This is a genomic window from Sarcina ventriculi (assembly GCF_900456775.1).
Classification (GTDB): domain Bacteria; phylum Bacillota; class Clostridia; order Clostridiales; family Clostridiaceae; genus Sarcina; species Sarcina ventriculi.
This window is the reverse complement of record NZ_UAUL01000009.1, coordinates 1-57,671: the sequence shown is the minus strand read 5'-3', so window position 1 is coordinate 57,671 and position 57,671 is coordinate 1. Positions and strand designations below refer to the sequence as shown.

Annotated in this window: 53 protein-coding genes, 9 tRNA genes, 1 rRNA gene and 1 riboswitch (1 of these 64 running past the window's edge); of the genes, 7 read left to right on the top strand and 56 right to left on the bottom strand. The window is 28.8% G+C overall.

What is annotated here, in order from left to right; all coding sequences use genetic code 11:
• Positions 1 to 515 carry the beginning of a Tex family protein gene (locus DR020_RS08525; protein WP_112365716.1) on the bottom strand. It extends 1,645 nt beyond the left edge of the window, so only the first 515 of its 2,160 coding nucleotides appear in the window; it begins with the start codon at positions 513 to 515; the stop codon falls past the left edge of the window.
• Between the two features lie 132 nt (positions 516 to 647).
• On the opposite strand from DR020_RS08525, the gene DR020_RS08520 reads away from it, so the two are divergent.
• A complete protein-coding gene (locus DR020_RS08520; protein ID WP_112365715.1) occupies positions 648 to 2,018 on the top strand; it encodes a M28 family metallopeptidase in 1,371 nt (456 codons plus the stop codon).
• A 145-nt stretch (positions 2,019 to 2,163) separates the two neighbouring features.
• On the opposite strand, the gene prfB is transcribed toward DR020_RS08520, so the two are convergent.
• The 16 genes from prfB to DR020_RS08440 all read right to left on the bottom strand — a co-directional run bounded on the left by prfB (position 2,164) and on the right by DR020_RS08440 (position 14,122).
• A protein-coding gene (gene prfB / locus DR020_RS08515; protein WP_207655893.1) for a peptide chain release factor 2 occupies positions 2,164 to 3,259 on the bottom strand; the annotation gives its coding sequence in 2 pieces (ribosomal slippage) (positions 2,164 to 3,180 and positions 3,182 to 3,259; 1,095 coding nt in all).
• A gap of 140 nt (positions 3,260 to 3,399) precedes the next feature.
• The gene (gene secA, locus DR020_RS08510; RefSeq protein WP_112365714.1) at positions 3,400 to 5,925 is read right to left on the bottom strand and encodes a preprotein translocase subunit SecA; all 2,526 of its coding nucleotides are present in this window, start codon (positions 5,923 to 5,925) and stop codon (positions 3,400 to 3,402) included.
• A 246-nt stretch (positions 5,926 to 6,171) separates the two neighbouring features.
• Positions 6,172 to 6,708, bottom strand: coding sequence for a ribosome hibernation-promoting factor, HPF/YfiA family (hpf, locus tag DR020_RS08505; protein ID WP_055259524.1), 537 nt, complete (start codon positions 6,706 to 6,708; stop codon positions 6,172 to 6,174).
• Positions 6,709 to 7,087: 379 nt separating this feature from the next.
• On the bottom strand, positions 7,088 to 7,759 hold the full coding sequence (locus tag DR020_RS08500) for a ComF family protein (RefSeq protein WP_112365713.1): 672 nt from the start codon (positions 7,757 to 7,759) through the stop codon (positions 7,088 to 7,090).
• Entirely contained in the window at positions 7,741 to 8,655 is a 915-nt protein-coding gene (locus tag DR020_RS08495; protein ID WP_112365712.1) for a hypothetical protein, read from the bottom strand. Before DR020_RS08495 ends, DR020_RS08500 begins: the two co-directional genes overlap by 19 nt.
• 20 nt (positions 8,656 to 8,675) lie before the next feature.
• A complete protein-coding gene (gene recD2 / locus DR020_RS08490; RefSeq protein ID WP_055259529.1) occupies positions 8,676 to 10,901 on the bottom strand; it encodes an SF1B family DNA helicase RecD2 in 2,226 nt (741 codons plus the stop codon).
• 223 nt (positions 10,902 to 11,124) lie between these two features.
• On the bottom strand, positions 11,125 to 12,300 hold the full coding sequence (gene metK, locus DR020_RS08485) for a methionine adenosyltransferase (RefSeq protein ID WP_055259531.1): 1,176 nt from the start codon (positions 12,298 to 12,300) through the stop codon (positions 11,125 to 11,127).
• 126 nt (positions 12,301 to 12,426) lie between these two features.
• A riboswitch (SAM riboswitch) is annotated at positions 12,427 to 12,526 on the bottom strand.
• A gap of 77 nt (positions 12,527 to 12,603) precedes the next feature.
• Positions 12,604 to 12,688: transfer RNA gene (locus tag DR020_RS08480), tRNA-Tyr, on the bottom strand.
• Positions 12,689 to 12,693: 5 nt separating this feature from the next.
• Positions 12,694 to 12,768, bottom strand: a tRNA-Thr gene (locus DR020_RS08475).
• 14 nt (positions 12,769 to 12,782) lie between these two features.
• Positions 12,783 to 12,858 (bottom strand) — tRNA-Val (locus DR020_RS08470).
• Between the two features lie 13 nt (positions 12,859 to 12,871).
• Positions 12,872 to 12,956, bottom strand: a tRNA-Tyr gene (locus DR020_RS08465).
• A gap of 6 nt (positions 12,957 to 12,962) precedes the next feature.
• A tRNA-Thr gene (locus DR020_RS08460) sits at positions 12,963 to 13,037 on the bottom strand.
• Positions 13,038 to 13,051: 14 nt separating this feature from the next.
• A tRNA-Val gene (locus DR020_RS08455) sits at positions 13,052 to 13,127 on the bottom strand.
• Between the two features lie 13 nt (positions 13,128 to 13,140).
• Positions 13,141 to 13,225 (bottom strand) — tRNA-Tyr (locus tag DR020_RS08450).
• A 7-nt stretch (positions 13,226 to 13,232) separates the two neighbouring features.
• Positions 13,233 to 13,307: transfer RNA gene (locus DR020_RS08445), tRNA-Thr, on the bottom strand.
• Positions 13,308 to 13,465: 158 nt separating this feature from the next.
• Positions 13,466 to 14,122 (bottom strand): hypothetical protein, encoded by a 657-nt coding sequence (locus tag DR020_RS08440; RefSeq protein ID WP_055259533.1) that lies wholly within the window; start codon positions 14,120 to 14,122, stop codon positions 13,466 to 13,468.
• 112 nt (positions 14,123 to 14,234) lie between these two features.
• Between DR020_RS08440 and yyaC the strand changes: the two genes are divergently transcribed.
• Positions 14,235 to 14,762, top strand: coding sequence for a spore protease YyaC (gene yyaC / locus DR020_RS08435; protein WP_055259535.1), 528 nt, complete (start codon positions 14,235 to 14,237; stop codon positions 14,760 to 14,762).
• 113 nt (positions 14,763 to 14,875) lie between these two features.
• Here yyaC and spoIIID read toward each other — a convergent pair whose 3' ends face one another.
• The 22 genes from spoIIID to DR020_RS08325 form a co-directional block, all read right to left on the bottom strand.
• Entirely contained in the window at positions 14,876 to 15,130 is a 255-nt protein-coding gene (spoIIID, locus tag DR020_RS08430; RefSeq protein WP_055259537.1) for a sporulation transcriptional regulator SpoIIID, read from the bottom strand.
• Positions 15,131 to 15,201: 71 nt separating this feature from the next.
• Entirely contained in the window at positions 15,202 to 15,945 is a 744-nt protein-coding gene (locus DR020_RS08425; RefSeq protein ID WP_055259538.1) for a M23 family metallopeptidase, read from the bottom strand.
• Positions 15,946 to 16,092: 147 nt separating this feature from the next.
• Positions 16,093 to 17,178, bottom strand: a complete 1,086-nt coding sequence (gene spoIID, locus DR020_RS08420) for a stage II sporulation protein D (RefSeq protein WP_235865681.1) — start codon at positions 17,176 to 17,178, stop codon at positions 16,093 to 16,095.
• A gap of 117 nt (positions 17,179 to 17,295) precedes the next feature.
• Positions 17,296 to 18,564, bottom strand: coding sequence for a UDP-N-acetylglucosamine 1-carboxyvinyltransferase (murA, locus tag DR020_RS08415; protein WP_055259540.1), 1,269 nt, complete (start codon positions 18,562 to 18,564; stop codon positions 17,296 to 17,298).
• A gap of 22 nt (positions 18,565 to 18,586) precedes the next feature.
• Positions 18,587 to 19,231 carry a hypothetical protein gene (locus DR020_RS08410; protein ID WP_112365711.1) on the bottom strand — a complete coding sequence of 215 codons (645 nt, stop codon included), beginning with the start codon at positions 19,229 to 19,231 and terminating at the stop codon, positions 18,587 to 18,589.
• Positions 19,232 to 19,410: 179 nt separating this feature from the next.
• The gene (gene atpC / locus DR020_RS08405; protein ID WP_055259543.1) at positions 19,411 to 19,830 is read right to left on the bottom strand and encodes an ATP synthase F1 subunit epsilon; all 420 of its coding nucleotides are present in this window, start codon (positions 19,828 to 19,830) and stop codon (positions 19,411 to 19,413) included.
• Positions 19,831 to 19,847: 17 nt separating this feature from the next.
• A complete protein-coding gene (gene atpD, locus DR020_RS08400; RefSeq protein ID WP_055259544.1) occupies positions 19,848 to 21,251 on the bottom strand; it encodes a F0F1 ATP synthase subunit beta in 1,404 nt (467 codons plus the stop codon).
• A gap of 13 nt (positions 21,252 to 21,264) precedes the next feature.
• The gene (atpG, locus tag DR020_RS08395) at positions 21,265 to 22,116 is read right to left on the bottom strand and encodes an ATP synthase F1 subunit gamma (protein WP_055259546.1); all 852 of its coding nucleotides are present in this window, start codon (positions 22,114 to 22,116) and stop codon (positions 21,265 to 21,267) included.
• Positions 22,117 to 22,177: 61 nt separating this feature from the next.
• Positions 22,178 to 23,686: a F0F1 ATP synthase subunit alpha gene (atpA, locus tag DR020_RS08390; protein ID WP_055259547.1), complete on the bottom strand. Its 1,509-nt coding sequence runs from the start codon at positions 23,684 to 23,686 to the stop codon at positions 22,178 to 22,180.
• A 10-nt stretch (positions 23,687 to 23,696) separates the two neighbouring features.
• Positions 23,697 to 24,236: a F0F1 ATP synthase subunit delta gene (locus DR020_RS08385; protein WP_055259549.1), complete on the bottom strand. Its 540-nt coding sequence runs from the start codon at positions 24,234 to 24,236 to the stop codon at positions 23,697 to 23,699.
• Between the two features lie 3 nt (positions 24,237 to 24,239).
• Positions 24,240 to 24,719 carry a F0F1 ATP synthase subunit B gene (locus DR020_RS08380; RefSeq protein ID WP_055259551.1) on the bottom strand — a complete coding sequence of 160 codons (480 nt, stop codon included), beginning with the start codon at positions 24,717 to 24,719 and terminating at the stop codon, positions 24,240 to 24,242.
• Between the two features lie 64 nt (positions 24,720 to 24,783).
• Positions 24,784 to 25,005, bottom strand: coding sequence for an ATP synthase F0 subunit C (atpE, locus tag DR020_RS08375; RefSeq protein ID WP_055259553.1), 222 nt, complete (start codon positions 25,003 to 25,005; stop codon positions 24,784 to 24,786).
• Positions 25,006 to 25,041: 36 nt separating this feature from the next.
• Positions 25,042 to 25,275 (bottom strand): ATP synthase subunit c family protein, encoded by a 234-nt coding sequence (locus tag DR020_RS08370; RefSeq protein ID WP_055259555.1) that lies wholly within the window; start codon positions 25,273 to 25,275, stop codon positions 25,042 to 25,044.
• Between the two features lie 45 nt (positions 25,276 to 25,320).
• Positions 25,321 to 25,539: an ATP synthase F0 subunit C gene (atpE, locus tag DR020_RS08365; protein ID WP_055259556.1), complete on the bottom strand. Its 219-nt coding sequence runs from the start codon at positions 25,537 to 25,539 to the stop codon at positions 25,321 to 25,323.
• A 27-nt stretch (positions 25,540 to 25,566) separates the two neighbouring features.
• On the bottom strand, positions 25,567 to 26,244 hold the full coding sequence (locus DR020_RS08360; protein ID WP_055259558.1) for a F0F1 ATP synthase subunit A: 678 nt from the start codon (positions 26,242 to 26,244) through the stop codon (positions 25,567 to 25,569).
• A 951-nt stretch (positions 26,245 to 27,195) separates the two neighbouring features.
• Positions 27,196 to 28,347 (bottom strand): non-hydrolyzing UDP-N-acetylglucosamine 2-epimerase, encoded by a 1,152-nt coding sequence (gene wecB / locus DR020_RS08355; protein WP_055259559.1) that lies wholly within the window; start codon positions 28,345 to 28,347, stop codon positions 27,196 to 27,198.
• 15 nt (positions 28,348 to 28,362) lie between these two features.
• Complete coding sequence (gene upp / locus DR020_RS08350) at positions 28,363 to 28,992, bottom strand: uracil phosphoribosyltransferase (protein ID WP_112365710.1); 630 nt, start codon at positions 28,990 to 28,992, stop codon at positions 28,363 to 28,365.
• Positions 28,993 to 29,014: 22 nt separating this feature from the next.
• The gene (gene rpiB / locus DR020_RS08345) at positions 29,015 to 29,464 is read right to left on the bottom strand and encodes a ribose 5-phosphate isomerase B (RefSeq protein WP_112365709.1); all 450 of its coding nucleotides are present in this window, start codon (positions 29,462 to 29,464) and stop codon (positions 29,015 to 29,017) included.
• 15 nt (positions 29,465 to 29,479) lie between these two features.
• Positions 29,480 to 30,532 carry an L-threonylcarbamoyladenylate synthase gene (locus DR020_RS08340; RefSeq protein ID WP_112365708.1) on the bottom strand — a complete coding sequence of 351 codons (1,053 nt, stop codon included), beginning with the start codon at positions 30,530 to 30,532 and terminating at the stop codon, positions 29,480 to 29,482.
• A 72-nt stretch (positions 30,533 to 30,604) separates the two neighbouring features.
• Complete coding sequence (gene prfA / locus DR020_RS08335) at positions 30,605 to 31,687, bottom strand: peptide chain release factor 1 (protein ID WP_055259566.1); 1,083 nt, start codon at positions 31,685 to 31,687, stop codon at positions 30,605 to 30,607.
• Between the two features lie 103 nt (positions 31,688 to 31,790).
• A complete protein-coding gene (gene prmC, locus DR020_RS08330; protein WP_112365707.1) occupies positions 31,791 to 33,542 on the bottom strand; it encodes a peptide chain release factor N(5)-glutamine methyltransferase in 1,752 nt (583 codons plus the stop codon).
• A 26-nt stretch (positions 33,543 to 33,568) separates the two neighbouring features.
• Complete coding sequence (locus DR020_RS08325; RefSeq protein WP_055259570.1) at positions 33,569 to 34,156, bottom strand: thymidine kinase; 588 nt, start codon at positions 34,154 to 34,156, stop codon at positions 33,569 to 33,571.
• A gap of 145 nt (positions 34,157 to 34,301) precedes the next feature.
• Here DR020_RS08325 and rpmE point away from each other — a divergent pair, with 145 nt between their 5' ends.
• Positions 34,302 to 34,508, top strand: coding sequence for a 50S ribosomal protein L31 (gene rpmE, locus DR020_RS08320; protein WP_055259571.1), 207 nt, complete (start codon positions 34,302 to 34,304; stop codon positions 34,506 to 34,508).
• 84 nt (positions 34,509 to 34,592) lie between these two features.
• Here rpmE and rho read toward each other — a convergent pair whose 3' ends face one another.
• From rho to DR020_RS08275, 9 genes are all read right to left on the bottom strand, one after another.
• Positions 34,593 to 35,984: a transcription termination factor Rho gene (gene rho, locus DR020_RS08315; protein ID WP_055259631.1), complete on the bottom strand. Its 1,392-nt coding sequence runs from the start codon at positions 35,982 to 35,984 to the stop codon at positions 34,593 to 34,595.
• A 289-nt stretch (positions 35,985 to 36,273) separates the two neighbouring features.
• A complete protein-coding gene (locus tag DR020_RS08310) occupies positions 36,274 to 37,878 on the bottom strand; it encodes a CTP synthase (protein WP_055259573.1) in 1,605 nt (534 codons plus the stop codon).
• Between the two features lie 206 nt (positions 37,879 to 38,084).
• Entirely contained in the window at positions 38,085 to 38,507 is a 423-nt protein-coding gene (locus DR020_RS08305; protein WP_055259575.1) for a DUF1934 domain-containing protein, read from the bottom strand.
• Positions 38,508 to 38,596: 89 nt separating this feature from the next.
• Entirely contained in the window at positions 38,597 to 39,232 is a 636-nt protein-coding gene (gene spoIIR / locus DR020_RS08300; protein ID WP_055259576.1) for a stage II sporulation protein R, read from the bottom strand.
• Positions 39,233 to 39,291: 59 nt separating this feature from the next.
• Complete coding sequence (ispE, locus tag DR020_RS08295) at positions 39,292 to 40,149, bottom strand: 4-(cytidine 5'-diphospho)-2-C-methyl-D-erythritol kinase (RefSeq protein ID WP_112365705.1); 858 nt, start codon at positions 40,147 to 40,149, stop codon at positions 39,292 to 39,294.
• A 205-nt stretch (positions 40,150 to 40,354) separates the two neighbouring features.
• On the bottom strand, positions 40,355 to 41,914 hold the full coding sequence (locus DR020_RS08290; protein ID WP_058992574.1) for a DUF3794 and LysM peptidoglycan-binding domain-containing protein: 1,560 nt from the start codon (positions 41,912 to 41,914) through the stop codon (positions 40,355 to 40,357).
• Positions 41,915 to 42,243: 329 nt separating this feature from the next.
• A complete protein-coding gene (locus tag DR020_RS08285) occupies positions 42,244 to 42,477 on the bottom strand; it encodes a Veg family protein (RefSeq protein WP_055259582.1) in 234 nt (77 codons plus the stop codon).
• A 114-nt stretch (positions 42,478 to 42,591) separates the two neighbouring features.
• Positions 42,592 to 43,458: a sporulation peptidase YabG gene (gene yabG / locus DR020_RS08280; RefSeq protein ID WP_055259584.1), complete on the bottom strand. Its 867-nt coding sequence runs from the start codon at positions 43,456 to 43,458 to the stop codon at positions 42,592 to 42,594.
• 100 nt (positions 43,459 to 43,558) lie between these two features.
• The gene (locus tag DR020_RS08275) at positions 43,559 to 44,563 is read right to left on the bottom strand and encodes a CotS family spore coat protein (RefSeq protein WP_112365704.1); all 1,005 of its coding nucleotides are present in this window, start codon (positions 44,561 to 44,563) and stop codon (positions 43,559 to 43,561) included.
• 106 nt (positions 44,564 to 44,669) lie between these two features.
• On the opposite strand from DR020_RS08275, the gene DR020_RS08270 reads away from it, so the two are divergent.
• Positions 44,670 to 45,797: a glycosyltransferase family 4 protein gene (locus tag DR020_RS08270; RefSeq protein WP_112365703.1), complete on the top strand. Its 1,128-nt coding sequence runs from the start codon at positions 44,670 to 44,672 to the stop codon at positions 45,795 to 45,797.
• A gap of 52 nt (positions 45,798 to 45,849) precedes the next feature.
• Here DR020_RS08270 and DR020_RS08265 read toward each other — a convergent pair whose 3' ends face one another.
• From DR020_RS08265 to DR020_RS08255, 3 genes are read right to left on the bottom strand one after another with little or no spacing between them, the layout of a single operon-like run.
• The gene (locus DR020_RS08265) at positions 45,850 to 46,887 is read right to left on the bottom strand and encodes a CotS family spore coat protein (RefSeq protein WP_112365702.1); all 1,038 of its coding nucleotides are present in this window, start codon (positions 46,885 to 46,887) and stop codon (positions 45,850 to 45,852) included.
• Positions 46,888 to 46,899: 12 nt separating this feature from the next.
• Positions 46,900 to 47,589, bottom strand: coding sequence for a hypothetical protein (locus DR020_RS08260; protein ID WP_146739591.1), 690 nt, complete (start codon positions 47,587 to 47,589; stop codon positions 46,900 to 46,902).
• Between the two features lie 26 nt (positions 47,590 to 47,615).
• Complete coding sequence (locus DR020_RS08255) at positions 47,616 to 48,608, bottom strand: CotS family spore coat protein (RefSeq protein WP_112365701.1); 993 nt, start codon at positions 48,606 to 48,608, stop codon at positions 47,616 to 47,618.
• Between the two features lie 119 nt (positions 48,609 to 48,727).
• Here DR020_RS08255 and DR020_RS08250 point away from each other — a divergent pair, with 119 nt between their 5' ends.
• A complete protein-coding gene (locus DR020_RS08250; RefSeq protein ID WP_055259598.1) occupies positions 48,728 to 49,867 on the top strand; it encodes a glycosyltransferase family 4 protein in 1,140 nt (379 codons plus the stop codon).
• Positions 49,868 to 49,937: 70 nt separating this feature from the next.
• On the opposite strand, the gene DR020_RS08245 is transcribed toward DR020_RS08250, so the two are convergent.
• Together DR020_RS08245 and tsaD are read right to left on the bottom strand one after the other, a co-directional pair.
• Positions 49,938 to 51,098, bottom strand: a complete 1,161-nt coding sequence (locus DR020_RS08245) for a S1C family serine protease (RefSeq protein WP_055259600.1) — start codon at positions 51,096 to 51,098, stop codon at positions 49,938 to 49,940.
• 141 nt (positions 51,099 to 51,239) lie between these two features.
• Positions 51,240 to 52,259: a tRNA (adenosine(37)-N6)-threonylcarbamoyltransferase complex transferase subunit TsaD gene (gene tsaD, locus DR020_RS08240; protein ID WP_112365700.1), complete on the bottom strand. Its 1,020-nt coding sequence runs from the start codon at positions 52,257 to 52,259 to the stop codon at positions 51,240 to 51,242.
• 129 nt (positions 52,260 to 52,388) lie between these two features.
• Between tsaD and DR020_RS08235 the strand changes: the two genes are divergently transcribed.
• Positions 52,389 to 53,015 (top strand): RusA family crossover junction endodeoxyribonuclease, encoded by a 627-nt coding sequence (locus DR020_RS08235; RefSeq protein ID WP_055259604.1) that lies wholly within the window; start codon positions 52,389 to 52,391, stop codon positions 53,013 to 53,015.
• Between the two features lie 91 nt (positions 53,016 to 53,106).
• Entirely contained in the window at positions 53,107 to 53,700 is a 594-nt protein-coding gene (locus DR020_RS08230; protein WP_058992567.1) for a GDSL-type esterase/lipase family protein, read from the top strand.
• A 34-nt stretch (positions 53,701 to 53,734) separates the two neighbouring features.
• Here DR020_RS08230 and DR020_RS08225 read toward each other — a convergent pair whose 3' ends face one another.
• The 3 genes from DR020_RS08225 to DR020_RS08215 form a co-directional block, all read right to left on the bottom strand.
• Positions 53,735 to 54,700: an NAD(P)/FAD-dependent oxidoreductase gene (locus DR020_RS08225; RefSeq protein WP_058992565.1), complete on the bottom strand. Its 966-nt coding sequence runs from the start codon at positions 54,698 to 54,700 to the stop codon at positions 53,735 to 53,737.
• 78 nt (positions 54,701 to 54,778) lie between these two features.
• A tRNA-Asn gene (locus DR020_RS08220) sits at positions 54,779 to 54,853 on the bottom strand.
• A 61-nt stretch (positions 54,854 to 54,914) separates the two neighbouring features.
• Positions 54,915 to 57,671 (bottom strand): 23S ribosomal RNA (locus DR020_RS08215); the annotation flags it as partial.

Sequence of the window (57,671 nt, the reverse complement as noted above, 5' to 3'; positions counted from 1 at the left end):
TCATCAGATATTATTTCACTTATTATATCCATAGCCCCCTTTAAAGCATCCTCTTCTGACAAAACCTCCTTTTCCTTACTTATATATTTAGAAGCTTCACTATTTAAGTTACCTGAAAAAGTACCTTCCAATATAACTTGTGCTAGAGGCTTTAATCCTTTTTCAGTAGCAATTATAGCCCTTATTCTTTTTTTAGGCTTAAAAGGTCTATATATATCCTCAACCTCTGTTAAATTTTTGCACTGTATAATTTTATTTTTTAAATCTTGAGTTAAATTTCCTTGCTCTTTTATAAGCCTAATAACATCTTCTTTTTTATTTTCTAATCCTCTTAAATAAGTAAGTCTCTCAAAAAATATTCTTAATATCTCATCACTTAATCCTCCTGTTTTTTCTTTTCTATATCTAGCTATAAAAGGCACAGTATTTCCATCATCCAATAATTCTACAACACTTTTAACTTGTTTTTCAGATATATTAAGCTCTTTAGCCAAAATTTCATTTATACTTTGCATAACTTTTTCTCCTTCCCATTTTGTAACAATAATATTATATTACGTATTTTATCAAAAACAAATATTAACAAAAACAGAATAATTATATCATGCAAATCATAATTATAATTATCAACTTATAGGAGTCATATTATGAAAAATATAAAATTTAACTTAACTAAATTTTTATTTATTCTTACATTCTTTGTGTTTCATGTATCCATACTTTCTAGATTTAACATAAACGAATTCAATATATCTAATGTAATTAGTAGTATAAAATATTTAACATCTGATGAACTTGAAGGGAGATTATGTGGAGAAGAAGGAAATATCCTCGCTCAAAAATATATTTTAAATAAATTTAAAGAAAACTCACTACTTCCATATAATTTAAAATATCTTCAAGATTTTAATGTTTTTTACCCTAAAAAAATTGAAGGTCAGCCTTATTTAACAATTACAAATAAGTCTAACAATATAATAAAAAACTTTGAATATAATAGAGATTTTAAAGATACTTTTTTAAATTTTAGAGCTAATAATATATCATTTTCCAAAGAAGATACAGTATCATTTAACTCTTCCGCTTTAGCTGTAAAAACATCCACAGGTGAAAAAGTAGTTTTTATATCAACTTCTATGGATAACTTTGATTTTAGAAGCTCTTTCGACTATAATTCTACATTTGATTTATATGTAAATGTATCACCTAAAACCTTTGAAGAAATTAAAGTTGCTTATGAAAATGAGTATAACATAAATTGCTTCTTTCCATATATAGCTGAAGAAACTACTGTAAATAATGTCGTTGGCGTTATAAAAGGTTCTAATTCATCATTATCACCTCTTGTTTTAACAGCTCACTTTGATCATTTAGGAGTAGATTTAGATGGAAATATTTATAGAGGCGCATTAGATAATGCATCAGGAATTTCTTTTTTATTAGAACTTGCATCTTTTTTAAGTTCACTTCCAACACCAGATAGAGACATAATTTTTGTTGCTTTAAACGCTGAAGAATTTGGACTTTTAGGTTCAAGTAGTTTTGCTAATGAAAATAAAAATACATTACAAGATGCTAAAGTTATAAATTTTGATATGATAGGTAGTGATGATGGAATTCCAATTACCCTTATGACTGGAGAAAATGAAGAATTTAAAAGTGGACTTTTAGATAGTTTAATAAATTACTGTAAAAATAACAAAATAGCTTATTTAATTGAAAATAAAGATTCGTCTGACCATGCAAGCTTTTTAAATAATGGAATTGATTCAGTTACAATAAATGATGGAGATGTATCTAAAATTCACACAAAATATGATACTTTAGAATATATAAGTGAAAGTGCTATAAACAGAGCATTTTTAGTTGCTATATCACAAATATATAATTATGCATACAATCCTCTAACTCTCTTACTTTTAGAAAATACTTCATTAATTATATTAGGTTTAATTTTATTTCTTTTATTTATCATTTTACTTATGATAGACGATAAAAATGCAAAAAAAGTTAAATAATCTACAAATTAATATATAAACAAAGTTGATTTTAGTTAATTTTAAAAGATATTTCATTGCATTAATACTAATAAAAATATTTTTTAATATTTATCTAAAATCAACATATTTTAATACTAAAAATTAAATTTATAATTTTCTCTAATTATTTAGTTAAAAAACTTATTATAAATTGGTCTATATCTCCATCCATAACTCCATTAACATTTGATATTTCAACACCTGTCCTATGATCTTTAACTAAAGAATAAGGATGAAACACATAACTTCTTATCTGACTTCCCCACCCCATATCTTTAAGTTCTCCTGTTAAATCTTCTATTTTATCCTTATGAGCTCTTTCTTTTAATTCTATAAGCTTAGACTTTAACATAGCCATAGCAGTATCTCTATTTGAAAACTGACTTCTTTCATTTTGACATTGAACAACTATTCCAGTAGGTAGATGTGTTATTCTAACTGCTGATTCAGTCTTATTTACATGCTGTCCACCAGCACCACCTGCCCTAAACGTATCTATCTTTAAGTCTGATGGATTTATCTCTATATCTTGATTTTTTGTAAGCTCTGGTAAAATCTCTACAGATGCAAATGAAGTCTGCCTTTTTCCATTTGCATTAAAAGGAGATATTCTAACTAGTCTATGAATACCCTTCTCAGCTTTTAAATATCCATAAGCAAATTCTCCCTTTATAGATAAAGTTACACTTTTAACTCCTGCTTCATCTCCTGGAAGATATTCTAAAGTTTTTACAGCGTATCCCTTCTTTTCACACCATCTTGTATACATCCTTAAAAGCATATATGTCCAATCATTTGCATCACTTCCACCAACTCCTGTATGAAGTGTTAGTATAGCATCATTTCTATCATACTCACCTGATAACAAAATCTCTATTTTAAATTCTTCTACTTGCTTTTCAATAGACTTTATCTCTGATATGATTTCTTTAATACTATCCATATCATCTTGCTCTATCATATCTTTTAAAACTTCAACATCTTCTAAAGATTTTTCTAAGCCTTCTATTTTACTTATTTTATCCTTTAATCTCTTAGATTTTTGAGTTATTTCTTGTGCTTTATCTATATCATTCCAAAAGTTTGACTCTTGCATTTTAAGTTCTAATTCATCACTTTGCTTTTTTAATCCTTCTAAGTCAAAGTGAATTCCCCATTTCTCTAACTTCTTTTCTTAAACCCACAATCTTTCCTAATTGGTTTTCTAATTCTATAATCACCAAAACTCACTCCTAACAAAATAATATATTTTATAGTATATCACTTTTACTTTTATTTCTACAAATATAAAACTAACACTTTTAAGATAAAACTTAAACTGCCCTAGATATACCTAAGGCAGTCACATATCTTATCCTATTTATTCTTTTCCACAACAAGATTTATATTTTTTACCACTTCCACAAGGACATGGATCATTTCTTCCAATTTTTATATCATTTCTAACTGGCTGTTGTTTTTGTTCTTCTTTATTATTTTGCCCATGAACAGCAGCTGTCTTTGTACTTCCTATAACAGACTCTCTTTGTGGTGTTTCAACTTCTATCTTAGTATGGAAAAGTATTCTTACCGTATCAACCTTTATACTATGAATCATATCTTCAAACATATTACTTCCTTCTATTTGATATGCTTGAGTTGGATCTTGTTGCCTATAAGCTCTAAGACCTATACCTTGTTTTAAATGATCCATGCTATCTATATGATCCATCCATTTTGTATCAACTACTCTTAAAAGAATTACCCTTTCAATCTCTCTTATTTTTTCATCACCTATATTGATTTCCTTTTCCTCGTATAACTTTATAGCTATATCATATAACTTTTCTTTTATATCATCACTCTCTAAGCCTTTAATATCTTTTGCAGATATACTACCTTGAGGAAGATATATATCCTGAAGGTATAATATTAATGCATCTATTTCCTTATCATAATCACCTTGAGTTACATTATTAAGATGTGAATCAACAGCACTATCTATCACATATTCTATCATATCTCTAATTTGCTCTTTTAAATTCATGCCTTCTAAAACTTCTGATCTTTGCTTATAAATAATCTCTCTTTGCTTATTCATAACATCATCATAACCTAAAAGAGTTTTTCTTACATCAAAATTATTTCCTTCAACCTTTTTTTGAGCATTTTCTATAGATTTACTTACCATTTTACTCTCTATAGCTTCTGTATCTTTAAGACCTAATCTCTCTACAACGCCTTGCAATTTATCAGAACCAAATATTCTCATCAAATCATCTTCTAAAGATATATAAAACCTTGATTCTCCTGGATCTCCTTGACGTCCTGAACGTCCTCTAAGCTGATTATCTATTCTTCTAGACTCATGCCTTTCAGTTCCTATTATTTTAAGACCACCAACTTCACGAACACCATCTGCTAATTTTATATCAGTACCTCTACCAGCCATATTTGTTGCAATTGTTATATTTCCAAGTTCTCCTGCACGAGATACTATTTCAGCTTCCTGTTCATGATATTTAGCATTTAATACTTTATGTGGTACACCTTTTCTTTTTAAAAGATGTGATATATATTCAGACTTTTCAATACTCGTTGTACCAACCAAAACTGGTTGACCACTTTTATGAGTTTCTATTATCTCATCAACTATAGCTTGATATTTACCCTTAGCACTTTTATAAACTAAATCTGGTTTATCCATTCTTTGTATTGGTCTATGAGTTTGAACAACTATAACATCTAATCCATAAATTTCTCTAAACTCTGTTTCTTCAGTTAACGCAGTACCTGTCATTCCTGCTAACGTTTCATACATTCTAAAGTAATTTTGAAATGTTATTGTTGCTAGAGTTTTCGACTCTCTTTGAACTTTAACCCCTTCTTTAGCCTCAATAGCTTGATGAAGTCCATCTGAATATCTTCTTCCTTCCATAAGTCTTCCTGTAAATTCATCAACTATAACTATTTGATTATCTTTTACCATGTAATCTTTATCTCTTTTCATCATAAAATTAGCTTTTAAAGCTTGAGTTACATGGTGTTGAAGTTCTATATGAGCTAAATCTGCATAGTTATCTATCTTGAAAGCTTTTTCAGCCTTTTCAACTCCCATATCTGTAAGCATAACAGCATGAGCCTTTTCATCTATTGTATAATCTTCTTCCTCTTTTAATTTTTTAACAAAAAAATCTGCTATTTTATAAAGTTCAGTTGATTTATCACCAGCTCCTGATATTATAAGAGGAGTTCTAGCCTCATCTATAAGAATAGAATCAACTTCATCTACAATACAAAAATTAAGAGGTCTTTGAACCCTTTCCTCTTTATAAATAACCATATTATCTCTTAAATAATCAAAACCAAACTCATTATTAGTTCCATAGGTAATATCTGCTGCATATGATTCTCTTCTTTGGTCGTTATTAAGTTCATGAACTATAACCCCAGTTTTAAGTCCTAAAAACTCATAAAGTTTTCCCATTTCTTCTTTATCTCTTTTAGCAAGGTAATCATTAACAGTTACAATGTGGACACCCTTTCCTGATATACCATTTAAATATGCTGGAAGTGTCGCAACTAATGTTTTACCTTCTCCTGTTTTCATCTCTGCAATTCTTCCTTGATGAAGAACAACTCCTCCAATTAACTGCTCCCTATAATGTTTTTTACCTAAAACCCTTGTTGATGCTTCTCTACAAACTGCAAAAGCTTCTGGCAAAATATCATCTAAATCTTCTCCATTATTATATCTATTTCTAAATTCAAATGTTTTATCTTTTAACTGTTGGTCAGAAAGCTTTTCCATCTCTGCACCTAATTTATCTATCTCATTAATTATAGGTATTATTCTTTTTACTTCTCTATCGCTATAACTGCCAAACATTTTATCAAGCATTCCCATAGTTCATACCTCATTCTTTATACATTTTTTGTAATTATATTCATAATATCAATTTATTAACATAATTATCTTACTGAATACATTAATTATATCATTTAATATTATATTTTTTCAAGAAATCTAAAATAATCTATTAATAACACTTTACATAAAATATTTTTATATTAGATTAAAAAATGTTTTCCAGTTTAATCAATAGTTACTAAAATAAATAAAAGAGGATATGTAATACATATCCTCTTTTATTTATTTTATATTATCAGGTTCTATCAAACCATAATTTCCATCTTTCCTCTTATATACAACATTTAATTCATCAGTTTCAGCATTTTTAAATACAAAAAAATCATGACTTATTAATTCCATTTGAAGCACTGCTTCATCTTTTAGCATAGGCTTCATATCAAATTTTTTGCTCTTAACTATCTTTGCATCATCTTTTTCATCTTCAATTTTAATTTCACTAGGAATTGAAAACTTTAATGAATTAAATTTATTTTTCTTTAAAAGTTTTGTTTTTTGTTTTCTAATTTGTCCTTCTAATTTATCTTCAACTAAGTCTATAGATTTATACATATCATCAGTAGACTCTTCACCTCTTAAATATATTCCATTAAAGGGAATCATAACTTCTACAATTTGATTATTTCTAACTACACTTAATGTAGCTTTTGCCTCAACATCACCATCAAAATACTTACTTAACTTTGAAATTTTTTTCTCAACTGTGCTTTTTAATGCATCTGTTAATTCAATATTTTTAGCGTATACTGTTACTTTCATGTTATCAGCCCCCTTCTAAGACCTAGTTAATAAATATTTATTAACTACACTTATATTATACTTCATTGAAAACGGTTATTCAAGTTTTTTATAAAAAAAAGAAGATTGGAATACAATCTTCTTTTTAAACTAGTTGACCTGGTCTTTGACCCCACACTCGCCTACTGGAGCTTTTGCTACCCGGACTTAACCTCTCACTACTAACCCTCTCAGTTTAAATACTGGTAGGACTTACTTCTAAGCCGCACCATGCTCATTAAAATCTTTGTTTAACTTACGTGGATCGTTTTGCCTGCGACTGGCATCGACTTTCAACCACAAACCTAGTTTATGCTTTATTATATCAAATTTCTTATTTACTGTCTAGATTTTAGAAATTTTAATTTAAATTTTTTGCAACAACTAATATTGTTAATTTTATATCTTTAATTTTTTTTAATTCTTTAATACATGCCTCTAAAGTAGCTCCTGTTGTAATAACATCATCTATAAGCAAAATTTTCTTTCCTTCTAATTTATCTCTTTTTATAAGTAAAAAAGCATTTTTTATGTTTTCTTTTCTTTCTTTAGCTGTTAAAAATTTTTGTTCTTTTATTTTATCTGCTTTTTTTAATAATTCTATACATGATATACCTGTATTCTTATATAAATATTTACCTAAAACCTCACATTGATTAAATCCTCTGTCTTTAAGTTTTCTATTACTACAGGGAACATATGTTATATAATCAAAATTTACATCTATATCTTGTAATTTATTTAAAAGCAATTTTCCCAAATAATTCCCTGAATCAAAATTGCTTTTATATTTAAAATCTAAGATGAGTTTTTTTATTGAATATCCATAATAAGCTACACTATAAACATTAATATCTATTATTTTGTTTACACTAGTGCAAAATTCTATTTTTTCTAAGCACTTTAAACAAAGACCTGTATTATCAATCTCAACATTGCAATCTAAACAATTATAGCATACTGGATAAACCACTGATAAAAAGCTATTTTTTAAATAATTAATTTTTCTTCTAATTAAATCTCCTCTTGACATATTATTTGGTTATAACTCCTAGCTATTTTTTTAGCTTGACTTACATTGTAGGTTTCTTTTTGACATAAAAGTAATACTTCTCTCACTAATTTATCGCTATTTAACTTGGCACAAGAAAATATTATTTTTTTACTATCAAAAATTTTCTCATCGCAAAAATAAAATATTAAATCAAACTCTTTTATATTATCAATATTGGACATACTATTATGAGTTATTATTATGTTTATTTTTTCTTTATTTATAATATTATTTAATATAAATCCACTATCCTTAATTATATTTATATTTTTACTAGCTCCAAAGACATAAATATAATAATTAAATATACTTGATGTATATATTTCATTTGGCGTATAAATTATTACGTTTCTTCTTTCTTTTATAAACCACTGAAAATAATCATAAAGAATCTTTGGCATTGAATTTAAAAAATTTAATCTACTTTTTATAATCCTAGGTTCTAAAAAATACTTCTTATTATTTATCCCTGCTAAATTAATACTTGCCTCTTTTTTTAATATATATTCAAAAGAACACAAAATAATCTTACTACATCTTTTCATCAAAAAAGATATATATTCTATAATTTCTATATCTCTCTTTTCAGAATAAAAACTTACATCATCTAAAATTATTAAGTCATAAAATTTATTTATACTATATAATGTATCAAATGTTATATACTCGACACCCTCATTATATTTAAATTTAAAAACATCAAAAAATTTTTTTATATATAATATTTTTTTATTTTTTAATAGATAATCATCTATTAAATCATTCAATATAACCAAGTTATCATAAGGTCTAAAAACAATATTTATTACCTTAGAGGTGTTATCTCTACACCAAAGATTAAATTTTTTAATATTATCATCATATAGTGACCTCATGTCGCCTCCATTATCTTATATTATTTAAAAGCGTTATCCGCTATTATTTCTTCAATCCTAAATTTTAATGATGAATACCTCTCCATACTTTTATTATTATTCACCATATAATTCAATGATTTTATATCACCATTTATAACCACCATTTCTTTTGCTCTTGTTATTCCTGTATACAGTAAATTTCTATTCATAAGAAGTGGAGCTCCCATATAACTTGGCATTACAACAACTTTAAATTCACTACCTTGACTTTTATGTATTGTTATTGCATAAGCTAACTCTAATTCATCCAAATATATAAAATCATATACAACTAATCTCTCATCATCATATATTACAAATATTTGCTTTTCTTCTAAGTCTATTTTTTCTATAAAGCCCATATCACCATTAAAAACACCTGTTCCTCTAAGTTCTCCATTTCCAGAAACTCTTTCCCATTTAAGCTGATAATTATTTTTTATCTGCATTACTTTATCGCCTTCTCTAAAAATAAAATCCCTAAAAACCTTCTCATTCTTACTTTTACTCTTAGGATTTAAGACATCTTGAAGTTGTGAGTTTAAATTATTAACTCCAAGCACTCCTCTCCTCATAGGTGTTAATATTTGAATATCCCTTAACTTATCCCATTTTCTATTAAATTTAGGTAGCCTATAATTTACAAGTTGTTTCATAGTTTCTAAAATATTTTCTTGAACATTTTCTTTAAGGAAATAAAAATCACTATTTTTATCATTTAAAATTGGCATCTCTCCTTTATTAATTTTATGAGCATTTATAACTATCATGCTTTCTTTGCCTTGTCTATAAATTTCATCTAATCTCACAACTTTTGTAAAATCACTTTCTATTAAATCCCTCAAAACATTTCCAGGGCCAACTGATGGTAATTGATCTATATCCCCTACAATTATAAATCTTGTTCCACTTTTTATAGCTTTCAAAAGAGAATTCATAACAATTACATCTATCATTGAAGCTTCATCTATAATAATTACATCTGCCTTTAATGTAGTTTCATCTTCTAAAAATAATGCAAAATCCTTATCATCTCTAATTCCCATTTCAAGCATTCTATGTATCGTTTTAGCTTCCCTACCAGTAGATTCACTCATTCTTTTAGCAGCTCTTCCAGTTGGCGCTCCTAAAGCTACACTAAAACCACATTTCTCAAATATATCTATTATACATTTTATTATAGTTGTTTTACCAGTACCTGGACCTCCTGTTATTATTTCTATACCATTTTCAAAAGCACCTTCAATAGCCTCTTTTTGAACCTTTCCAAAATTAATATTATTTTTCTTTTCAAACTCTTTGATCAAATTTTCTACATTTTCATCTATTTGTTCAAAATCACTTATCGCTAAACTTAATATTTTATTGGTTATTCCAAGTTCACAGTAATAATACGGTATAGTAAAAACACCTTCAATTCCATATATTTTTTCAACCTTTATTTTATTATCTAAAGCACTATCTAAAATATTTTTTTCTATAATTTCTTTAGAAACCTGCAAAATCTCAATTGATTTTTCTATAAGTATATCCTTTGGCATATATGTATTTCCAGCCATACAAAATTCATTTATTATATACTGTATACCAGTTTGTATTCTAAAAGGTGATTCTATATCAATTCCTATTGATTTAGCTATTTTATCCGATATCTTAAAACCAATTCCTAAAATATCTTCACAAAGTTTATATGGATTTTCTTTAATTACATCAATGGCTATAACCCCATATTTTTTGTAAATTTTCATACATTGCTTTATTGTTAATCCATGACTTTGAAAAAATATGTATATATCCTTAAGTTCTTTTTGTTCTACATAAGATTCTTTTATAATCTTAAATTTTTTATTTCCTATACCATCTATATTTTTTAATTTATCTATATCGTTATCTAAGATTTCTAATGTTTTATCTCCAAATTTATTTACTATTTTCTTAGCAGTAATTGGTCCAATGCCATGTATTACCCCTGATGATAAATATTTTTCTATATCTTTTGAAGAACTTGGAATTATTTCCTCACAAATTTCAACCTTGAACTCTTTTCCAAAACTAGGATGATTAATCCAAGTACCTGAAAGTTTTAATAATTGCCTTTCTCTTATATGAGGAATCTCTCCCACTATCGTATAAATAATATTATCATCTTTAATTTTAGCAATAGTATACCCATTTTCCTCACTTCTATAAACAATACTATCCACTGTACCACTTAATACTTCCATAACAGTTCTCCTACAAATATTTATTATCTTTAATCTATAATTAGTATATCATATTTTAATTTGTTTAAATTGCAATGATTTTATCAAAATATTTTTTATATGCTATTTTAATAAATAAATGAAGTTAAAAATTAATTGAAAAAATAAAAAATCTACTTTCCTTTATATGAAAATAAGCATTCTTGTAATTAAATTACAAGAATGCTTATTTAACATTTATATCTTAAAGATATTTTTTTATCTCTTCTACTTTGTTTAATTTTTCCCATGGAGCATCTATATCAGTTCTACCGAAATGTCCATAAGCTGCTGTTTGTCTGTATATAGGTCTTCTTAATTCTAAATCTTTTATTATAGCACCTGGTCTTAAGTCAAATATTTTTTCAACTATTTCAACTATCTTATCGTCTGATATTCTACCTGTTCCAAAAGTATCTACAACTATTGATACTGGCTTTGCAACACCAATTGCATAAGCTAATTGAATTTCTAATTTATCAGCAATCCCTGCAGCTACTAAGTTTTTAGCAACCCATCTTGCAGCGTATGCAGCTGATCTGTCAACCTTTGTTGGATCTTTTCCTGAGAAAGCTCCACCACCGTGTCTTCCATATCCACCATAAGTATCAACGATTATTTTTCTTCCTGTTAATCCGCTATCCCCTTGTGGTCCACCTATTACAAATCTTCCAGTTGGATTTATGTAATATTTTGTTTCACCGTCTAATAATTCTGCTGGTATAACAGCTTTTATTACATGTTCCATTAAATCTTCTCTTATTTGTTCTTGAGAAACTTCTGGTCCATGTTGTGTTGATATAACTATAGCATCTATTCTTACTGGTTTGTTATCTTCATATTCAACTGTAACTTGAGTTTTTCCATCTGGTCTTAAATAAGGTAAAGTACCATTTTTTCTAACTTCAGTTAATCTTCTTGATAATCTGTGAGCCATAGCTATTGGTGCAGGCATAAATTCTTCAGTTTCATTAGTCGCAAAACCAAACATCATACCTTGATCTCCAGCCCCTACAGCCTCAATATCATCTTTTTGACCTTCTCTTGATTCTAACGCTTCATCAACACCCATTGCTATATCATTTGATTGTTCGTCTATTGTTGTCATTACTGAACAAGTATCGCAATCAAAACCATATTTAGCTCTATCATATCCTATTTCTCTTATAGTTTCTCTTGCTACTTTAGGAATATCAACATAACAGTTAGTTGATATTTCTCCCATTATCATAACCATCCCTGTAGTTACTGTTGTTTCACAAGCAACTCTTGCTGTTGGATCTTGTGCTATTATAGCATCTAAAACTGCATCTGATATTTGGTCACAAATTTTATCTGGATGCCCTTCTGTTACTGATTCTGATGTAAATAATCTTCTCATAATTATGGGTTATATAAAATAACCTCTTTTTCACTCCTTTCTTAAATAGCCTTTTTAAATTTCTTAAAAAATTTAAAAATAAAAGCCTCAACTTAATTTAAGAAGAGACTTGAATTCACTAAGCTCCTCTTATCTTGCAATAAAACATTGCAGGAATTGGCACCTTGGTAAATCACTGGTTGCCGGGCTTCATAGGGCCTTTTCCCTCCACCTCTCTTGATAAGAGTTATATATACTCTAATATGTATATGCATTTAACTATGTAAATAGACACTATCTTCATAAAATATAGTGCCTATTATTTGGTGGAGGAAGATGGATTCGAACCATCGAAGTCACTGACAACAGATTTACAGTCTGCCCCCTTTGGCCACTCGGGAATTCCTCCACATCTGGAGCTGGCAATAGGAATCGAACCTACAACCTGCTGATTACAAGTCAGCTGCTCTACCGTTGAGCCATGCCAGCATATATTAAATTAATGGTGGTCACAACAGGAATCGAACCTGTGACCCTCTGCTTGTAAGGCAGATGCTCTCCCAGCTGAGCTATGCGACCTTATTATTTTTATTGGTGGAGGAAGATGGATTCGAACCATCGAAGTCACTGACAACAGATTTACAGTCTGCCCCCTTTGGCCACTCGGGAATTCCTCCACATTTTGGAGCTGGCAATAGGAATCGAACCTACAACCTGCTGATTACAAGTCAGCTGCTCTACCGTTGAGCCATGCCAGCATATATTAAGTTAATGGTGGTCACAACAGGGATCGAACCTGTGACCCTCTGCTTGTAAGGCAGATGCTCTCCCAGCTGAGCTATGCGACCTTATTGTTTTTATTGGTGGAGGAAGATGGATTCGAACCATCGAAGTCACTGACAACAGATTTACAGTCTGCCCCCTTTGGCCACTCGGGAATTCCTCCACATTTTTGGAGCTGGCAATAGGAATCGAACCTACAACCTGCTGATTACAAGTCAGCTGCTCTACCGTTGAGCCATGCCAGCGTAATTTTTTGTTTTTTCTCTTGAAACATCTCCAATCGACAAGACTTAGTATATATGTTATTTATGTTTATTTCAACCTTATTTTTAGGCCATTTTTTCTTTTTATTTTAAATTATTATCATTTTTCTCTTTATTTTTTCCGTTTAATATGTTTTTCTTCATTTTTCATTTATTTTATTTTCTATCATTTTTATATCTATATATGGATCCAAAATTAAAACTAATTCATCATACTGTTTTTTTGATAATTTATTTTTTAATAGCTCAAATATTTCAGTTGCAGCTAACACTTCATCATTCCTTTTGATATTATTTATAAGATTCCTATAATCATTTGCTGATAAACTATTTGCCATTTTCATTATTTTTAATTTATCAATACTTGATATTTTATTTATTATACTGTTTTTATCAGTTTTAAATACACTTTGTACAACTTCCTCTTCTGCCCTCTCTTCTTTATCTTTATCCGCAAGCATAATTTTCTGTGAATTTTCTTCGTCTATAACCTCTACATGTTCATTAGAAATGCTTGAAAATTCATCTTCCTCTAAAATATCTTCTTTTTTATTAGTTATATTTATCCCTTGATCAGCATTATTTTTAGAAATCTGATTATCTTTTTCACTTAATAAAGACTCCTCCTTATTTTTATTAAATGCTATATCTTTATCTAAATAATTTTCTTCGCTTTCTTCTATTTTCTCATCAATATAACTTTTAGGTTGCTTAATACTAAAACTAAACACCATAATTATTACACTAAAAAAAGTAGTAATAATTATTAAATATATTTCCTTTTTATTATTTTTCACATCTAATGTCTCCTTTAAAAATATAATTATTTATAATTCTTTTTAATACCTCTTGTTTTTATTTAATATTTTTTTTATTTATTTCATATAAATTTATGAGGGAGGTGACACTTTGAGCAAAATAAAAGTTAATTATAGTTCGCCATTATGTTATTACAATATAGCTAATTTTTTAAAAGATTACATTACTAATGACACTATCATAGTTTGTATAGGTACAGATAAATGTATCGGAGATGCACTTGGACCATTAGTTGGAACATTATTAGAAGAAGCTTTATTCCCTCTACCTATACTTGGCACTCTTGCTTCTCCAATACATGCTCTAAATTTAGATACTAGGTTAAAAGAAATATCTAATAACTATCCCACCGCTTCTATAATAGCAATTGATGCATGCTTAGGTGATGCAAATGCCATAGGCGAAATTCATACTAGAGATGAGCCTATCCATCCAGGAAAAGGTGTAGGTAAAACCCTCCAAAGCGTTGGCAATGCTTCTATAATAGGAATTGTTGACTCCTCGGATAGTTTGGAATTGTTTACTAATAGACCTATAAGATTAAATTTAATTATGGAAATGGCTAAGGTTATTCGAAATGGAATTATCCATGCATACCACCTTAAAAATTCTTTGTAATTAAAAATATAAACCTTACTTATCATAAAGAATTTATTAATGCCATGTATTTAATCTTGTGCTTATAATATAATTAAAATTCAATATGTTAAATATAAAATTATATCAATGTATTAAGCTTCTATCACTTTATATTTCAGCTTTGTTGCTTTACCACCTCTTATATGCCTCTCAGCTTTATTTAAATCTAATATGCTTTTAGCTTCTTCTGCTATACATGGATTTATCTTAGGCAATCTTTCAGTCATATCTTTATGTATAGTACTTTTACTTACTCCAAATACTCTAGCTGTTTTCCTTATTGTTGCTCTAGAATCTATTATATATTGAGCAACTTCTAATACTCTTTCTTCAATATAATCCTTCATAAAAACCTCCTTAATAAATATTAATTATTTAATAGTCAGTCATAAAATGACTGACTATATTCATTTATTTATTATTCTACTTTTAGCTCATTTATATACTCTATTGGATTAATTGGCTCTTTAGATTTTTCCATATGAAATAATAAATATTCTTCAGATACCCTATCACTAGGATTATTTTGAATTGTATTTCCTATTTTTCCTAAAATACTTCCTTGAGTTACTTCATCCCCTACAGCCACTGCTAAATCTTCTGCTAAATTACCATAACTTGATATAAAGCCATCATTGTGTTGTACTACTACATAAAACCCTTCTTTTGAATCACCTTTTCCAGCATCTATAACTTTTCCATTTGCTATTGATTTAACATCAGTGCCGACTTTAGATTCAATATCCACTCCTTTATATACCACTGCTGATGTTTTTTCATCATTTAATCTTGGAGTAATATCGTAATTTCTTGTTACCACACCATTAGTTATAGGACTTATAAATAATTCACTAGGATTTGATGATGTTTGAACAGTATCATCATCTTCTGTCCCATCTACAACAGCAAATTCTTGTTTATCTTCGGCAGTTTTCTCTTCAACCAACTCAGCATCCTTATATTGTGTTTCTAGATTATTTTCGTTTTGTGCTATCTCCCTATTTTCTTTATTCTCTAAATTACTTGCCTGTTTATTGCTACCTTTCATACTGCTTCTTGTTGTTATTACTGCAGTAGTTCCAACAATACATAAGCATATAAACAATATTACGTAAAATGCCTTTCCTTTTAAAAAAGACTTTATATTTGATTTTTTTGTCATTAATAACACCTCCAATTTTATTATTTACCATTTTTTAAAAAATAATACATATTTTAATCTAACAAAAAAATAAAAAGATATTAGATAATAAATTTATCTAATATCTTTTCCAACAAGAAACATTTTAATCAACATGTATTTTAATTTTTATTCTAAATACACATCATTTATATTAATTACATCACTTCCTTGAAAATAATGTTTTATTATTTCTTTATAATTATTTCCGTTTTTAGCCATAGCATTAGCTCCCCATTGACTCATACCTACTCCATGACCATACCCTTTGCAATCTATAACTACATTATCTCCTTCAAAGTTTATAGTAAAATTAGCTGAATTCAATGCAAATATCTGCCTAAATTCAATTCCTGTTAATACATTATTTCCAATTTTTATTTCCTTTACAGTATCTCCAACATTTCTAGATAATATATTTATTGCACTTTCTAAATTATTTACACTCAAATCACTTCCACTTATATTATTTTTTATTATATTTATGAAATTAGTTTTTGTATAAGTTTTTTTACTTTCATATTTAGGAGCCTCTTCTTCCCCAGGACTTTCAACACTTTGTAAATATGGTATGTCTATGGAAAAAACACTTTCAGCTTCTTCCGTTTTTCCAGAACTTATTGCAAAGTATTGTGGATATTCTATAATAACTCCCTCATAAGAAACAATAAGATTTGCTGTTTTTTCTACTGCACTTTTTATTTTTTCATAATATTCATCAGCCTTACTTCCCCATTGCTTTTTTTTCTCTTCTGGATCTGTATATACTTGACAATGAGTACTATCACAAATATCTGCTTCTTCACTTTTAGAACAAGATTTTAACTTTTTACTAATTACATATGTCCTTGCAAGAATGCTTTGTGCCATTAAAGCTTCTTCATCAAATGCTGCTGGCATTTCACTTAAAACTACACCTAATACATACTCTTCTAAAGGTATACTTTTTATTTTCCCAGTATTGGTGATATAAACCTTTACCATTGTTAAATCTATACCAGTATCAACTAATTTTCTTTTATTCTGATTATCTTTAATGGTGTCATTGTCATTAGTTGTTATATCTTGAGAAACTGAATCTACATCCATTTTCTTTTTATTTTCCTCATCTTTTTTTGATAAACTACCAAATAAAACAGGTATTGTAAAAACAATAAAAAAAACTAATACAATTATCCCTATATCTATACAAATCGCTATATTTTTTCTCTTCACTTACCTCCCCCATCTCAAATATAGTTTACATATATATTTATATTCCTATTCCTCTTCTATATTACATATTTTATAATATAAAAAACTATGAAATATTAAATTCCATAGTTTTTTATATTATACAGCTATTCTACGTATATCGGCTCCTATACCTTTTAATTTATTTTCAATGTTAACATATCCTCTATCTATATGAAATACATCAGTTACTATACTTGTCCCTTCAGCAGCAAGACTTGCTAATACTAAAGCTGCCCCAGCTCTCAAATCTGTCGCTTGTACTTTACACCCTAATAATTTATCTACTCCTTCAACAAAAGCAGTTCGTCCTACAACTTTTATATGAGCTCCCATTCTTATAAGCTCGTCCACATTCATAAATCTATTTTCAAAAACCGTCTCTGTTATTATGCTACTTCCATTCACCAAACACAAAAGGCTCATCATTTGTGATTGCATATCAGTTGGAAATCCTGGGTATGGCATTGTTTTTATATCAACAGCTCTAAGCCTACTTTTTCCATTTACAATCGCACTATATCCATTATTCAAAAATACGAACTCTACACCGCATTCCTTTAATTTTTCTATAAGAGGTCTACAATAATCTTCGTTAACTCCATTTATCCTTATAGTTGAACCAGTTATTGCTGCTGCTATCATAAATGTTCCAGCCTCTATCCTGTCATATATAGGCGAATATTTTCCACCTTTTAAACTTTCCACTCCATCTATAGTTATTTTTCTTGTTCCTTGTCCATAAACCTTTCCTCCTAAAGCATTTAAAAAATTACCTAAATCAACTATTTCAGGCTCTTGTGCAGCGTTTTCTATTATTGTTGTTCCCTTTGCCAAAACTGCCGCCATCATTAAATTTTCTGTTGCTCCTACTGAAGGAAAATCTAAATATATTCTTTCTCCAATTAATCTTTTTGCTTTAGCTATTATTCCTCCATTTTTATCTATTGTTATTTCTGCACCTAAAGTTTTTAATCCTTTTAAATGTAAATCTATCGGTCTATTCCCTATGTTACACCCACCTGGTCTAGTAAGTCTAAATTCTCCATACTTAGATAACATAGGTCCCATTATAAGAAATGAAGCTCTCATTTTTCTAACCAAATCTTCATTTGGACATATCTTTAAAGAACTACCTTCTTTTATTTTTATAGTATTACACAATTTATTTATACTTATATTAAAACCTAGCTCCTCTATCACATTGCATAATGTAAATACATCATCAAGCATTGGTGCATTTATTATTGTAACCTCTTCTGTTGCTAATAATGATGCAGCTATTATTGGCAATACTGAATTTTTAGCAGCACTTATATTTACTTCTCCTTTTAATTTTCTTTGTCCATTTATTATTAAATTATCCATGTTATCCTCCATTAATTAATATTTAATATGTTATAAATATAATAGGAGACCCCATAATCAAATATGTGCCATCATCATAGTTCATAATGGAGTAATTAATCTTTAATGTTTTTTGAACTGTAAATATTCCTGTCAACCCATTTTCTAACGAAACATTACTCTTATTTTTAATATTATAACAATCTAATATATTAAATAATCTATCCTCTAATTCATATTTGTATTGTTTTTTTACCTTTCCTTTTATAAATGTGTAATAATTTAGATTTGATATATTATTTAAATTTCTACATTTCAATTTTATTTCACTTATATTAATTAATTTTTGTTTATCTATAATTTCCATTTCTGCAGTATATTCATTCACATCTTTTGCTATTAAAATCTTTGTAGATGCTTTATTCGTTTCTTCTTCAAAACTAAAGTTATCACCCATGTTTTCATCTATTTTCAAAGTATTATTAAAATAAGATATGTTCAAATCACTTATTTGTTGTAAAATTTCTCTTATATCACTTTTAGTTTTATAGCTAATTTTTATCCCACTTTCACAAAAGTCTACCACATTGTGTACCTTTATATATATATCATCTTCATCATATACATAACTTCCTTTTATACATAAAGAAAACATAAAAATTATTAAAGTAAAACATAATTTTTTCATAAACTCCCCCACTTTCGTTATAATTATGGTCAGGAGAGCAATATAATATTCTACTAGTTTTACTTATATTGTATAAATATTTTTATATTATCAATATATACAGTTTCAATACAAATTGTTCTAAAATAATATTTTTTACAACAAAAAGTCTGTAGAATAATATATTCTACAGACTTCTCTTATTCTTCTTCTATTTTAGCTTCCACAGTTTCTATTCTAGCAAAAGCTCTTACTAAAGCTATTTCTGCTCTTTTAACATCAATATCTTTATCCCTATTTGAAAGCCTACTTTCAGCTCTTTCTTTTGCTTCCTTAGCTCTGCTCACATCTATATCCTTTGGCCATTCAGCTGCATCCACACAAAGCATTGCTTGATTTTTACTAACCTTTAATAATCCACTGGAAACAAATAATTTACTTATCTTACCTTTATCATCTTTGATTATTGCTGTGCTTGGAACTATTACAATCAATGATGACTCATATTCTGGTAAAATTTCAAACTGTCCCTTTTGACTTTCGCATGAAAATCTCATTACATCTTGATTAAATACTTCTTTTTCAGGAGTAATAATTGTTAATTTAAAAGTCGTACTCATTAATAATCACTCCTATACTATTTGGCTAAACTTTTAGCTTTTTCAACTGCTTCATCTATATTACCTACAAATAAAAATGCAGCTTCTGGTAAGTCGTCGTGTTTACCTTCTAATATTTCCTTAAATCCTCTTATAGTTTCTTTTACAGGTACATATCTTCCTTTCATACCTGTAAATTGTTCACCAATTGTAAATGGTTGAGATAAAAATCTTTGTATTTTTCTTGCTCTACTAACTATTATTTTATCTTCATCAGCTAATTCATCTACACCCAAAATAGCTATAATATCTTGAAGTTCTTTATATCTTTCTAGAATGTGTTTAACTCTTGATGCAACATCATAATGTTCTTTACCTACTACCTTAGGATCAAGTATTCTTGATGTAGAATCTAATGGGTCAACAGCTGGGTATATTCCAAGTTCAACAATACTTCTTGATAAAACTGTTGTAGCATCAAGGTGAGTAAATGTTGTAGCTGGAGCTGGGTCAGTTAAGTCATCTGCAGGAACATATACTGCTTGAACTGATGTTATTGATCCTGTAGTTGTAGATGTTATTCTCTCTTGAAGCGCACCCATTTCAGTAGCTAATGTTGGTTGATATCCAACGGCTGAAGGTATTCTTCCAAGAAGCGCTGAAACTTCTGAACCAGCTTGTGAAAATCTAAATATATTATCTATAAACAATAATACATCTTGCCCTTTATCTCTAAAATATTCAGCCATAGTAAGTCCTGTTAAAGCAACTCTCATTCTTGCTCCAGGTGGTTCATTCATTTGACCAAATACCAAAGCTGTTTTATTTAAAACTCCTGATTCTTTCATTTCATAATATAGGTCATTACCTTCTCTTGATCTTTCTCCGACCCCTGTAAATACTGAAAGTCCTCCATGTTGCTTTGCTATATTATTTATAAGTTCTTGTATAAGAACTGTTTTTCCTACACCTGCACCACCAAATAATCCTATTTTTCCACCTCTTTGATATGGAGCAATAAGGTCTATAACTTTTATTCCTGTTTCAAACATTTGTGGTGATACTGTTTGTTCTTCAAAACTTGGAGCTGCTCTATGTATAGGGTAATAAGTTTCTGATTTTACTTCACCTTCATACTCAAAGTCTAAAGGCTTTCCTAAAACATTAAATATTCTACCTAAAACAGGTTCACCTACTGGAACTGATATAGGTACTCCCATATCTATAGCTTCAGCCCCTCTTTTTAACCCTTCTGTTGCTTCCATAGCTATAGTTCTTACTATATCATCACCTATATGCTGCTCAACTTCACAAACAAGTGTTTTTTCTCCTTCTAATTTTACATGAATAGCGTTATAAATATTAGGAAGTGATTCGTTATTAAACTTTATATCTACAACTGGTCCTATTACTTGAACTACTTTACCTACATTCTTAGTCATACTCTGTACCTCCTTATCCTTGTGCTTCTGAACCTCCAACTATTTCGGAAATTTCTTGTGTTATAGCAAATTGTCTTATTTTGTTATATTCTATCTTTAAGCTATCTAAAATATCTTGAGCATTTTTACTTGCTCCATCCATAGCTTGCATTCTTGCACTTTGTTCACTAGTTCTTGACTGACAAAAAGCATACATCATATTTGATATCATATATGAGCCCATAATAGCCTCTAATACCTCATCTTCTTTGCATTCAACACTATACAAATCTGAATTTTCTTTATTATCTGGTATTTCTATTGGTAATAATTTTTGTTCAATTGTTTCTTGAACTATTGATGAAACAAATTTTGTGTAAACTATTATAACTTCTCCAAAATTACCATTCTTAAATTCTGTTAAAGCTTTTTTACATATCATAGATGCATCTTTAGTTGCAGGTTCCTCTGCTAAATCAACATACTCTGCTATAGTAGTATGATTAAATTTTTTAGCATAAGATAATCCTCTTCTACCAACTACTATAACTGATTGGCTTGTATCTCCATACTTTTCATTAAGATAACTTGCTGGATTTGAATTAAATCCTCCACATAGTCCAGAATCTGATGATATCAATATATATAATTTCTTATCGCTTCCGTTTCCCTTTATAAAAATATTATCAGATATATCGTCTAAAGACCCAACTAATTCTCTTGAAATTTGATTAAGATTACTAAAATAATATTCATTAGTCTTTAATCTTGCTTTAGCCTTTCTAAGTTTAGAGGTAGCAACTAATCCCATTGCCTTAGTAATTTTTTCAGTACTTGTTACACTTTTTATTCTTCTTTTTATATCTAAAAGTCCTGCTCCTGCCATCTGTTTCACCTCCATTTCTAAAATACTACATAGCCTCCTAAGAGACTATGCTTAAAATTTTCTATACTAAAAAAGTTTTCTTAAATTCAACTATTGCTTGTTCTAAAGATGATTTTATATCATCTGTTAAATTCTTTTGTTCCATAATATTTCTGCCGATTTCTCTATGATGAGTATCCATAAACTCTAAAAACTCTTTCTCAAAAGATTTTATAGCACTTACTTCTATATCTGTTAAGAAATCATTAACCACAGCATAAAGTATCATTATTTGCTTTTCTACATCCATAGGTGCATATTGATCTTGCTTTAATACTTCAACTACTCTTTTTCCTTTTTCAAGTCTACTTTGAGTATCTTTATCAAGGTCTGATCCAAACTGAGCAAAAGATGCTAATTCTCTATATTGAGCAAGTTCAAGTCTTAATGTACCAGATACTTGTTTCATCGCTTTTATTTGAGCATTACCACCAACTCTTGAAACTGAAATACCGGCATTAACAGCTGGTCTTTGTCCTGCATAAAATAGTTCAGATTCTAAGAATATTTGTCCATCTGTTATTGATATAACATTTGTTGGTATATAAGCAGATACGTCTCCTGCTAGAGTTTCTATTATTGGAAGTGCAGTTAATGAACCACCACCATTTTCCTCTGAAAGCTTAGCTGCTCTTTCTAAAAGTCTTGAATGTATGTAGAATACATCTCCTGGATACGCCTCTCTACCTGGTGCTCTTCTTAATAATAAGGACATAGTTCTATAAGCTACAGCATGTTTTGATAAATCATCATAAATTATAAGAACATCTTTCCCTTTATTCATGAAATATTCACCTATAGTACACCCTGCATATGGTGCAATATATTGAAGTGGCGCAGATTGTGACGCAGTAGCCTCTACTATTATTGAATAATCCATAGCTCCTACTTCTGTTAACGTATTAACTATATTAGCTACTGTTGATTGTTTTTGTCCTATTGCAACATATATACAAATAACATCTTTTCCTTTTTGGTTAATTATTGTATCTATTGCTATCGCAGTTTTTCCTGTTTGTCTATCTCCAATTATTAATTCTCTTTGTCCTCTACCAATTGGTATCATTGAATCTATAGCTTTAATACCTGTTTGTAGAGGTTCATTAACTGAACTTCTCTCTAGTATAGTACGTGCAGGTACTTCTATTGGTCTATATCCATCTGTTATTATAGGACCATTTCCATCAACTGGTTGACCTAAAGAATTTATAACTCTACCTATTAGGTTATCGCCTACAGGAACTTCCACAACTCTTCCTGTACTTTTTACTATGTCTCCTTCTTTGATTCCTTTTTCAGAGCCTAATAAAACACATCCTACATTATCTTTTTCTAGGTTAAGCGCCATACCATACACTTCATTAGGAAACTCTAGAAGTTCTCCTTCCATACAGTTTTGTAAACCGTAAACTGTAGCAACTCCATCACCTATTTGAATTATAGTTCCTGAATCAACAGTTTTTAATTCATTTTCATATTTCTTTATCTCATCTTTAATTATAGAAGTTATTTCTTCTGGTTTAATGTGCATAGTTTCACCTCTATTCATTGTTAAGAACTTGTGACTTTATTTGTTGTAATTGTGATTTAACACTACCATCTATCACTTCATCTCCTACCACAACATAAAGTCCACCAATTATACTTTTATCAATTTCCTGTTTCAATATTATTTTTTTATTAAATTTCTTCTCAAGATTTTCTGTTAATTTATTAGCTTGATATTCACTTAATGGTATAACACTTTTTACTTGAGCTATTATCATGTTTTGTTTTTCTAAGTAGATTTTCTCTAACTGAACAACTTTTTCTTTTAAAAAGCCTATTCTATCTTTTTCAATTAACAACAAAAGAAAATTTAATAACTCGTCATCAATTTTTCCTTGGAAAGCTTTTTTAAATGTCTTCTTCTTATCAGAAGTGCTTATTTGTGGATGTACTATAATTTTATAAAAGTCCTCGTTCCCATATAAAACATCACAAATATCTTTTAAATCTTCAATATATCTATCAACCGCATTTTTGGATTGTGCAATTTCATAAATAGCCAAAGCATATCTTCTATCTAAAAATTCATACATATACTAGATACCTACCTTACTTATAAATTCATCTATAAGTTGTCTATGCTTTTCTTCATCTATAACTTCATTTAAAATTTTAGATGACATCATTAAAGCTAATTGAACAGTTTGTTGTTTTAACTCTTGTTCTGCTTTATCTCTTTCTTTTACCATTTCTGCTTTAGCTTTTTCAATTACTGAATTAGCATCCTTTTGTGCATTATCAATAATTTCTTCATATAACTTATCAGCTTTTCTTTTTTGTTCTTCAGTAATTTTCTTACCTTCTTCTTTAGCTGACTTTAATAAATTTTCATTATCTATTCTTAGCTTTCTAGCCTTTTCAGCATTTTCATCAGCTTCTCTTATTTGAGCTGTTATATCCTCTTGTCTCTTCTTAAGTAAGTCTTTAACTTTATTAAAGAAGAAATGTTTTAAGATAGCAACTAAAATTATGAAGTTAATGATTGTAGCCAAGACTGTAAACCAATCTATTGTCATATATACTCTGCCTCCCTCCGGAGTAAATTAATATTAATTCCTATTATTTTTTCTTCAAATATTACTATTTTACAAATAATAATATTATTGCTATAACTAATCCATATATAGCTGTTGCTTCTGTAAGACCCGCTCCTAATATAAACATACTTTGTATTTTACTTTCTAATTCTGGTCTTCTAGCTAAAGCATCAACCGCACCTTCAGCTGCTATACCAATACCAATACCTGCTCCAAGAGCACATACTATTGCAACACCTGCTCCTAATATCGCCATATCTGTCATAAGTGAATCCTCCTAACTACTCTTTATAAAATTTAATTATTTTACAAATAAAATTATAATCGCTATAACCAATCCATATATTGAGGTTGCTCCTGCAAGGCCAGTTGCCATTATAAAGGTTGCATTAATTTTACTACCCAATTCAGGATTTCTTTTTGCCATTGCTCTAGCTTCTGCAGCTCCTTCAACAGCTATTCCTGTTCCTATTCCTCCGCCAATTGCAGATGCTACCGCAATACCAGCACCCAATATTGCCATTCCTGAAATCATAAAAAAACCTCCTATTACATATTCGTAAAGCGTTTTATGTATTAACTATTTAACAAATAATATTATAATAGCTACTACTAACCCATAAATTGCTGTAGCACCACAAAGACCTGTTGCCATTATAAATATAGAGTTTATTTTGTTTGCCATCTCTGGTTGTTTTGCCATTGCTTTTATTGAAGCTCTAGTAGCAATACCAGTTCCAACACCGCCTCCAATACAAGCTAAACATGCAATACCTGCTGCTAATAAACTTAAATCCATGTAAATTACCTCCTAAAAAAATTAATTCTAATGTTCAGCTTGTAATTTCATATACATAACTGTTAACATTACAAATATTATAGTTTGGATTATACCATCAAAAGCATCAAAGAATAAATGCACTGGTATAGGTATAACTAATTGACAAGCCCAATTTAGACTATTTAATCCTGAATAAACTAATCCTACCACTATTGCTGCTGCTAACATATTTCCAAATAAACGTAAGCATAAAGACAATGGTAAGATGAATAATTCCATTAAATTTAATAATATCATTGGAACATAAGGTCTAGCATATCCTTTAAAATATTCTTTTACCCCATTTTTTTTGATAGCATTTCCATGCATTATACAAAAAGTAATTATTGTAAACCCTGCTGTTACACTTAAATTACTAGTTGCTTCTGAAAATCCAAGCATACCTGATGTATCTAATATAAATAACATCATAAACATTGTTCCTAAAACAGGAATAAAATTAGAATATTCTTCTCCAACATTATCAACAACAAGACCTTCTAAGAATGAATAAAGCATTTCTATTAATGTTTGTATCTTGCTTGGGTTTCTAGTACTCATTTTTCTAGTTAATAAAATTGAAGCTATTATTAGAAATATCATAGTTGCCCATTCATATATAATAGGCGCTATAATTTTAATTCCTGCTATATTCACAGTAAAATTAGGCGCAAAAACATTCATAAATATTTTCCTCCTTTCCTTAAAATTTAAAAAATAATTATATTGAAGCATTTTTAACCATATTCAAATTTTTTGAATATAAGCTGTTTAATTACTTGTTTATATTATAAATCCTATATTACCATTAATAAAATTTCATATTTGGTCGTATTTTGTCTTTTTTTAACCTTTACTAAGATTTTAGTTGTATATTTTCTATTTTATTCGACATACCTTTTGTTTATTCTTATTTTCTTATTTTTTGATTTATAATATTAAATTACAATCATTATTCAGAATATTTTTTATATTAGTGATATCATTTTCATTACCGAATTCTTTTTTCATTCAAATGATAATATTAATATATTCCCTACTATTGTCACATAATAATTGAATAATGTTTGTATAATTATTTCAATATTTTTTTAATATTTTTAAATAAATATTATTACTTAGATTAAATTTATACTTTTTTCACCAAATAATAATTATTAATATTATATTTTTAAATACAATTAAATAATTTTATTTTTATTATACATTTTTTTATTATAAAGTTGATTTTTTTCATATTATCTTTGTATGCCTTATTAGTATGCCTAGCTATTATTTCTTTATACTTGCATAATATTATTTATTTTCTAAAAAAACAATATATTTTATACTAATTTACTATATTTTTTTTATTTTTTTAAACAATATATTATCAAAACTTCTAAATATTTTATCATTAAATATTTTAATGGTACAAGTAAAAATCATATATTAAATATTTAATATTTAGAATTAATTATTTATCTCACTTGCATTTTTTTGTATTTTTATTACATTTAAGATTAATTATAGCTATCTATTGCTCTATAATTTATTAAAAAATAATTTTTTGTTAACTTTCAATAAACAAAAAAGTTCTCTTACGATTATTATTTTAATTATATTAAAATAATAATCTGAGAACTTTAAAACATTTTATTTACTTCCAAATTCTTTTATATTGCATTGTTTTCCAAAATAATTCAATATAAAATCTACAATTCGTTTTGAAGCCATACCATCACCATAAGGATTTATAGCTCTACTCATTTTATTATAATATTCTTCATTATTTATAAGTAAATTTGCTTCTTTAATTATTCTTTCCTTATCTGTTCCTACTAATTTTACTGTTCCAGCTTCTACAGCTTCTGGTCTTTCAGTTACATCTCGTAAAACCAAAACAGGCTTTCCAAGATGTGGTGCTTCCTCTTGAAGACCACCTGAATCACTCATAATCATAAAACATCTATTCATCAAATTATGAGTTTCCTTAGTATCTAAAGGAGGTAATAAATGTATTCTTTCCCTACCTTCTAACTTTCCATAAACCATATCTCTAACAACAGGGTTTAAGTGTACAAGATATATAAGTTCAACATCTTCATTATTATCTACAATATTTATTAATGCCTCACATATGTTATCTATTCCTTCACCCCAGTTTTCTCTTCTATGAGCGGTTATCATTATCACTTTTTTACTTTTAAAATCTATATAATTTAATTCATCACTTTCAAAAGTATAATTTTCATCTACAGTATGCTCCATAGCATCTATTACAGTATTACCTGTTATTTTTATAATACTTTCATCTATTCCCTCTCTTAAAAGATTTCTTTTTGAACTTTTAGTAGGTGCAAAATGTAAATCAGCCAAAGCTCCTGTTAACTTTCTATTCATCTCTTCAGGAAATGGAAAATATTTATCAAAAGTTCTAAGTCCAGCTTCAACATGGCCTATTTTTATTTGTTGATAAAATGCTGCTAAACTCCCTGCAAAAGTAGTTGTTGTATCTCCGTGTACTAAAATCATATCTGGTTTTTCCTCAACAAATACCTCTTCCAACCCTTCTAAAACCTTTGTAGTTATTCCAGTCAAACTTTGACGGGTTTTCATTATATTTAAATCATATTCAGGCTTTATATCAAAAAGATTTAAAACTTGATCTAACATTTCTCTATGCTGTGCCGTTACACAGACCTTTGATTCTATTTCTTCTCTGCTCTCTAGTTCTTTAACTAAAGGTGCCATTTTTATGGCTTCTGGTCTAGTTCCAAAGATAGTTAATACCTTTATTTTATTCATAAAAAGTCCTCCACACTACTTAGTTCCAAACAATCTATCTCCTGCATCTCCAAGCCCTGGTACAATATATCCATGTTCATTTAATTTTTCATCTATTGAAGCTATATAAATATCTATATCTGGATGCATTTCTTTTACTGTATTTATTCCCTCAGGAGATGCTATTAAGCACATTAATCTTATTTTACTAGCTCCTCTTTTCTTTAAAAGCGTTATTGCATCTGCAGCTGATCCACCTGTTGCAAGCATTGGATCTACAACTATTACATCTCTTTGAGCTATATCTTGAGGTAATTTACAAAAGTATTCAACAGGTTTTAAAGTTTCCTCATCTCTATAAAGCCCTATATGACCTATTTTAGCTGCTGGTATTAAATTTATAATTCCATTTACCATACCAAGTCCAGCCCTTAATATAGGTACAACAGCAACCTTTTTCCCTGCTAATACACAACATTTTATCTTACATATAGGAGTTTCTATCTCAACTTCTTTAGTTTGAAGATCTCGTGTAGCCTCATATGCCATAAGCATTGAAACTTCTTCCACCAATTCTCTAAAATTTTTAGCTCCTGTATTTTTATCTCTAATCATAGATAATTTATGCGATATAAGTGGATGCTTTATTTCTGTAACTTTACCCATTTTTACCCTCCTAAAAATCAAATTATTTATTGTACTTTTTTTCTATGTCTGCTATTTTGTCTATTCTTCTTTGATGTCTTTCACCTTGAAAAGTTGAATCTAAGAAAGTATCAACTATATCTAAAGCTAATCCTGTTCCAACTACTCTTTCACCTAAAGTTAATATATTTGCATTATTATGTTCTCTAGTTGCATGTGCACTAAAAGTATCGTGACATAAAGCTGCTCTTATCCCAGGAATTTTATTAGCAGCAATAGATACACCTATTCCAGTACCACAAACTAGTATACCAAAATCAAATTCTTTTTCTACAACTTTTTCTCCAACCGCTTTGGCTATATCTGGATAATCACATGATTCTGATGTATATGTTCCAAAATCTTTTATTTCTATATTTTTAGAATTTAAATGCTTAATTATTTCATTTTTTAAATTTAATCCCCCATGGTCACAACCTACTGCTATTTTCATATTAATACACCTCTTTTATATTATTTTTACAATATCAAATCCACAAGCCTTTTTAAGTCTATTCATTATAGCAACTCCTAATCCTTCTTCCATAAAAGCTTCACTTATTATTATATCTACATGCTTATCATCAAATTCTCTTAAAGTTGAAAATAAACTTTTAGCAATTGTGGATACATCATTTCTTGTTCCTAAAGATAAAACCAAACCTTCTTTATACTCGTTTCTTGTTTCATCAGTTGCCATAACTCCAACTCTTAGACCTTTTTCTATGTAATTATGCACCATTTCATTAATTTTTTCAACACATTTATCTAAGTTCCCATCTACAACCCTGACTCTTGCTTTTGGAGAATAATGTGTATACTTCATACCTGGAGCTTTAGGTTTTATATTAGCATCTTTTCCTATTATTCCTTTATCCATATATATATCTTGACATACCTCTTTTAACATCTCCAAAGTAATTCCACCAGGTCTTAAAACACATGGAGGATATACACTTACATCAACTATTGTGGACTCAACCCCAACCTCACTTTCATTACATCCTAATATATAATCAACTCTTCCATCTAAATCTTCAATGCATCTCTTAACATCTGTTGGACTAGGTCTTCCTGAAATATTAGCAGATGGTGCTGCAATTGCAACATTTGATTTTTTTATAAACTCCCTAGCTACTTCATCACTTGGCATTCTTATCCCTATTGTGCTTAAATTAGCGGATGTAACATCTGGTATCAAATTATTTTTTTCAACTATTAAGGTCATTGGTCCTGGCCAGAACTTATCCGCTAAATCTTTAGCTATCTTTGAAACATTTTTTCCATACTTATATAAATCATCTTTATCTGCTATATGTATTATAAGAGGATTATCTTGAGGTCTACCTTTAGCTATAAATATTTTTTTTACAGCCTCACTATCTAAAGCATTAGCACCAAGACCATAAACAGTTTCAGTTGGAAAAACTACAAGCCCCCCATCTTTTATAACATTAGCTGCTTCATCTATAAAAATTTTATCTTTTTCTAATTTTTTTATAATGTTAATCTTAGTTTTCATTATTAAATCTCCTTATTTAAATTTAAAAGCCTAGTTTTAAAGCCTTACATATATATGTAAGGCTTTAGTATGTTAAAAGTCTGTATTTCCCATTTGTTCCATTTTCTTCGCTTGGTCTTCAGTTATTAATGCATTTATAATTTCGTCTATATCTCCATCCATAAATGTATCTAACTTATAAAGAGTTAATCCTATTCTATGATCTGTAACTCTTCCTTGAGGATAATTATAAGTTCTGATTCTTTCACTTCTATCCCCAGTACCTACTTGACTCTTTCTATCTTCTGCTATTCCAGCAAGTCTTTCAGCTTCTGCTTTTTCATAAAGTCTTGCTCTTAAGATTTTCATAGCTTTTTCTTTATTTTTAAGTTGTGATTTTTCATCTTGGCAAGAAACAACTTCTCCAGTTGGTACGTGAGTTATTCTAACCGCAGAATCTGTAGTATTAACGCATTGTCCTCCATTACCTGAAGCTCTAAACACGTCTATTCTCAAATCTTTCTCATTTATTTCAACTTCTACATCATCAACTTCTGGAAGCACTGCAACAGTGGCTGTTGATGTATGTATTCTTCCTGAACTTTCTGTATCTGGAACTCTTTGAACTCTATGTGCTCCACTTTCGTACTTAAGCTTTGAATAAGCACCTTCACCTCTTATCATAAATACGACTTCTTTAAAACCTCCAATATCAGTTTCATTAGAACTCATAAGTTCAACCTTCCATCTGTTCTTTTCAGCATATTTTGTATACATTCTAAAAAGATTAGCAGCAAATAAAGCAGCTTCATCTCCACCTGCTCCACCTCTAATTTCAACAAAAACATTTTTATCATCATTAGGATCTTTAGGAAGTAGCAGAATTTGAATTTCAGATTCTAAACTTTCTTTTTTCTCTGATAATTCTTTTATTTCAACATTTATCATTTCTCTCATTTCAGAATCTGATTCTTCACTTAACATTTCTTTATTAGCTTCTAAGTCATCTATAGTTTCTTTATATTCTTTATACTTATTAACTATTATCTCTAAATCAGCATGCTCTTTACATAATCTTCTCCATTCATTTTGATTGGCCATTATGCTAGGATCACTTATTTTAACGGAAAGTTCATCATACTTGTTTTCAATAAAGTTTAATCTATCTAGTATCATTTATTTATCACTCCGCAACTCATATTTTCACATTCAGTTATTATAACATAATATTATAATTTTTATCAAGACTTAACACACTCTATTACTTTAAAATTCTTTATTATAATCTACCAATAACAACTCTATTAAGTCCTGATAAATCGTTTATAACTCTTATATCTTTATATCCTTCATTTTGCATTAACAATTTTACATCTTCACCTTGATCAAAACCTATTTCAAAAGCTAATATTCCATTTTTTCTTAAAACACATTTACTATCATTTATTATTTTTCTATAAAAATCAAGCCCATCTACTCCACCATTTAATGCTATATGAGGTTCATAATTTTTAACATCATCCATAAGCGTTTCTATGACTTCTTCCCTTATATATGGAGGATTAGACACAATTATATCATATACCTTTTCATTATTTATGGCTTCATTTAAAAGATCGCTTTTTATAAATGTGCATCTTTCCTCAACTTCTAAGTTTTTAATATTTGTTTTTGTAACTCTCTCTGGAATACTTTCAACATCTATTAAATCAACTAATATTTCGTTCCTATAATGAGCTAGAGAAATTCCTATTGCTCCACTTCCACAACACAAATCGCATACCTTTAAAGTATTATTTTTATCTATATTTTTTAAAACTTCTTCCACTAATATTTCAGTATCTCCCCTAGGAACTAAAACCCCTTCTTCTACATAAAAATCAAGTCCCATAAACTCGCACTTTTTTAAAATATATTGCATAGGCATTCTTCTTTTTCTTTTTTCTAAAAGTTCCATGAATTTTTTTTCTTTATATTTAGGTACTTTTTCATTTTTATTCATTAAAAGATAAAGTTTATCCTGTTTTAAAATTTCACCCAACAAAAGATTACTATCTAAAATATAAGTATCAATTTCTTCTTTCTTTAAAACTTCTTTAGAAATATTTAATAATTCTTCTATCGTTTTTTCACGCTCTTTTATTCCTTCTGCTTTTTTTAATGCCATAATCGCCACCTCTATTTGCTCATTATTTGGTTCTCTTGTTGTAAGCACTTGCAACTTCAAACCAGGATATGATATTATTTTTGCTAATATACTATTTGATTTCCCTATCCATTTTACAATTTCATAAGATACCCCAACAACTAATGGTAAACAAATCAATCTTACCACAATAGGCATTATTAAAGAATTCCAACTAATAAATGATAATAAAAAAACATTAACCATAATTGCTATAAATAAAAAATTAGTTCCACATCTTGGATGAAACCTCGAACATTTTTTTACATTATCAATAGTTAATTCTTCTTCGCTTTCATAACATCTAATAGTTTTATGCTCTGCACCATGATACTCAAATAATTTTTTTATCTCTTTAGTTTTGCCAATCAAATACATATATATAAGTATAATAGATATACTTACAAGTGCTTCTATGAAATTTAATATAAATTTAGGTACTCCAAAAAATCCTATAAAATCTGTTATTAAAACAGGTCCAACTATAAAAATCCCTATAGAAATCAATAATGAAATAAAAATTGCTAATCCCCAAAATATATCATTAGTTTTTTTACCTAATTTCTTATTCAACCATAATTCAAATTTTGATGGTTCATTTTCTTCAAGATTTTTAGACGACGTATCTAATTCTTTCATTCCTGAAGTTAATGAATTAAAAAGTATAACTACTCCTCTTATTATAGGTATACATAAAATTTTTCTTTTTTTCTCAGTAAATTTTGTTCTTTTAAATCTTACACTTATTCTACCATTTGGTTGTCTAATCGCTGTTGCTACACCAAACTTTCCCCTCATCATTACACCATCTGATACTGCTTGACCACCAACTTCAGTTTTTCTCATAAACAACCCCATCCTCTTACATCTTTTTAAGATTGTGATTTATATTTAAAATAACATTGTCCACATAATGCTTCATATTCAATATTATCTAACATATCAATAGCTACTTGCTCTCCCTCAAATATAAAGTTTCCATTTATCATTCTAGCATTCAAAATAGCTTTTCTTCCACACTTGCATATAGTTTTCATTTCTTCAATGCTATGTGCTAATAATAGTAATCTTTCACTACCCTCAAAACCATTCATTTTAAAATCTGTTCTAAGACCATAACAAATAACAGGTATATCCTTAGTTACAGCTATTTCAAAAAGTTCATCTATATGATGCTTTAAAAGAAATTGTACCTCATCTACAATTATACAATCTATTTTTTTACTTTTTTTTAAATAATCCTCTATTATTTCTAAGATATTATCTTCTTTATTTATTAAAAAATCAACTTCCCTGTCAACTCCTAATCTAGAAACTACTTTGTTTCCACCTTTTTTATCAACATCTGGTTTTAATATTACAATATGCATTCCTCTTTCTTCATAGTTATGTGCAACTTGCATTAAATGCGTTGATTTTCCTGAATTCATCGCACCATATCTAAAATATAATTTACTCATAAAAAACTCCTCAAAGATTATTTTGTCACCTTTTGATTATATATTAAATTATAGTTATTTTAAACTATTGACGATTAAAATTCATCGTGTTATACTTGTTACTAGTTGTTTATCAACATTTATAATCCGAAAGAGGTGAATAAAGATGAGAGAAGGCATACATCCAGAATACCATCACGATGCTGTGGTTAAGTGTGCATGTGGAAATACTTTTACTACTGGTTCTGTTAAATCTGAACTTAAAGTTGAAATATGCTCAAAATGCCACCCATTCTTTACTGGAAAACAAAAAATTGTTGATGTTGGCGGAAGAGTTGACAAGTTTAACAAAAGATTTAACCTTAATAAATAATTGGGTAATGGGAAAGTTTATCTTTCCCCTTTTTTTATTTATGCATAAAAAAGACATTAATAAAACATTAATGTCTTTTTTAATTTATTTATTATCATTGATATTTTTTAAGTACATATCTATAAATTCTTTATTATTTTTTGTTTTTGATAATATTCCTATTAAATTTTCTGTTATAGAATCTATATTGCTTTCTTTATACAAGCTTCTTCTTAAAGCATACGCAACTTCTCTTTCATTTTCATCTAGTAGTAAATCTTCTTTTCTAGTTCCTGATTTATAGATATCAATAGCTGGAAATATCCTTCTTTCTTGAAGCTTTCTATCTAAATGAACTTCCATATTCCCTGTTCCTTTAAATTCTTCAAAAATCATATCATCCATCCTGCTTCCAGTTTCAACTAATGCAGTAGATAAAATAGTTAAACTTCCACCTTCTTCTATATTTCTAGCTGCCCCAAAGAATTTTTTAGGCATGATTAAAGCTCCTGGATCCAATCCACCTGATAAAGTTCTACCAGTTGGAGTTATAGTTAAATTATATGCTCTTGATAATCTAGTTATCGAATCTAAAAGTATAACTACATCTCTGCCCTGTTCAACCATTCTCTTAGCTCTTTCTAAAACCATTTGAGCTACTTTTGCATGATTTTGTGGTTCTTCATCAAATGTTGAATATATTACTTCTCCATTTATACTTCTTTGCATATCAGTAACTTCTTCAGGTCTTTCATCTATAAGAAGCACTATAAGTTTAATGTCTGGATAATTTTTAGATATGTTTTGTGCAATTTTTTTAAGAAGTGATGTCTTACCAGCTTTAGGAGGTGCAACTATTACCCCTCTTTGCCCCTTTCCAATAGGGCATACTATGTCCATAAGTCTAGAACTTAAATCTTTTTCGTTATTAGTTTCAAGCCTTAACCTCTCATTTGGATATATAGGAACTAATGTTTCAAATCTCTTTCTTCCTATAGCTTTTTCTGGTCTATCTCCATTTACTTTCTCTACAAAAATAAGTGCTTTAAACTTTTCTCCTTCTTTAGGATATCTAACCTTTCCTTCTACTTCATCTCCAGTCCTTAAATTAAATCTTCTTATCTGTGCCGGAGATACATAAACATCCTCATCACTTGTTAAATAATTTCTACATCTTAAGAAACCAAAATTATTAGTATCTAATATTTCTAAAATTCCTTTTACACTATCTGATGATCTTAACATTTGCTTAAATTTTTCTTTTTTCTCTTCATTTACTTCATCTGATGTTTTTTCCGAACCATTTTCATTATTATTATCAACGATATCATGTTCTAAAACTTTAGGCGCTATTTTCTCTTTTAAGATAACACCATCTTTTTCTATCGCTTTAGGTGAATTTAATTTTATATCTTCTATTAATTCACTCTTTTTCTTTTTAGTAATATTTTTAATGCCAATTTCCTTAGCAATTTCTCTTAATTGTATTAATGTCATATCTTCATACGTTTTACCTAACAATAAGCACACCTCCAAAATATATATTTTTATGCTATAAAGTAAAATAGAATTTAAAAATGGAATTTAATTCAAGAAATGATATATGAAAAGTTTTAAATAAAAGCTTTCGATTCCTGCATCTAAAAATTTCAGGGATATTTTTATTATTTTCATATCTTTATATAAATAATCCCTATATCTTATATTATATATAAAATTATTTAAATTCAATGTTAAAATAAAAAAAAGATGCAGAATGAAAAAATTTCCGCATCTTTTTCATTAATTATTTGTTATTAAGAGCCGCTCCAACAAATTTTTTAAATAATGGATGAGGATTATTTGGTCTTGATTTCAATTCTGGATGATATTGAACTCCTACAAACCATGGATGATCTTTTATTTCAACACATTCAACTAATCTCTCATCAGGTGAAGTTCCTGATAATATTAAACCAGATTCTTCTAATTTAGCTCTATATTCATTATTGAACTCATATCTATGTCTATGTCTTTCATAAATTAAATTAGAATTATATGCATCTTTTATTAAAGTTTCTTCTTTAACTTTACATGGATAAAGACCAAGTCTCATTGTTCCACCTAAATCTTCTACATCTTTTTGTTCAGGCATTAAATCTATAACTGGATGCATTGTTTCAGGATTTAATTCAGATGAATTCGCATCTTCAAATCCGCAAACATTTCTAGCAAATTCTATAACTGCACATTGCATTCCTAAACATATTCCAAGGAATGGTTTTTTATTTTCTCTTGCCCATCTTATAGCTTCTATTTTTCCTTCTATTCCTCTATCACCAAAGCCACCTGGAACTAAAATTCCATCTACATCTCCTAAAAGTTCATCAGAATTTTCAATGCTTAAATCTTCTGAATTTATCCATTTTATCTCTACATTTGTATCATTAAATAACCCACCATGATTTAAAGCCTCAACTACTGATATATACGCATCATGTAGTTCTACATATTTTCCAACTAATGCTATTTTAGTGTTATGAGATAAGTGAGTTATTCTATGTACCATATCAATCCATTCACTATTATCTATATCTCTAAACGCAAGTTGCAATTTTTCACAAACAAGTCTATCTAAACCTTCTTTATGAAGCATTAATGGTACAGCATATAAATGCTCTGCATCTAAATTTTGTATTACAGAATTTCCATCTACATTGCAGAATAATCCTATTTTATTTTTAACATCTTGTGGAACTTCTTTTTCAGATCTACATACTATTATATCTGGTTGTATACCTATACTTCTTAATTCTTTTACTGAATGTTGTGTAGGTTTAGTTTTTAACTCTCCTGCTTTTCCTAAGAATGGAATTAAAGTTACATGAATGAAACAAACATTTTCTATTCCTACTTCATATTTTATTTGTCTTATAGCCTCTAAAAATGGTTGAGATTCTATATCTCCAACTGTTCCACCGATTTCTGTTATAACAACATCTACATCTCTCTCTTTCCCAACTCTATAAACTCTTTCTTTTATAGCGTTAGTTATATGTGGTATAACTTGTATTGTTCCCCCTAGGTATTCTCCTCTTCTTTCTTTTGATATTACTGACCAATAAACTTTACCAGCAGTAACATTTGAATTTTTAGTTAAGTTTTCATCAATAAATCTTTCGTAATGCCCTAAATCTAAATCTGTTTCTGCCCCATCATCAGTTACAAAAACCTCTCCATGTTGATATGGGCTCATAGTTCCTGGGTCAACATTTAAGTATGGGTCAAATTTTTGTATACTTACTTTAAATCCTCTGTTCTTTAACAATCTTCCTAAAGATGCTGCTGTTATTCCTTTTCCAAGTGATGATACAACACCGCCAGTTACAAATACGTATTTAGTCTTTTTCATGTGACTTTTCCTCCTAAATTTAATAAAAGATATTGACAACTTATATTTTAAACATTATAATTAAAATTAACTCCATTTAAAATGGGAGTATAATATATTAAACAACATAGATACGATTTTAGCACAAACTATATAACTATGTCTAGTAGTTTGTTATATTTTTTTATAATTTTTTTACCCACTATTTTTATAGTGGGCTTTATCATTTAATCATCTTTCATCTTTATATTTAATTTTAATTCTGTTTTTAGTGGTGCTTGTCCATCTGCTATTAATGAATAATTTACATATACATCTCCACCAAAATCATTAACATTTACTTTTAAATCTTTCGTTACTGTCTTAAACTCTAGAATTCCATATGGAGTTTCATATAAAATTATTGAATTATTATCTTTTTTAAATTCCATAACTGTTGAAACAGCGCCACTTCTTTTTAAAGTTAATATATCCTTTTCTATCTTTAAAACAGTTTCAGTTTCTCCAAGTCCTGTTTCCTCAGTTTCTTTGTAGACAATTTTATATATATCCTCTTCTTTACTAAAACTACCGAATGTAATGAGTTCAACCTTGTTATCCACATCATCCATCTGATAACTAGTAATAGTTATTAAAGCTTCTTTTTTCATAAATAATTATCACACCTCAATTTTACTTTATTTATTTATCTTATATTTTTTAACAAAATAAAATTTTATCTAGTTGTAGTTTAAAATTTCTATTTAAATAAGTCAAATATTTTTAAACTAAATTTCACATTTTTAGTTTCATCAACTATTACATCATTTCTTATTTTTTCAAATTCTTCATCTGTTAGAACCTCTTTCATAGACTCCTCGGTTTCATCATAACTAACTTGTCCCTTCGTAACATCTACAAAACATATAGGTGGAAACATAACACACCACCAATTCTCTCCAGATGCTTCTCCTATTAAAACTCTAAACGCTTCATATTCCCCTTGAGGAAGACTTATATTCCCATAAACTTTTTCTGGGAAATTCTCTCTTTTAAATTCTACCTTAACAGAGTAATTATAACCATTTTCATTTATGCATTCATTGGCAATTTTTATAATTTCATCTTCATTATTAGCTAATATTTCTCGTGATTCTTCTAAACTATTAGAATTTTCAAGCTTTGGAAATATGTATTCTATTATTTTATCCTTAACCTTTATTTTAAGTTGCTGATCTTCATTAGAATTACTATTTGCAAGAACATGAAACCTTATTATTTTGTTACTTATTGAATCTATTAAGTCATTATTTTTAACATTATCTATATAAGCATGTCCACATAAAGAACATATTAATATTACCAATACTGATATATATATAACTAGTTTTTTCATAAAAAAACACCCCCTAATATTTAAATTATTATCAAGAGATGCTTATTTTATTCATCTTATTATCTATTTATTGTGCGAGTTATAAAAATATCTTTAAATTTATACTTATTTTTAATACTTTCATATGCGTTTTGCGCTGTTAACATATCTTCAAAAAAACCAAATATAGTAGGACCACTACCACTCATCATAGCCCCTATAGCTGAATTTTTATTTAAATCTTCTTTTATTTCTTTTAATATCTTATGTTTCCCTAATGTAACATTTTCTAAAACATTCTTCATATTGTTGCATACACCATAAATGTCATCTTTTTTAATGCATTCTATTAATTGATTCGTTTTTACATGCTTATATATCTTATTTATATCCAAACTACCATAAACCTCTTTAGTTGGAACCCCAAAATTAGGCTTAATAACAACTAATATCTTATTTTCAAATTTATCTAAATATGTTATCTTTTCACCAATACCTTCGCAAAGAGCTGTCCCACCATTTATACAATAAGGAACATCAGCACCTATTTTAAGAGCTAAATCAGTTAACTCTTTATACGTTGCATCAACATTAAACATTTTATTCATTATACATAAAACAGTTGCTGCGTCTGTACTACCTCCTGCAAGTCCCGCTGCTACTGGTATATTTTTTTTTATTTTGATAATAACTCCATCTTTTATCTTATACTTATCTTTAAATAATTTTGCTGCTTTATATGCTAAATTTCTTTCGTCACAAGGCACATATTGCTTATTGCAATGTATTTTTATAGATTTATCATAATTTTTTATAATCTCTATCTCATCATATAAATCTATAGTCTGCATAATCATTTCTAACAAATGATATCCATCATCCCTTTTTCCTATTACATCTAATGATATATTTATTTTTGCATAGGCTTTCTTCCTCATTTTATCTTCCTCTCTTTAGTAATTAATAAGATTATATTATCTTATTAGCTAATATTTCAATGAAAATTATTAAATAGTTTGGGAAATTTTATTATTAATATTATATCATATAAACCATAATTTTCATTTTTATATATAAAAGGAATTATTATTTTAAGTAGCCATTTTAAAACTGAATCTATCTCTTTTTAAAATGGCTACTTATTTAAATTACTGCTCTTCCTGGAATAATTAATTTTTCTCCTGGATAAATAATATCAGGATTTTCTATGTTATTTATTTTTATTATATCTTCCATAGTCGTATTATATTTTTTAGCTAAATTCCAAATAGTATCGTTTTTTTGTACTACATATATGCTTATTGATGCATTTTTTTCTTTAACTTCATCCTTTTGTTCTATATCTTTAATATATTGCTTTACAGTTTTTTCTTTAACTTTAGCCAATATATATATAACTGCTTTAACAGCAACTGTATTTGCTTCAACTGTGCTTTGTATATTTTCTAAATTCACATATATATTTTCTTCCATTCCATCATTTATATTTTGTATATCTATTGAACACTCAAAAGGCAAATCTCCAGACACCGTATTTAAATACTTATTTTCGTCTGAACAAGCATATATACTGTCAACCTTTAAAACACCATCTACAATAACTTTATTATTATCTATTTTACTATTTACACTTATTACCTTACCTATACTACTTATAATTTGTGCTATATTATCATCATTTTCTAATGATATATTATCCTTAACAATGATTTCTGTCGAACCTTCTGCTCTAGTCATACATATATTAAACGCATCTTTATTAACAGTTATTGTACTTGTAGGTGAGTATATATCATCTAATATTTCTATATCCTCTATCTTAATAATTTTAGTATCAACGTTTACTACTGCATCAAAATCCACAACTTTTTTCTCATTAGTTTCATCTTCTTCAACATTTATATTAAAATTGTGCAATTCTATATCATAATCCGAAATCATACCTAACCCAACACCAATAACTTCTTCTTCTTTCGTTACAGGAATATCATCTTCTAAAACGTATAACTCTTTCCCATCATTAGACTTATACACAATATTCATTTTTATATAACAAGATGCTTGTACCTTATCTTCTAATATCTTTATATCTTTTTTATGAATCAAAAAACTATGGCTTATTATCTTATCTATTTGTGGTTTATCAATCCCAACTTTTATTTTGGATTTAGCTTCAATATTGAAATTTTTATTAGCCACTATTTTTTCTATTCTATCTGGTTTTTTCTGAAGTTGTACATCTCCATTTGAATTTACATCTTTAATAAACTCAACATTCTCTCTCTCATAAACCCTAGATTTTATAGTAAAATAAGCTTCAATATTTATTTTTCTCTCATTTATTATATTTGAATTAATATGTTCCAATTCACATTTAGCATAGCATACCATTTTATGTTCTGCGCCTTGTATATCTATTTGATTAGATATATTTTTTTCATAAACATGACTAGTTATTACAAACTCTCCTTCTTCCTTTGCTAAATAAATTACATTAAACTTTAATAAAGTTTCAACTACGACCTTATCTGTCTGTACCTCTTTATTTATTATAGATGTATCTACATCTAAAGATAATATTTTGTATACATCAGGATGTGTATCTGGAATTAAGTACTCTTCTTTAACTGGTATGCTTACAGATTCTTCTCCAACTAATTTTTCAAGTTGTATATTTTCTTTTATAATATCTAAATTAACCATGAACTACCCCCCATTATTATATTTAATATAATATATATCCACAAATAAAATTTTATTCCTATTTATATAATTTTTTAATTTTATTTACATGTTTCATGATATTATAGTGTTATTTAAAGTCTATAACTTCTATTCATTAAAAAAATAAAAAAAAAATTATATTTTTTTCACTATTATTGTTGACATATCTCTAAAAATGTCGTATTATAAAGTAGGTTATTGACCATATAACCTCTCATAAATTCTCAATACCCTTTTATACCATAGTTGAAAGATGGAAACCCACCATCTTTCTTTTTTTTGCATATAAAAAAGAGCTAACGCTCTTTTCAAGAAAAATTTAATTGCACAGTATTGGTTAAAATATCTGAATAATTATAGGTTAAAGTTCTTGGAAAATCATTTTCTACCCTTACAACAAAGATGCTCGCATACACGCCTTCTAAAACTCCTTCTTGTATTGATATTTTTTTTCTCCCATTATTGGCTTTTAATAAAACTTTCTGTCCTACATGTTCCTCTAAATCTTGTTTTATTGTCTGCAATGTAGTATTTATTTTCATCTTTTAACACCTTCCTTCATTTTATTTTTGAGAATGATGTTTTTAATGATTTTTGCTTACTTAAACATCTAGTTTTATTATCAGTCAAAATTCCTAAAATTATTCTATTTGTACTTAATTTATATAAGGGGATTTAGGATACCCTTCTCTATATTTTCCTCTAGTCTGTAAACCACCAATTCCCTTAATTCCTGTAATAGTATTTTCTATAACATCTATTGTAGACACTACTTCATTTATTCTTGTATATGCTATTTTTTCACATACAAAAACAGGGTCTAAACAATGAATCAAGACTCTATTTGGTGAACTTGCAAAATTAGCACCAGCATCTAATATAGCTTCATAGCAAGATTGACATGCACCAGCAAATATAACTAATTCATCATAACTAGCATTATAATTTCTAAGAACATTTACAGCTTCTATGAAATATTTAGAATTTCTATAATTATTTAAGTCTAAATAATTAGTTGTCCCTTTTATCACCCCATCATGACCAGTTAACACAACTATATCTGGTTTGCATTCTTTTACATAATCTAAAATTTTTCTTGGTTGTTCATATTCCGAAATAGCAACTCCTGTAGCATCTAACTTTAATTGCTTATACACCTTAAGGCAAGTTTCCAAATAACTTGAATCTCCATCAACATGAAGTATTTTCCCTGGTCTACCAAAAACAAGATGGTCGTTTTTACTAATCTTTTGAGATTTTTGACTTGGCTTTACACCTCTTCCTCTTAAAACCATAGCTCGTCTAATACTTTCATTAACTCTTGAGTTAAATATCCTATCTTTATCCCCTGCAAAATCATCTCCAACATTCTCTAAATCATCTTCTAAAGAGTCGGCTATTATTCTAAAGTTTATACCTTTTAATATATAAATTTTTTTATTTTTTTTTTCCTTTATATCTATTATTTTAAACGTTATATCTCTACCATAAGATTTTCTTACAACATATTCTCCAATCTCCATAAAATCACCTAAATAATATCTATTTTATCTTATTATTTTATGTATTTTTTATTAACATGTTACATTGAAGTAATAAGAGCGCCTATTTTAGGCGTTCTTATTACTCATTTTGATTATAAATTTTCTTAAATTCATCTATAAACTTAATATATTTATCTTGTTCGTTTATCATATTATTTATTTTTTTAGTAAAAGTATTTTGTCCCCATGTAACCTCATTATAATAATATCTATTAGCTAATCTCCAAAATCTTTGTGGAAATAATAAATAAGCAAACAATACCCTATATTCATTTTCTTTAAGTTTTGAAACCTTGTTATATTCTTCTATTATTTTATTAGCATATTTTATATCCCAATCCACTTTTTTAGATACTTTGGTTATAAAATTAGCCAAATCATAAACCCTAACTTCTCTCTTGCAATAATCAAAATCTATTATATTCACATTATTTTCTTTGCCTATAATAATATTATGATAAGTATAATCGTGATGACAAAATATTTTATTTACTTCTGCTTCCTCACATAAATTTAAATAATCAGAAGTTTTTAAAACATTTAAAGCCCTTTCCCCTAATTTTTTATAAAATTCAACATTACTTAAATAGTCTAAATCATATTGTTGTTTATTATGTTTTTTTCTAGCCATATCTCTCATTTTATCTAGGGCTTTAATTCTTTTTTCCATAAGACTTACCCATCTTCCTAAATCGCTTTTAAGCTTTGAATTCTCTGGTGGATCATACCCCTTACTGCACTCATGAAGTTCTGCTAATTTAGCCGATGCTAAGCTTATATCATCTATTGATGTAAAGTCACATTCACGTCCCTCAATCCATTCAGACAATGTATACAAATCTTCATTAACCATTGCATATGGCTCATTATCTAAATTCATAAAATATCTATCAACACTTTTAAAACCATTATTAATTAGATGCTCTTTGGCTCCACATACAAATTCTAATTTTTGTATACCAAAATTTATCTTCTTTAAACATCTCTCACCCTTATCGGTATTTAAATAATATACCCCTTTATTAGGTTTCATTGTTTCTATTTTTATATTAAATTGTCTTTCAATTTCAAATTCTCTCATCATATTACTCACCCCCTATATATTTATATGATGAGCTATATATTTTTATTAACATTTTATAATAAATTCTAATATAATAAAATTATATCCATGAAGGAAGGATTAATTTATGAATATTAGTATAGATGGCAGAGCAGCTACTTTATATAGAGGTACTGGTATTGGAAACTATACTTATCAATTAATAAACAATTTTAATCAAATAGATTTTTTGAATAAGTATACAATATTAACTCCTAAAGATTCCAATTTAGATTTAAATTTAAAAAATAATTTTTCCCTTACAAATTCATCAGGAAATCCTAATAATAATTTTTGGGAATATATAAAAACACCTAATATTTTAGAAAAAAATAAATATGATATATACCATATACCACAAAATGGTATAGGAATGTGCGAAAATATTTCCTGTCCTTCAATAATAACATTACACGATATAATCCCATTAAAAATGCCTGAAACTGTTAGTCCTGTATTTTTAAAAGTTTTTAACGAACAACTGCCTACAATTTTAAATACAACTAGTAGCATCATAACAGTATCGGAATTTTCAAAAAAAGATATCTGTGAATATTTTAATTATCCAGAAGAAAAAGTTTATGTTACACAATTAGCTGCCGAAGAAATGTATAAACCTTTAGATAAACATTATTGTAAAAAAATCCTAAAAAAAAGATATTCAATTGATACTGATTTTATACTATATGTTGGAGGCTTTAGTCCTAGAAAAAACATTTTAGGATTAATCGAAGCTTTTAATATCGTAAAAAATAAAACAAAAAAAAATTTAAAGTTGGTTATCGTAGGACGACATGGATTTTCCTATGAGACATATAAAAAACGTACTATTGAACTCAAATTAGAATCTTCTGTGATTTTCCCAGGATTTATAAAAACAGATGATATGCCTTACTTTTATAATGCTTCATCAATGCTTGTATACCCATCATTTTACGAAGGATTTGGACTCCCAGTTCTTGAAGCTATGGCTTGTGCAACTCCTGTTATCTCATCATCTTTAACATCTGTTCCTGAAGTTTGTGGAGATGCTTCTATTTTAATAAATCCATCTAATATAGATGATATTTCCTCTGCTATACTTAATATTTTCAATGATAAAGATTTAGCATCTTCTCTTATATATAGAGGACTTATTCATTCTAGTAAATTTAGTTGGAAAAAAACTGCTTATAATACCCTTGATGCCTATGAAAATACTTTATTATCACTATAAAAAATATAAAAAGCACATGATTAACTCAAATAAACATGTGCTTATTTTTTTATTATAAATAATTGTTTTTATAATATTCTAAAGTTTCTTTTTTTTCTTTTTCATAGCTCAACTTATTTTTAAACTTATAAAGATATGATTCATAACTCCATTCTTTAAGTTTTTTATAATATTCTATAGATAAAATAGTAAAGTCAGATGGATACATCATATATATATACATAATTTCTAATTCTTCTTTAGTTAATCTACTTACTTTATCATAATTACAAATTATAGAATCACACATCTCTACACTAAATCCAAATCTTTTTATGGTTTTAATTATAAAATCACTTATATCTTTTGCTCTAATATCTATTTTTAAATAATCAAAATCTATAAAATATACTTTATTATCCCTAATTATTATATTATGATAAGCTAAATCATTATGGGAAGCAACTATATAATTATTGTTATTCCAAAGAGAGTAATATTTGCTATTTTTTAATAAATCGATACAAAAATCTATCTTCTTAATATTTCTATCAACGTTATTTATAAATATTTCATCAAATTCATTCTTATATTTAAAACTTAAAACATCTTCTTTAAATTTTAGTAACGCCCTTTTATCTTCATCAAATTTTTTCTCTAAATAGTAATTTCCTAAATTGTTCATTATCTCTTTATTCGATAAAGTTGTTAAAAATCCATCTGATGCTTTATGCATTAATGCTATTGCCTTTGCTGTTCTTTCTAATTCTATGGGATTTGCAACATCACATTCCACACCTTCTATTAAGTCCATCAATATATACGTTTTATTCTTCCAATTAATATACTTATCACCATTTGGAAGAGTATTTATATTTAAGATATATGGATAATCCTTTTTTATATAATCTATACTCCTACAAATAAAATCAAGTCTAGCAATTGGATACTCTATCATTTTTAAAATTTTTTTCCCTTGCTTAGTATCCAAAACATAAATATTTCTATTAGGCCACAAATCAATAACATCCAACCCTAAACTTTCAAAAAAATCTACTGACAAATCATATCCACACAAATATTTTTCATCGCTATACCTTACCTTCCCCATAATAATCCACCCCTAAATCAAATCATTGTTATATAAATTCGTCAAAAATTCTGATTTCTTAAAAATTTCTTCTTTATCTAACCTTTGCATTAAATATTTCTTTTGTATAATTTTCATTGAATCATAAGGGTATGACAACAAATTTTCTATATATATCTTACTATCATTATCTAAATTGTGGCTCTTTATAAAAGAATTTATTATCTTGTTACAATCTAAAGAATTCTTTCTTTTTCTATACTTAAAAAGATACTTATAACAATCATGCTCTATTAAATTAAATGCCATTTTACTTAAATCAAATATATTTATGTTTCCATCTTTCCAAATATTATTTGAAGATACTTTTCCTACACATATTTCATTATTTCTCATTGATCTATGTATAAGATTTAAATATGAACTTTGATATATTGTATCTATTGCAATTTCAGCTTTTCTCACCACATTTTCAAGTTCATTAAAATTATAATTTTTAATAAGCCGTCTTCCCCTTCTATTCCACACTTTAAATGTTTCTATATCCTTCCATATAACATTAGGAATACCTAAACTGTATGGCTTATCGTAATTTAATAATATTTTTTGTATTTGAATTAAATTATCTATATCATTATCAAAACTATTATTATTTTGTTTTTTTCTCTTTTCAGCAATGAATATCCCACTATCATTTAAAAATTTCACTAATTCATTACTCATATTCATACAATCACCCCAATTATACTCTATAATTGTTCAATAAATTCTTTCCTCATCTCTATATCGTTTATATACTTTAATAACTTATTTATAAACACCTCTTCTTTCCATGGCTGTTGTTCCCAATAATATTGAATACCTAACTGCCAATAAGCTTGTGGAAACATAATAAAATATTTTAAAATTTTAATTTCTTCATCCGTAATACTTTTAACCATTGAGTAATCATTAATTATTTTTTTAAATTTATTAATATCCCACTTGCCATCTTTCATAACTCTTATACAAAGACTTCCTAAATCATGAAGGTAAGTATCCAATATACAATAGTCAAAATCAATTATTCTTATTTCATTATTACTGTCTAATAAAACATTATGATGCGCATAATCATGATGACAAAATCCTCTCCTCATAACTTGCCTAGACATAAGACTCATATATCCACTTTTTTTTAAGTTTATTATACAATTTTCAACACTTTCTAATTGTTCAATTATAATATCTAAATATAATAAATCAAATTCTGATTTATATGACTTTTGATATATTCTTTTTTTAAAATCTAATATTTCATTTCCTCTAGTTTGAAAATTTTTTATCCAATTCCCCCAATAAATTCTCGGCTTCATCTTTGAATTTATTGAAAACCCTTCACTCCCCCTATGAAGCTTGGCTAAATTTATCGTTGCCAGCTCTAAATCCACAGGGTTATCATAATTTAATTCTCTAGAATCTATCCATTTAGTTAAATAAGCAAATTTATCCTTAATTTTAATATAATTTTTATTATCAGTAGTATTTATTATTTCTAATATATTCTTATAATTATTATTTTTTAAATGTTCCATTGCTGAAATTATAAAATAAAAATGAGGATATTCATATCCTATTACCTTTAAACAAAATTTAGAATTACTATTATCTATTATTTTATAAACATTTTTTATCTTTTCTACACTTTGTACATTAATACTATATTTTTCCTCAACTAAGTTTTTAATATAAACATAATCCATATACTATCCTTAAATATTGATTCATTATATTATATATTTTTTTATATTACTTATATTCACATCTAACATCTTTTTATAATATTATTTATTATATGAATATTTTTGGAGATGTTTACCTTATGAAAATACTCTTAGATGCTAGAGGTGCATCTTGGTATAATGGTACTGGTATTGGTACATATACCTTTAATCTAATAGAATCTATGATTAATATAAATAATTCTAATGATAAGTTTCACTTATTTTGCTCTGGAGGAAAAGAAGAAGCTTTTAATAAAGATAATACAAAAATTATTATGTCTTCAAAAAAACATCAACACTTTTTTGAAGATTATTATATTCCACTTTATGCAAATAAAGAATCTATTGATTTATACCATGTCCCTCAAAATGGAATAGGACTAAATGAAAAAGGAGATTTTTTAAAAATCGTAACTATTCATGATTTAATTCCATATGTTCTTCCAGAAACAGTAGGAAAAAACTATCTAAAAAACTTTCTAAAAGATATGCCTGCTATAATAAATAATGCAGATGGTATACTTACTGTGTCAGAATACTCCAAAAAAGATATATTAAAATTTTTCCCTTCATTTCCAAGTGAAAGAATAATCGTAACACCACTTGCCGCAAACAAAAATTTTAAACCCCTAGATAAAAGAAAATGCAAACAAGAAATGGTAGCTAAATTTAATATAAACAACCCATTTGTACTATATCTTGGTGGTTTTAGTCTAAGAAAAAATGTTAAACTTTTAATAGATGTATTTAACAATATCTTTTCATCATTAAACGGAGAATTTGATTTAGTTATAGCAGGTTCTTTAAAAGATGAAGGACTAAAGTTAAAAGAATACTCAAACAATTTAGAAGGAAGAAACCATATTAAATTTATTGGCTTTGTAGAAGATAGTTTCTTACCAGTATTATATAACGCTTCAGAACTATTTGTTTATCCATCACTTTATGAAGGCTTTGGACTTCCTCCCTTAGAGGCCATGAGTTGTAAAACACCAATAATAAGCACCAATATAACATCTATCCCTGAAGTGGTTAAAAACCCTTATGTTTTAATAGAACCAAATAATAAACACGATTTAGAAAATAGACTAGTTACGCTTTTAAATAATGATAAATTAAGACATGCATTAGGAAACGAAGGCTTTGAAAACAGTAAAAATTTCACTTGGGAAAAAACAGCTAAAAAAACCTTAAATTCTTATAAAACATTTTATAAATTAGGTAAAAAAGATAAATAAAATTAAAGCCATATTAATATAAATTTAATATGGCTTTAATTTTATTTAATAATCTATTTTATATTCTTCATTAATTTAAATTGGCACTAGCTTCTAACACCACATTTAATGTAATATTTTTTCCATTTCTTGATACAGTCATGCTTACAGTATCACCACTACTATAATTTTGTTTATACGTATTTAATTCATCTATACTTGTTATTTTATTTCCTCCAAATTTTGTTATTACATCACCACTTTGTAGCCCTGCCTTTTCAGCTGCACTATATTCTGATACTGTAACTACATAAACTCCTTTTGGCAAATTTCTAAACTTAGCTGTAGTTTCATCTATAGTTCTTCCGGTTATACCTAATAAAAGCATTGGTTTAGATAAATCCTCCAATTTTTCTGTAAGAACATTTATAGGAATTGAAAAACCTATACCTTCTATGCCTTCCCCTACCTCTTTTGCTGTATTTATACCTATAACTTGACCTTGTGAATTTATAAGTGGGCCTCCACTATTTCCTGAGTTTATAGCCGCATCTGTTTGAATATATTCAACTGTACTTGAATCATTCTTTGTTATCGTTCTATTTGCAGAACTTACTATACCACTAGTTACAGTTTCACTAAATTCTTTTCCAAGAGGATTTCCAATAGCAATTACCTCTTCCCCAGTTTCAACTGATGAAGAATCTCCAAGATTCGCAACACCTGGCATTTCTATATCATCTGTTACTTTAAGTACTGCTAAATCTTCAGTAGAATCGTAGTTTACAACCTCTGCACTTACTTCCTTTCCAGTACTTAACACTACATTAACACTTGTTGCCCCTTCTATAACATGATAATTAGTCACAACAAGACCCTCTTCACTTATTATAAAACCTGATCCTAAGCTGTTAGAAGTCCCAGATGTTGAGTTTATTGTAGCATCAACACCAACTACAGCAGGTGCAACCATCTTTACAACCTCTGCAATCGTTAAAGAACCACTTGAACTTGTAAACTCCTTTGATGTATTAGTAGTAGTTGAATTTGTTCCTGAACCATATACGCTACTTTTATTAGATCCATCACTTATTTCAGTATCAGATTTAACCATATAGTAAACTCCATATCCTCCAGTTACTCCACCTAACATAGCACATACTAAACCACCAGCAATAAAAGAAATTGATTTTTTAAATTTTCTATTTTTATCTAAACAATTATTTTCATTATTATTGTGGAATTTACTCATAATATAATCCTCCTAAAACACTAATTAAACTCCTTACACTAACTCTTTTCTTTAATTATATATTATCAGTAATTTATGACATTTTTATGTCATATTTATTATTTTATTCCATTTATTTTTATACAATATAAAATAACCCTATTATCTTTCCCCCAATCTCAAATTAGGTTTAGCATTTAAATCCATACTAGCTACATTACCCCTTAAAAATTCAAAATAAGCAGCACTTCCTATCATAGCTGCATTATCCGTGCACAAAATAGGACTTGGAAAAAGAACATTTATATTTCTCTTTTTTCCCTCTTTAATTAAACTTTCTCTTAAAGCAGAATTTGATGCAACACCTCCTGCAATAGCTATTTTATCTATTTTCTTTATTTTACACGTTTTTATTACATTATCAGTTAAAACACCAACAACAGCTTTTTGAAAACTAGCTGCTACATCTGCTTTATTTATTTTTTCATTTTTCATCTCCATTTTATTTAGATAGTTAAGTACAGCAGATTTTACCCCGCTAAAGGAAAAATCTAAAGTATTATCATGAAAATTTGCTCTTGGAAATTTAATAGCATCTTCATTTCCTTCTTTCGATAATTTATCTATTTTAGGTCCCCCAGGATATCCTAGTCCTAAAGATCTTGCAACCTTATCATACGCTTCTCCTGCTGCATCATCCCTAGTCTCTCCTATAATCCCATAATTTCCATAATCTTTTACATGAACTATAAAAGTATGTCCTCCTGAGACTACTAAACATACAAAAGGCGGTTTTAAATCCTTATGTTCTATAAAATTTGCACTTATATGTCCTTCAATATGATTTACCCCAATCAAAGGTTTTTTTAAAGAATAAGCAAGCCCCTTAGCATACTGAAGACCAACTAATAACGCCCCAACAAGACCTGGCCCATAAGTTACTGCAATAGCATCTATATCATCTAAAGTTTTATTAGCCACTTTCAAAGCCTCACTAACTACTGAATTTATAACTTCTATATGCATTCTAGATGCAACCTCTGGAACTACTCCTCCAAATTTTTTATGTGTATCTATTTGAGATGCTATAATGTTAGACAAAACATCTCTACCATTAACTACTACAGCTGCTGATGTTTCATCACAACTGCTTTCAATAGCTAAAATTATTTTATTTTCCATTTTTTATACCTCGTAAACTATATTTATTATGTAATTTGTATTATACTTCATAGTGTTTATACATTCAATAAAGTATAGGCTTAAATAATATGTTATAATTATTATAAATTTTTATATAAAGGAGAAATTATGAGTTGTTACGCAAGAGTTATAATTAAAGGCTCTCCTATTTCCAAATCAAATTTTAAAATGTTTAATTCTAAAGGGCGTGCTATCCTTCCTAATAATTCTGGGAAATATCATGATAGATATGCCAATTATGAAGAACAAATATCTTACGAAGCTAGAATACAAAATCCAAACATAGTATTAGATGAAGCATTAATTGCTATTTTAAAAGTTTATTACAAAAGTGAAAAACGCCATCCAGACACAAATAATATAACAAAAAGTATTTTCGACGGTATTGAAAAAAGCGGATTAATAGTAAATGATGTTCAAATTAGACGAATAATTATAGAAGAATTTTATGATAAAGAAAATCCTAGATTTGAATTGGAGCTTTTTGGTGAAAGCGAATATTCTATAGATTATAAAATAGTAAAAAACTCTACTATAAAACCTAAAACTATTTATTCATCTAATAAAAAAATAACTTCTTCAAAAAATACAAATAAAAATACTATTACTAAGCCTATAAACGATACTAACAAAACTTGCTCCATTTGTGGTAAAACAATAAAATCTAATGATTTTATAACAGCTAATAAAGGAAAAACAGTGATATGTAGAAAATGCTTATCTAAAACTTTTTAAAAACATTATAAAAATATGAAATTTAAATTATATGCAAACTACTACATATTAATTTAACTTTAACCAATAATTAAAGAGAGGTTACTAATAAATGATTTATTTGAATAATTCTTGTAAAATAGTGTGCATTGGAGATTCACTAACCTTTGGATATGGCATCCCCCAAAAGGAAAGTTGGACACATTTATTAAAAGAAGATTTAAAGCTAAATCTTATAAATAAAGGAATAAACGGTGATACATCAATAGGCCTTTTATCTCGATTTTTTAAAGATGTTTTAACAAACAAACCACAAATTTGCATTATAATGTGTGGAACTAATGATATCCTATCTAATAGGAGCGTGAATTCTATCATAGATAACATAAATATTATGATAAAGGACTGTTTACTTAATAATATAATCCCTATAATCCTTTCTCCTCCTAAAACTTTCAAATCATTAGCACAAAAGCTTTGGGATGACTCTATAAATTATATTAAAATAAATAATAATTTAAATTTGCTTAACAAAGAACTTGAAAAATTATGTATTTTAAATAACATATATTTTTTAGATATTTACAATTTAATTAAAGAAGAAAATATATATTTTAACGATGGAATTCATTTAAGTAAATATGGAAATTATTTAATGTTCAATGAAATAAAAAATTTATTAATCAGTAACTTCCCCTATAAATAGCGTTAATATTTATAGGGGATAAGTACTAATTATATTAATTTCTTATTAAATATTCTTTCACAATTTTCCCAACCTTCATACCTTCTTCTACGCATTTTTTTGATAATTCATCACAATGAATTGCATTTCCACACGCAAGTATATTTTTTCTGCTAGTTTCAAATTTTTCATTAACTAATATACTATCATTTTCTTTATTTATCTCTAAACTTAATTCTTTAGCAAGTTCACTTTCTGAACTTCTATTTAAAGAAATTAATAATGAATCACATTCTATGGACTCCATAATTTTGTCATCACTTGCAAGTACAACTCCACTAATTCTCTCATCACCAAGTATATCTATAATATTATGATTTAATTTTATACATAGATTAAAATCTTTTATTATTTTTATACTTTTATCAGTTCTACAATTTAATTTATTTGATGGTTCTATAATAGCTATAACCTCAGCACCTTCAACAAGCAAACGCCTAGCTATTAAAATCTCTTTATCTCCAGAACCTAATATCACTATTTTTTTACCCGGTAAATATCCTTGAGCATTTATAAACCTCTGAGCAGCTCCTATTGTATAAACTCCTGCTATTTTATTAATGGGAATATCAATATTGCAATTAAATTTTTCTCTGCTTCCAGTAGCTAATACTATAACCTTAGCTTTAATAATTTTCATTCCTTCATTTGGACTTACATAATAAATCATATTTCCATTTTTTACACTAAGTGCTGTAGTATTTAATTTAACTTGAATATCAGAAAATTTTATACTATCTATAAAATATTGAGCATATTCACTTCCAGTTACACTATGACCAAATATATCTTCTCCATAGCCACAATGAATTGTTTGGTTTAATTCTCCCCCCAAATATTCTTCTCTTTCAATCAAAAGTATATTTTTAATATTTTCATTATCAGCAGATATAGCGCATGCCATTCCAGCTGGGCCACCGCCTATCACTACTAAATCATACTCAAAATAAACATTACTCATAAGTATTCTCCCTTGATAATTGATAAATAATATAATAAAAAAAGCTTATAGATTTTACTATAAGCTTAAATATCAAATTGGCTCCTCCGAGAGGGCTCGAACCTCCAACCTATCGGTTAACAGCCGAGTGCTCCACCATTGAGCTACAGAGGAATATTAGTATTTGAAAGATATATTCTTTCAAAATTACACTAAGTATTAACATAAAGTTAATTAGATCAAGCCCTCGACCTATTAGTATCAGTCAGCTAAATATGTTACCATACTTACACCTCTGACCTATCAACCTTGTGTTCTTCAAGGGGTCTTACTAGCTTATGCTATGGGAAATCTCATCTTGAGGTGGGCTTCACGCTTAGATGCTTTCAGCGTTTATCCCTTCCCGACTTAGCTACCCAGCTGTGCTCCTGGCGGAACAACTGGTACACCAGAGGTCAGTCCATCCCGGTCCTCTCGTACTAAGGACAGCTCCTCTCAAATTTCCTACGCCCGCGACGGATAGGGACCGAACTGTCTCACGACGTTCTGAACCCAGCTCGCGTGCCGCTTTAATGGGCGAACAGCCCAACCCTTGGGACCTACTTCAGCCCCAGGATGCGACGAGCCGACATCGAGGTGCCAAACCTCCCCGTCGATGTGGACTCTTGGGGGAGATCAGCCTGTTATCCCCGAGGTAGCTTTTATCCGTTGAGCGATGGCCCTCCCACGAGGTACCACCGGATCACTAAGCCCGACTTTCGTCCCTGCTCCACTTGTGGGTGTCGCAGTTAGGCTCCCTTCTGCCTTTGCACTCTTCGAACGATTTCCGACCGTTCTGAGGGAACCTTTGGGCGCCTCCGTTACTTTTTAGGAGGCGACCGCCCCAGTCAAACTGCCCACCTAACAATGTCCTGTGACCAGATTCATGGCCGCCAGTTAGAACTTCAGTACTATCAGGGTGGTATCCCAACGTCGACTCCACTAAGGCTGACGCCCTAGTCTCTCAGTCTCCCACCTATCCTGTACAGACAATACCGAAATTCAATGCTAAGCTACAGTAAAGCTCTACGGGGTCTTTCCGTCCAATCGCGGGTAACCAGCATCTTCACTGGTACTACAACTTCGCCGGATTTGCAGTTGAGACAGTGCTCAAGTCATTACGCCATTCGTGCGGGTCAGAACTTACCTGACAAGGAATTTCGCTACCTTAGGACCGTTATAGTTACGGCCGCCGTTTACTGGGGCTTAAGTTCACACCTTCGCTTACGCTAAGTGTTCCCCTTAACCTTCCAGCACCGGGCAGGCGTCAGCCCCTATACATCAGCTTACGCTTTAGCAGAGACCTGTGTTTTTGCTAAACAGTTGCTTGAGCCTATTCTCTGCGGCCTACTCTCATAGGCATCCCTTATTGCTAACTTACGGGATCAATTTGCCGAGTTCCTTAACTGCAATTCTTCCGCCGGCCTTAGGATTCTCTCCTCACCTACCTGTGTCGGTTTGCGGTACGGGCACTACTTCTCTCTCTAGACGCTTTTCTTGGCAGCGTGGAATCATGTACTTCGGTTCCGTAGAACCTTCCCCATAACATCTCATCATTATTACAACGGATTTGCCTATTGTAACTGACTAAATGCTTAGACTAGCATCCAATAGCTAGCACACACTATCCTCCTACGTCACGCCATCGATAATAACGATGGTAGTGGTACTGGAATATCAACCAGTTGTCCATCACCTACGCCTTTCGACCTCGGCTTAGGTCCCGACTAACCCTCAGCGGACGAGCCTTCCTGAGGAAACCTTAGGTATTCGGCCTGTAGGATTCTCACCTACATCTCGCTACTAATGCCAACATTCTCACTCGTAATCAGTCCACCACTCCTTACGGTATGACTTCAGCCCGATTACGACGCTCCTCTACCGCTTGAATAAATTCAAGCCCGTAGCTTCGGTGGTAAGTTTTAGCCCCGAACATCTTCGGCGCAGGATCTCTCGACTAGTGAGCTATTACGCACTCTTTTAATGAGTGGCTGCTTCTAAGCCAACATCCTAGTTGTCTTAGAAATCCCACATCCTTTTCCACTTAACTTACACTTTGGGACCTTAGCTGACGATCTGGGCTGTTTCCCTTTTGACCACGGATCTTATCATTCGTAGTCTGACTGCCGAACTTATAGTATATGGCATTCGGAGTTTGATAAGGTTCGGTAAGCGCTATGCCCCTAGCCCATTCAGTGCTCTACCTCCATTACTCATATTCGACGCTAGCCCTAAAGCTATTTCGAGGAGAACCAGCTATCTCCGAGTTCGATTGGAATTTCTCCGCTATCCACAGCTCATCCCATGCTTTTTCAACAGCAACGTGGTTCGGTCCTCCACGAGGTTTTACCCTCGCTTCAACCTGGCCATGGATAGGTCACCCGGTTTCGGGTCTACGACATGCAACTAGTTGCCCTATTAAGACTTGGTTTCCCTTCGGCTCCGTACCTTAAGTACTTAACCTTGCTACATATCGTAACTCGTTGGCTCGTTCTACAAAAAGCACATCATCGCACACATAAGGTGCTTTGATCGGTTGTAAACATATGGTTTCAAGTTCTATTTCACTCCCCTCCCGGGGTTCTTTTCACCTTTCCCTCACGGTACTGCTTCACTATCGGTCATCAGGTAGTATTTAGCCTTGGGAGGTGGTCCTCCCTGCTTCCCACAAGGTTTCACGTGTCTCGTGGTACTCTGGATTAGAACTTGATTACTCTAACTTTCATTTACAGGACTATTACCTTCTACGGTAGAGCTTTCCAGCTCTCTTCAATTAGTTATAGTTTCTCGTTATGTTCTATCCACAACCCGGAAACAAGTTTCCGGTTTGGGCTCTTTCCCTTTCGCTCGCCGCTACTTAGAAAATCGATTTTTCTTTCTCTTCCTCTAGGTACTTAGATGTTTCAGTTCCCTAGGTTTACCCTCGTTAACCTATTTATTCAGTTAACGATAC

Coding starts and splice junctions, on each gene's coding strand:
- metK (WP_055259531.1), bottom strand. CDS start 12,300: ATGAGAAGATTATTTACATCAGAATCAGTAACAGAAGGGCATCCAGAT.
- atpA (WP_055259547.1), bottom strand. CDS start 23,686: ATGCACATTAAACCAGAAGAAATAACTTCTATAATTAAAGATGAGATA.
- atpD (WP_055259544.1), bottom strand. CDS start 21,251: ATGACTAAGAATGTAGGTAAAGTAGTTCAAGTAATAGGACCAGTTGTA.
- DR020_RS08225 (WP_058992565.1), bottom strand. CDS start 54,700: ATGAGTAATGTTTATTTTGAGTATGATTTAGTAGTGATAGGCGGTGGC.
- recD2 (WP_055259529.1), bottom strand. CDS start 10,901: ATGGAAGTATTAAGTGGTACAGTGGATAGTATTGTTTATAGAAGTGAG.
- DR020_RS08290 (WP_058992574.1), bottom strand. CDS start 41,914: ATGGTTAATTTAGATATTATAAAAGAAAATATACAACTTGAAAAATTA.
- atpE (WP_055259556.1), bottom strand. CDS start 25,539: ATGGATTTAAGTTTATTAGCAGCAGGTATTGCATGTTTAGCTTGTATT.
- upp (WP_112365710.1), bottom strand. CDS start 28,992: ATGGGTAAAGTTACAGAAATAAAGCATCCACTTATATCGCATAAATTA.
- DR020_RS08260 (WP_146739591.1), bottom strand. CDS start 47,589: ATGAGTAATGAATTAGTGAAATTTTTAAATGATAGTGGGATATTCATT.
- tsaD (WP_112365700.1), bottom strand. CDS start 52,259: ATGGAAAATAAAATAATTTTAGCTATTGAAAGCAGTTGTGATGAAACA.
- DR020_RS08270 (WP_112365703.1), top strand. CDS start 44,670: ATGAATATTAGTATAGATGGCAGAGCAGCTACTTTATATAGAGGTACT.
- atpG (WP_055259546.1), bottom strand. CDS start 22,116: ATGGCAGGAGCAGGACTTTTAGATATAAAAAGAAGAATAAAAAGTGTA.
- spoIIR (WP_055259576.1), bottom strand. CDS start 39,232: ATGAAAAAACTAGTTATATATATATCAGTATTGGTAATATTAATATGT.
- DR020_RS08385 (WP_055259549.1), bottom strand. CDS start 24,236: ATGTATGAATTTTTAGATAGAAGATATGCTTTGGCTATTTATGAAATT.
- DR020_RS08230 (WP_058992567.1), top strand. CDS start 53,107: ATGATTTATTTGAATAATTCTTGTAAAATAGTGTGCATTGGAGATTCA.
- murA (WP_055259540.1), bottom strand. CDS start 18,564: ATGGATAATTTAATAATAAATGGACAAAGAAAATTAAAAGGAGAAGTA.
- DR020_RS08500 (WP_112365713.1), bottom strand. CDS start 7,759: ATGTCAAGAGGAGATTTAATTAGAAGAAAAATTAATTATTTAAAAAAT.
- DR020_RS08425 (WP_055259538.1), bottom strand. CDS start 15,945: ATGACAAAAAAATCAAATATAAAGTCTTTTTTAAAAGGAAAGGCATTT.
- DR020_RS08235 (WP_055259604.1), top strand. CDS start 52,389: ATGAGTTGTTACGCAAGAGTTATAATTAAAGGCTCTCCTATTTCCAAA.
- DR020_RS08410 (WP_112365711.1), bottom strand. CDS start 19,231: ATGAAAAAATTATGTTTTACTTTAATAATTTTTATGTTTTCTTTATGT.
- DR020_RS08380 (WP_055259551.1), bottom strand. CDS start 24,719: ATGACAATAGATTGGTTTACAGTCTTGGCTACAATCATTAACTTCATA.
- DR020_RS08520 (WP_112365715.1), top strand. CDS start 648: ATGAAAAATATAAAATTTAACTTAACTAAATTTTTATTTATTCTTACA.
- DR020_RS08310 (WP_055259573.1), bottom strand. CDS start 37,878: ATGAAAAAGACTAAATACGTATTTGTAACTGGCGGTGTTGTATCATCA.
- DR020_RS08495 (WP_112365712.1), bottom strand. CDS start 8,655: ATGAGGTCACTATATGATGATAATATTAAAAAATTTAATCTTTGGTGT.
- DR020_RS08250 (WP_055259598.1), top strand. CDS start 48,728: ATGAAAATACTCTTAGATGCTAGAGGTGCATCTTGGTATAATGGTACT.
- prmC (WP_112365707.1), bottom strand. CDS start 33,542: ATGAGAAAAACTGAAGTTGGTGGTCAAGCAGTATCAGATGGTGTAATG.
- secA (WP_112365714.1), bottom strand. CDS start 5,925: ATGGGAATGCTTGATAAAATGTTTGGCAGTTATAGCGATAGAGAAGTA.
- wecB (WP_055259559.1), bottom strand. CDS start 28,347: ATGAATAAAATAAAGGTATTAACTATCTTTGGAACTAGACCAGAAGCC.
- yabG (WP_055259584.1), bottom strand. CDS start 43,458: ATGGAGATTGGAGAATATGTTGTAAGAAAATCTTATGGTAGAGATATA.
- DR020_RS08285 (WP_055259582.1), bottom strand. CDS start 42,477: ATGAAAATAAATACTACATTGCAGACAATAAAACAAGATTTAGAGGAA.
- rpiB (WP_112365709.1), bottom strand. CDS start 29,464: ATGAAAATAGCAGTAGGTTGTGACCATGGGGGATTAAATTTAAAAAAT.
- DR020_RS08360 (WP_055259558.1), bottom strand. CDS start 26,244: ATGAATGTTTTTGCGCCTAATTTTACTGTGAATATAGCAGGAATTAAA.
- DR020_RS08305 (WP_055259575.1), bottom strand. CDS start 38,507: ATGAAAAAAGAAGCTTTAATAACTATTACTAGTTATCAGATGGATGAT.
- ispE (WP_112365705.1), bottom strand. CDS start 40,149: ATGAGGAAGAAAGCCTATGCAAAAATAAATATATCATTAGATGTAATA.
- DR020_RS08370 (WP_055259555.1), bottom strand. CDS start 25,275: ATGATTTCAGGAATGGCAATATTGGGTGCTGGTATTGCGGTAGCATCT.
- DR020_RS08275 (WP_112365704.1), bottom strand. CDS start 44,563: ATGATGAGAGAATTTGAAATTGAAAGACAATTTAATATAAAAATAGAA.
- DR020_RS08255 (WP_112365701.1), bottom strand. CDS start 48,608: ATGGATTATGTTTATATTAAAAACTTAGTTGAGGAAAAATATAGTATT.
- DR020_RS08265 (WP_112365702.1), bottom strand. CDS start 46,887: ATGGGGAAGGTAAGGTATAGCGATGAAAAATATTTGTGTGGATATGAT.
- spoIIID (WP_055259537.1), bottom strand. CDS start 15,130: ATGAAGGATTATATTGAAGAAAGAGTATTAGAAGTTGCTCAATATATA.
- rho (WP_055259631.1), bottom strand. CDS start 35,984: ATGACATTAATACAATTAAGAGAAATTGCTAAGGAAATTGGCATTAAA.
- rpmE (WP_055259571.1), top strand. CDS start 34,302: ATGAGAGAAGGCATACATCCAGAATACCATCACGATGCTGTGGTTAAG.
- prfA (WP_055259566.1), bottom strand. CDS start 31,687: ATGATACTAGATAGATTAAACTTTATTGAAAACAAGTATGATGAACTT.
- DR020_RS08245 (WP_055259600.1), bottom strand. CDS start 51,098: ATGAGTAAATTCCACAATAATAATGAAAATAATTGTTTAGATAAAAAT.
- DR020_RS08340 (WP_112365708.1), bottom strand. CDS start 30,532: ATGAAAACTAAGATTAACATTATAAAAAAATTAGAAAAAGATAAAATT.
- atpE (WP_055259553.1), bottom strand. CDS start 25,005: ATGACAGATATGGCGATATTAGGAGCAGGTGTTGCAATAGTATGTGCT.
- atpC (WP_055259543.1), bottom strand. CDS start 19,830: ATGAGTACGACTTTTAAATTAACAATTATTACTCCTGAAAAAGAAGTA.
- hpf (WP_055259524.1), bottom strand. CDS start 6,708: ATGAAAGTAACAGTATACGCTAAAAATATTGAATTAACAGATGCATTA.
- DR020_RS08325 (WP_055259570.1), bottom strand. CDS start 34,156: ATGAGTAAATTATATTTTAGATATGGTGCGATGAATTCAGGAAAATCA.